This is a genomic window from Alteromonas sp. 4NH20-0104, from assembly GCF_057547795.1.
In genome coordinates this window covers 173,014-229,926 of record NZ_BAAJLP010000002.1, presented here as the reverse complement: position 1 = coordinate 229,926, position 56,913 = coordinate 173,014, and the positions used below count along the sequence as shown (strand labels likewise).

The 56,913-nt window shown below is 49.5% G+C and carries 60 protein-coding genes (2 of these 60 cut by a window edge); 19 read left to right on the top strand and 41 right to left on the bottom strand.

Annotated elements, in window-relative coordinates; translation table 11 throughout:
* The 3 genes from AC27IB_RS02670 to AC27IB_RS02660 all read right to left on the bottom strand — a co-directional run.
* A protein-coding gene (locus AC27IB_RS02670; RefSeq protein WP_296047273.1) for a ChrR family anti-sigma-E factor crosses the window boundary here: on the bottom strand, positions 1 to 32 show its start. The gene continues 664 nt to the left of window position 1, outside the view; only the first 32 of its 696 coding nucleotides appear in the window; the start codon lies at positions 30 to 32; its stop codon lies beyond the left edge, outside the window.
* A complete protein-coding gene (locus tag AC27IB_RS02665) occupies positions 25 to 636 on the bottom strand; it encodes a sigma-70 family RNA polymerase sigma factor (protein WP_296047270.1) in 612 nt (203 codons plus the stop codon). Before AC27IB_RS02665 ends, AC27IB_RS02670 begins: the two co-directional genes overlap by 8 nt.
* A 69-nt stretch (positions 637 to 705) precedes the next feature.
* A complete protein-coding gene (locus AC27IB_RS02660; RefSeq protein ID WP_487118704.1) occupies positions 706 to 1,281 on the bottom strand; it encodes an LON peptidase substrate-binding domain-containing protein in 576 nt (191 codons plus the stop codon).
* Between the two features lie 184 nt (positions 1,282 to 1,465).
* Here AC27IB_RS02660 and AC27IB_RS02655 point away from each other — a divergent pair, with 184 nt between their 5' ends.
* From AC27IB_RS02655 to AC27IB_RS02635, 5 genes are read left to right on the top strand one after another with little or no spacing between them, the layout of a single operon-like run.
* Positions 1,466 to 1,900 carry a nuclear transport factor 2 family protein gene (locus tag AC27IB_RS02655; RefSeq protein ID WP_487118702.1) on the top strand — a complete coding sequence of 145 codons (435 nt, stop codon included), beginning with the start codon at positions 1,466 to 1,468 and terminating at the stop codon, positions 1,898 to 1,900.
* Complete coding sequence (locus AC27IB_RS02650) at positions 1,897 to 2,607, top strand: SDR family NAD(P)-dependent oxidoreductase (RefSeq protein WP_487118700.1); 711 nt, start codon at positions 1,897 to 1,899, stop codon at positions 2,605 to 2,607. The genes AC27IB_RS02655 and AC27IB_RS02650 overlap by 4 nt, the downstream gene beginning before the upstream one ends.
* Positions 2,608 to 2,626: 19 nt before the next feature.
* Positions 2,627 to 3,889, top strand: a complete 1,263-nt coding sequence (locus AC27IB_RS02645) for an NAD(P)/FAD-dependent oxidoreductase (RefSeq protein ID WP_487118698.1) — start codon at positions 2,627 to 2,629, stop codon at positions 3,887 to 3,889.
* Positions 3,889 to 4,626, top strand: coding sequence for a DUF1365 domain-containing protein (locus tag AC27IB_RS02640; protein WP_487118697.1), 738 nt, complete (start codon positions 3,889 to 3,891; stop codon positions 4,624 to 4,626). Before AC27IB_RS02645 ends, AC27IB_RS02640 begins: the two co-directional genes overlap by 1 nt.
* Positions 4,627 to 4,629: 3 nt before the next feature.
* Positions 4,630 to 5,883 carry a class I SAM-dependent methyltransferase gene (locus AC27IB_RS02635; protein WP_487118696.1) on the top strand — a complete coding sequence of 418 codons (1,254 nt, stop codon included), beginning with the start codon at positions 4,630 to 4,632 and terminating at the stop codon, positions 5,881 to 5,883.
* 27 nt (positions 5,884 to 5,910) lie between these two features.
* Here AC27IB_RS02635 and AC27IB_RS02630 read toward each other — a convergent pair whose 3' ends face one another.
* Together AC27IB_RS02630 and pomA are read right to left on the bottom strand one after the other, a co-directional pair.
* Positions 5,911 to 6,849, bottom strand: a complete 939-nt coding sequence (locus AC27IB_RS02630) for a flagellar motor protein MotB (RefSeq protein WP_296047255.1) — start codon at positions 6,847 to 6,849, stop codon at positions 5,911 to 5,913.
* 5 nt (positions 6,850 to 6,854) lie between these two features.
* On the bottom strand, positions 6,855 to 7,616 hold the full coding sequence (gene pomA, locus AC27IB_RS02625) for a flagellar motor protein PomA (RefSeq protein ID WP_487118695.1): 762 nt from the start codon (positions 7,614 to 7,616) through the stop codon (positions 6,855 to 6,857).
* Positions 7,617 to 7,997: 381 nt separating this feature from the next.
* On the opposite strand from pomA, the gene xseB reads away from it, so the two are divergent.
* From xseB to AC27IB_RS02605, 4 genes are all read left to right on the top strand, one after another.
* Positions 7,998 to 8,246, top strand: coding sequence for an exodeoxyribonuclease VII small subunit (xseB, locus tag AC27IB_RS02620; protein WP_487118694.1), 249 nt, complete (start codon positions 7,998 to 8,000; stop codon positions 8,244 to 8,246).
* Position 8,247: 1 nt separating this feature from the next.
* Entirely contained in the window at positions 8,248 to 9,138 is an 891-nt protein-coding gene (locus AC27IB_RS02615; protein ID WP_487118693.1) for a farnesyl diphosphate synthase, read from the top strand.
* Positions 9,139 to 9,177: 39 nt separating this feature from the next.
* Positions 9,178 to 11,040: a 1-deoxy-D-xylulose-5-phosphate synthase gene (gene dxs / locus AC27IB_RS02610; RefSeq protein ID WP_296047245.1), complete on the top strand. Its 1,863-nt coding sequence runs from the start codon at positions 9,178 to 9,180 to the stop codon at positions 11,038 to 11,040.
* Between the two features lie 115 nt (positions 11,041 to 11,155).
* Complete coding sequence (locus AC27IB_RS02605; RefSeq protein WP_487118734.1) at positions 11,156 to 12,355, top strand: DUF3095 family protein; 1,200 nt, start codon at positions 11,156 to 11,158, stop codon at positions 12,353 to 12,355.
* 20 nt (positions 12,356 to 12,375) lie between these two features.
* On the opposite strand, the gene AC27IB_RS02600 is transcribed toward AC27IB_RS02605, so the two are convergent.
* From AC27IB_RS02600 to lpxD, 11 genes are all read right to left on the bottom strand, one after another.
* Positions 12,376 to 13,140: a hypothetical protein gene (locus AC27IB_RS02600; RefSeq protein WP_487118692.1), complete on the bottom strand. Its 765-nt coding sequence runs from the start codon at positions 13,138 to 13,140 to the stop codon at positions 12,376 to 12,378.
* A 100-nt stretch (positions 13,141 to 13,240) separates the two neighbouring features.
* Positions 13,241 to 13,726, bottom strand: coding sequence for a phosphatidylglycerophosphatase A family protein (locus AC27IB_RS02595; RefSeq protein ID WP_296047235.1), 486 nt, complete (start codon positions 13,724 to 13,726; stop codon positions 13,241 to 13,243).
* Entirely contained in the window at positions 13,726 to 14,691 is a 966-nt protein-coding gene (gene thiL, locus AC27IB_RS02590; protein ID WP_296047233.1) for a thiamine-phosphate kinase, read from the bottom strand. Before thiL ends, AC27IB_RS02595 begins: the two co-directional genes overlap by 1 nt.
* Positions 14,692 to 14,756: 65 nt before the next feature.
* Entirely contained in the window at positions 14,757 to 15,179 is a 423-nt protein-coding gene (nusB, locus tag AC27IB_RS02585) for a transcription antitermination factor NusB (RefSeq protein WP_296047231.1), read from the bottom strand.
* Between the two features lie 10 nt (positions 15,180 to 15,189).
* The gene (ribH, locus tag AC27IB_RS02580) at positions 15,190 to 15,666 is read right to left on the bottom strand and encodes a 6,7-dimethyl-8-ribityllumazine synthase (protein WP_123324571.1); all 477 of its coding nucleotides are present in this window, start codon (positions 15,664 to 15,666) and stop codon (positions 15,190 to 15,192) included.
* A gap of 71 nt (positions 15,667 to 15,737) precedes the next feature.
* Entirely contained in the window at positions 15,738 to 16,838 is a 1,101-nt protein-coding gene (gene ribBA / locus AC27IB_RS02575; RefSeq protein WP_296047224.1) for a bifunctional 3,4-dihydroxy-2-butanone-4-phosphate synthase/GTP cyclohydrolase II, read from the bottom strand.
* A 20-nt stretch (positions 16,839 to 16,858) separates the two neighbouring features.
* Positions 16,859 to 17,518, bottom strand: coding sequence for a riboflavin synthase (locus AC27IB_RS02570; RefSeq protein WP_296047222.1), 660 nt, complete (start codon positions 17,516 to 17,518; stop codon positions 16,859 to 16,861).
* Between the two features lie 21 nt (positions 17,519 to 17,539).
* Positions 17,540 to 18,670 carry a bifunctional diaminohydroxyphosphoribosylaminopyrimidine deaminase/5-amino-6-(5-phosphoribosylamino)uracil reductase RibD gene (gene ribD / locus AC27IB_RS02565; protein ID WP_296047219.1) on the bottom strand — a complete coding sequence of 377 codons (1,131 nt, stop codon included), beginning with the start codon at positions 18,668 to 18,670 and terminating at the stop codon, positions 17,540 to 17,542.
* 5 nt (positions 18,671 to 18,675) lie between these two features.
* Positions 18,676 to 19,125: a transcriptional regulator NrdR gene (gene nrdR / locus AC27IB_RS02560; protein WP_105935638.1), complete on the bottom strand. Its 450-nt coding sequence runs from the start codon at positions 19,123 to 19,125 to the stop codon at positions 18,676 to 18,678.
* Between the two features lie 58 nt (positions 19,126 to 19,183).
* Positions 19,184 to 20,440, bottom strand: a complete 1,257-nt coding sequence (glyA, locus tag AC27IB_RS02555; RefSeq protein ID WP_296047213.1) for a serine hydroxymethyltransferase — start codon at positions 20,438 to 20,440, stop codon at positions 19,184 to 19,186.
* A 222-nt stretch (positions 20,441 to 20,662) separates the two neighbouring features.
* Positions 20,663 to 21,688, bottom strand: a complete 1,026-nt coding sequence (gene lpxD / locus AC27IB_RS02550) for a UDP-3-O-(3-hydroxymyristoyl)glucosamine N-acyltransferase (protein ID WP_487118689.1) — start codon at positions 21,686 to 21,688, stop codon at positions 20,663 to 20,665.
* Between the two features lie 229 nt (positions 21,689 to 21,917).
* Between lpxD and ettA the strand changes: the two genes are divergently transcribed.
* Both ettA and AC27IB_RS02540 read left to right on the top strand, forming a co-directional pair.
* On the top strand, positions 21,918 to 23,585 hold the full coding sequence (ettA, locus tag AC27IB_RS02545; protein WP_487118687.1) for an energy-dependent translational throttle protein EttA: 1,668 nt from the start codon (positions 21,918 to 21,920) through the stop codon (positions 23,583 to 23,585).
* Between the two features lie 80 nt (positions 23,586 to 23,665).
* Positions 23,666 to 24,076, top strand: coding sequence for a PilZ domain-containing protein (locus AC27IB_RS02540; protein ID WP_487118685.1), 411 nt, complete (start codon positions 23,666 to 23,668; stop codon positions 24,074 to 24,076).
* Between the two features lie 22 nt (positions 24,077 to 24,098).
* On the opposite strand, the gene radA is transcribed toward AC27IB_RS02540, so the two are convergent.
* Positions 24,099 to 25,469 carry a DNA repair protein RadA gene (gene radA, locus AC27IB_RS02535; protein WP_487118683.1) on the bottom strand — a complete coding sequence of 457 codons (1,371 nt, stop codon included), beginning with the start codon at positions 25,467 to 25,469 and terminating at the stop codon, positions 24,099 to 24,101.
* 178 nt (positions 25,470 to 25,647) lie between these two features.
* Between radA and AC27IB_RS02530 the strand changes: the two genes are divergently transcribed.
* Entirely contained in the window at positions 25,648 to 28,170 is a 2,523-nt protein-coding gene (locus AC27IB_RS02530) for a PilZ domain-containing protein (protein ID WP_487118681.1), read from the top strand.
* A 5-nt stretch (positions 28,171 to 28,175) separates the two neighbouring features.
* Here AC27IB_RS02530 and serB read toward each other — a convergent pair whose 3' ends face one another.
* A complete protein-coding gene (gene serB, locus AC27IB_RS02525; protein ID WP_296045423.1) occupies positions 28,176 to 29,189 on the bottom strand; it encodes a phosphoserine phosphatase SerB in 1,014 nt (337 codons plus the stop codon).
* 117 nt (positions 29,190 to 29,306) lie between these two features.
* On the opposite strand from serB, the gene AC27IB_RS02520 reads away from it, so the two are divergent.
* The gene (locus AC27IB_RS02520) at positions 29,307 to 29,717 is read left to right on the top strand and encodes a hypothetical protein (RefSeq protein ID WP_296045420.1); all 411 of its coding nucleotides are present in this window, start codon (positions 29,307 to 29,309) and stop codon (positions 29,715 to 29,717) included.
* On the opposite strand, the gene AC27IB_RS02515 is transcribed toward AC27IB_RS02520, so the two are convergent.
* From AC27IB_RS02515 to rpoE, 10 genes are all read right to left on the bottom strand, one after another.
* Positions 29,678 to 30,454 (bottom strand): TatD family hydrolase, encoded by a 777-nt coding sequence (locus AC27IB_RS02515; protein WP_487118679.1) that lies wholly within the window; start codon positions 30,452 to 30,454, stop codon positions 29,678 to 29,680. The genes AC27IB_RS02520 and AC27IB_RS02515 overlap by 40 nt on opposite strands.
* A 14-nt stretch (positions 30,455 to 30,468) precedes the next feature.
* Positions 30,469 to 31,107, bottom strand: a complete 639-nt coding sequence (gene pdxH / locus AC27IB_RS02510; RefSeq protein WP_296045415.1) for a pyridoxamine 5'-phosphate oxidase — start codon at positions 31,105 to 31,107, stop codon at positions 30,469 to 30,471.
* A 17-nt stretch (positions 31,108 to 31,124) separates the two neighbouring features.
* Positions 31,125 to 32,051, bottom strand: a complete 927-nt coding sequence (gene era, locus AC27IB_RS02505; protein WP_296045413.1) for a GTPase Era — start codon at positions 32,049 to 32,051, stop codon at positions 31,125 to 31,127.
* On the bottom strand, positions 32,044 to 32,727 hold the full coding sequence (gene rnc / locus AC27IB_RS02500) for a ribonuclease III (RefSeq protein ID WP_296045409.1): 684 nt from the start codon (positions 32,725 to 32,727) through the stop codon (positions 32,044 to 32,046). The genes era and rnc overlap by 8 nt, the downstream gene beginning before the upstream one ends.
* The gene (gene lepB, locus AC27IB_RS02495) at positions 32,727 to 33,629 is read right to left on the bottom strand and encodes a signal peptidase I (protein ID WP_296045406.1); all 903 of its coding nucleotides are present in this window, start codon (positions 33,627 to 33,629) and stop codon (positions 32,727 to 32,729) included. Before lepB ends, rnc begins: the two co-directional genes overlap by 1 nt.
* On the bottom strand, positions 33,629 to 35,425 hold the full coding sequence (gene lepA, locus AC27IB_RS02490) for a translation elongation factor 4 (RefSeq protein WP_296045404.1): 1,797 nt from the start codon (positions 35,423 to 35,425) through the stop codon (positions 33,629 to 33,631). Before lepA ends, lepB begins: the two co-directional genes overlap by 1 nt.
* Before the next feature lie 178 nt (positions 35,426 to 35,603).
* Positions 35,604 to 36,053 (bottom strand): SoxR reducing system RseC family protein, encoded by a 450-nt coding sequence (locus AC27IB_RS02485; RefSeq protein WP_487118675.1) that lies wholly within the window; start codon positions 36,051 to 36,053, stop codon positions 35,604 to 35,606.
* Between the two features lie 4 nt (positions 36,054 to 36,057).
* Positions 36,058 to 37,116 (bottom strand): MucB/RseB C-terminal domain-containing protein, encoded by a 1,059-nt coding sequence (locus AC27IB_RS02480; RefSeq protein ID WP_296045399.1) that lies wholly within the window; start codon positions 37,114 to 37,116, stop codon positions 36,058 to 36,060.
* 5 nt (positions 37,117 to 37,121) lie between these two features.
* Entirely contained in the window at positions 37,122 to 37,724 is a 603-nt protein-coding gene (locus AC27IB_RS02475) for a sigma-E factor negative regulatory protein (protein WP_487118673.1), read from the bottom strand.
* A gap of 97 nt (positions 37,725 to 37,821) precedes the next feature.
* Positions 37,822 to 38,400, bottom strand: a complete 579-nt coding sequence (gene rpoE, locus AC27IB_RS02470; RefSeq protein ID WP_105935620.1) for an RNA polymerase sigma factor RpoE — start codon at positions 38,398 to 38,400, stop codon at positions 37,822 to 37,824.
* Positions 38,401 to 38,636: 236 nt separating this feature from the next.
* Between rpoE and nadB the strand changes: the two genes are divergently transcribed.
* Entirely contained in the window at positions 38,637 to 40,319 is a 1,683-nt protein-coding gene (gene nadB / locus AC27IB_RS02465) for an L-aspartate oxidase (RefSeq protein ID WP_296045390.1), read from the top strand.
* A 19-nt stretch (positions 40,320 to 40,338) separates the two neighbouring features.
* On the opposite strand, the gene AC27IB_RS02460 is transcribed toward nadB, so the two are convergent.
* Genes AC27IB_RS02460 through AC27IB_RS02450 form a run of 3 tightly spaced genes read right to left on the bottom strand, consistent with a single transcriptional unit; the run spans position 40,339 to position 41,833 of the window.
* A complete protein-coding gene (locus AC27IB_RS02460; RefSeq protein WP_487118670.1) occupies positions 40,339 to 41,181 on the bottom strand; it encodes a MaoC family dehydratase in 843 nt (280 codons plus the stop codon).
* Positions 41,182 to 41,685, bottom strand: coding sequence for a protein YgfX (locus AC27IB_RS02455; protein ID WP_487118668.1), 504 nt, complete (start codon positions 41,683 to 41,685; stop codon positions 41,182 to 41,184).
* Complete coding sequence (locus AC27IB_RS02450) at positions 41,582 to 41,833, bottom strand: FAD assembly factor SdhE (protein WP_487118732.1); 252 nt, start codon at positions 41,831 to 41,833, stop codon at positions 41,582 to 41,584. Before AC27IB_RS02450 ends, AC27IB_RS02455 begins: the two co-directional genes overlap by 104 nt.
* 273 nt (positions 41,834 to 42,106) lie before the next feature.
* On the opposite strand from AC27IB_RS02450, the gene ygfZ reads away from it, so the two are divergent.
* On the top strand, positions 42,107 to 43,084 hold the full coding sequence (gene ygfZ, locus AC27IB_RS02445; protein ID WP_487118666.1) for a CAF17-like 4Fe-4S cluster assembly/insertion protein YgfZ: 978 nt from the start codon (positions 42,107 to 42,109) through the stop codon (positions 43,082 to 43,084).
* 56 nt (positions 43,085 to 43,140) lie between these two features.
* A complete protein-coding gene (locus tag AC27IB_RS02440; protein WP_487118664.1) occupies positions 43,141 to 43,620 on the top strand; it encodes an FKBP-type peptidyl-prolyl cis-trans isomerase in 480 nt (159 codons plus the stop codon).
* An 85-nt stretch (positions 43,621 to 43,705) separates the two neighbouring features.
* On the opposite strand, the gene AC27IB_RS02435 is transcribed toward AC27IB_RS02440, so the two are convergent.
* Entirely contained in the window at positions 43,706 to 44,044 is a 339-nt protein-coding gene (locus AC27IB_RS02435; protein WP_296045377.1) for a P-II family nitrogen regulator, read from the bottom strand.
* Between the two features lie 6 nt (positions 44,045 to 44,050).
* Positions 44,051 to 44,884 (bottom strand): ammonia-dependent NAD(+) synthetase, encoded by an 834-nt coding sequence (gene nadE / locus AC27IB_RS02430; protein WP_487118662.1) that lies wholly within the window; start codon positions 44,882 to 44,884, stop codon positions 44,051 to 44,053.
* A 192-nt stretch (positions 44,885 to 45,076) separates the two neighbouring features.
* On the opposite strand from nadE, the gene AC27IB_RS02425 reads away from it, so the two are divergent.
* Positions 45,077 to 45,634 (top strand): GspH/FimT family pseudopilin, encoded by a 558-nt coding sequence (locus AC27IB_RS02425; protein ID WP_296045371.1) that lies wholly within the window; start codon positions 45,077 to 45,079, stop codon positions 45,632 to 45,634.
* 4 nt (positions 45,635 to 45,638) lie between these two features.
* Here AC27IB_RS02425 and AC27IB_RS02420 read toward each other — a convergent pair whose 3' ends face one another.
* Genes AC27IB_RS02420 through AC27IB_RS02400 form a run of 5 tightly spaced genes read right to left on the bottom strand, consistent with a single transcriptional unit; the run spans position 45,639 to position 52,225 of the window.
* Positions 45,639 to 46,100, bottom strand: a complete 462-nt coding sequence (locus AC27IB_RS02420) for a type IV pilin protein (RefSeq protein WP_296045368.1) — start codon at positions 46,098 to 46,100, stop codon at positions 45,639 to 45,641.
* Positions 46,101 to 46,105: 5 nt separating this feature from the next.
* Positions 46,106 to 50,176, bottom strand: a complete 4,071-nt coding sequence (locus AC27IB_RS02415) for a PilC/PilY family type IV pilus protein (RefSeq protein ID WP_487118659.1) — start codon at positions 50,174 to 50,176, stop codon at positions 46,106 to 46,108.
* Positions 50,176 to 50,751 carry a pilus assembly PilX family protein gene (locus AC27IB_RS02410; protein ID WP_296045362.1) on the bottom strand — a complete coding sequence of 192 codons (576 nt, stop codon included), beginning with the start codon at positions 50,749 to 50,751 and terminating at the stop codon, positions 50,176 to 50,178. Before AC27IB_RS02410 ends, AC27IB_RS02415 begins: the two co-directional genes overlap by 1 nt.
* A complete protein-coding gene (locus tag AC27IB_RS02405; RefSeq protein ID WP_487118657.1) occupies positions 50,748 to 51,596 on the bottom strand; it encodes a PilW family protein in 849 nt (282 codons plus the stop codon). Before AC27IB_RS02405 ends, AC27IB_RS02410 begins: the two co-directional genes overlap by 4 nt.
* Positions 51,593 to 52,225: a PilV family protein gene (locus tag AC27IB_RS02400; protein ID WP_296045357.1), complete on the bottom strand. Its 633-nt coding sequence runs from the start codon at positions 52,223 to 52,225 to the stop codon at positions 51,593 to 51,595. Before AC27IB_RS02400 ends, AC27IB_RS02405 begins: the two co-directional genes overlap by 4 nt.
* 212 nt (positions 52,226 to 52,437) lie before the next feature.
* On the opposite strand from AC27IB_RS02400, the gene AC27IB_RS02395 reads away from it, so the two are divergent.
* On the top strand, positions 52,438 to 52,959 hold the full coding sequence (locus AC27IB_RS02395; protein WP_296045355.1) for a GspH/FimT family pseudopilin: 522 nt from the start codon (positions 52,438 to 52,440) through the stop codon (positions 52,957 to 52,959).
* A gap of 1 nt (position 52,960) precedes the next feature.
* Here AC27IB_RS02395 and AC27IB_RS02390 read toward each other — a convergent pair whose 3' ends face one another.
* The 3 genes from AC27IB_RS02390 to AC27IB_RS02380 are packed head-to-tail and all read right to left on the bottom strand — an operon-like array spanning position 52,961 to position 56,392.
* Positions 52,961 to 54,643, bottom strand: a complete 1,683-nt coding sequence (locus AC27IB_RS02390; RefSeq protein WP_487118654.1) for a type IV pilus modification PilV family protein — start codon at positions 54,641 to 54,643, stop codon at positions 52,961 to 52,963.
* 8 nt (positions 54,644 to 54,651) lie between these two features.
* Positions 54,652 to 55,776: a pilus assembly PilX N-terminal domain-containing protein gene (locus AC27IB_RS02385; protein ID WP_487118652.1), complete on the bottom strand. Its 1,125-nt coding sequence runs from the start codon at positions 55,774 to 55,776 to the stop codon at positions 54,652 to 54,654.
* Positions 55,766 to 56,392: a prepilin-type N-terminal cleavage/methylation domain-containing protein gene (locus tag AC27IB_RS02380; protein ID WP_487118650.1), complete on the bottom strand. Its 627-nt coding sequence runs from the start codon at positions 56,390 to 56,392 to the stop codon at positions 55,766 to 55,768. Before AC27IB_RS02380 ends, AC27IB_RS02385 begins: the two co-directional genes overlap by 11 nt.
* Before the next feature lie 258 nt (positions 56,393 to 56,650).
* Between AC27IB_RS02380 and AC27IB_RS02375 the strand changes: the two genes are divergently transcribed.
* A protein-coding gene (locus AC27IB_RS02375; protein WP_487118648.1) for a type IV pilin protein crosses the window boundary here: on the top strand, positions 56,651 to 56,913 show its 5' portion. It continues 103 nt past the right edge of the window; the window shows 263 of its 366 coding nt (coding positions 1–263); the start codon lies at positions 56,651 to 56,653; the stop codon falls past the right edge of the window.

Sequence of the window (56,913 nt, the reverse complement as noted above, 5' to 3'; positions counted from 1 at the left end):
ATGAGATCAGGGGTTGGGTGGAACTTAATCATAATCGCTTAACATACCTTTGAGACGCTGCAAAGCAAGCCGGGTTCTGGATTTTACAGTACCTAGAGGAATATCCAGTTCATCAGCAATTTCCTGCTGTGACTTCCCGTCGATGTAAATGGCCTCTAATACTACTTTCTGTTTCTCTGGCAAATCTTCAAACAAATGACCGATTTGCTCCAATGTAACCTGATCGTCTAACGACTTCTCATTCGCGTCGGGTGTTTGTTCGCAAAGCACTGGCCATAAATCATCAGCACAAATGTCTTCCTTGCGATTCTGAACTTTACGGAGCATATCAAAGCGAATGTTTCTGGCGATGGTAAAAATCCAGGTAGAAGGAGAACCTTTTTCCGAATTGAAGAGGTGCGCTTTCTGCCACACATTGGACATTGTGTCCTGTACAAGCTCCATGGCCAATGCTTCATTGCCCAATTGCTTGAGTGCGTAAGATCTCAGCCGCGGGGCAAAAAAGCCGAACACTCTGGCGAATGAGGCTTTGCACCTGTCCTGCGCTACCTTTACCAGATAGTCAGACATTTCAACTGCACACTCTTTCGGTTCTACAGCGCTGTTTTCGTGTTCCAATGGTATTCCAACAAGCATAGTTTTCGGTCCGATTTATTCCGTATGTGCTAATCCATACGCAACAAATTATGATCTGGATCAAAAATATTACCGCACCAAGTCATTTATATAGTTTAGCACCTTATCGCAGTTTTGTTCGCTCAAAAACGCTTGTTTGTTTGCTGCATCTACCGGTAATAACTCCAGCCAGCGATATATCACCCACAGTGGTTCTGAAAACTTAAGTTCGGGATAAAGCCGTGCGATTTCAGGATATTTGTCATAAATCAGCTGCAACTTGTCGCGTAACGGCTCGATAACGCCGTCATCTATTTCGGCAGTCCAGTCAGTGATACGTTCACACTGCCCTGTCCTCAGGCCGTCCGCCTCAGTAGCTATTGTGTTTATCTTCACACAATACTGGCCTTCCACCTTGATCCCAAGCAACCCATCTTCGAGCAAGTCGAAATCGACAATCTTGCAGAGTGTCCCAATCGGAAAAATATGTTCGTTTTTACTTAAATCGCCGCGCGAGTTAAGCATGCACAAGACAAAGCACCCATCACCTGCGCAGGCTTCCTTTACCATCCGAACATAGCGGGGCTCAAAAATTCTCAGGGCCATGTGGCCACCCGGTAATAAATGAGCAGATAACGGAAACAAGGGCATACTGACTACTTGCATAATGGGATATCTTTCACAAAGTTAATAGGGAATCACTGTCCAATACGCCCTCATTTCTGTTTTGGATCTTAAAAGCCAGAAGAGATTGCAACAGGGCTGAAAATAAATACACCATTGATGATCTAAGCCTTCCTGCAATCGGTATTATCAAGCATAAACTTTACCGATTACGGATTTTTTTGCAGTGACATTTAATGAACGTTTCAGGCAGTTATACGAAGATCTAGCCAGCATCGACATTAACGATCTTGCGCTGGTCTATCATCAGGACATTGAGTTTGTCGATCCGGTAACCCGTCATCAGGGCCTCTCAGCAGTCAAAAAATACTTTGCAAACCTGCTGGATTCGGTGGACACCTGCCAGTTCACAATACACGCTTTACAAGAGTCAGCCAGCACCGAAGGGTGCTCTTACAGCCATACGGTTGAGTGGACGATGACGCTGCAGTTAAAAAATAAACCAAATATTATTTCAGTCGACGGCGTGTCATTACTTAAGGTCCGCGACGAAAAAATTCATTATCACCGTGACTATTATGACCTTGGAGAAATGGTATATGAACATGTGCCATTGCTAAGGCACCTCATTGGTTTTATCAAAAAGAAGTTAGACTCATGAAAACGATACTCATTACCGGCGCAACGTCCGGCATCGGCGAAGCCCTGGCTAATCATGCTGCATCACGCGGCTATCAGGTAATTGCCTGCGGGCGCAACCAGGAAAAGCTCGATAAACTGTCTGGTTATCAGAATATTCAGACCTTGAAGTTTGATGTCACCGATGAGCAAGCCACTAAGTCGGCGCTGGCAGAAGTACGTTTCGACATTGCAGTGCTCAATGCTGGCACCTGTGAATACGTGGATTTACCGGAATTTGAGCCTGACATGTTCAGACGGGTACTCGAAGTTAACTTTTTTGGCATCATCAATTGTGTAAGCGCTCTGCTGCCTAACTGCCAGGCCGGTAATCAACTGGTCATCATCGATTCCATGGCCAGATTGTTTCCCTTTACCCGCAGTCAGGCCTATGGCGCAAGTAAAGCCGCCGTGCACTACTTTACTCAAAGCATGAAAATAGACCTGAAATCGCGCGATATTCTTGTCCAATCTGCCTCACCGGGATTTGTTGAAACGCCGCTGACCGATAAAAATGACTTTGAAATGCCAATGAAAATTACGGCTCAGGAAGCCGCTGAATCACTCCTCAAGGGGATCATTAAACGGCAGAGCAACATCTACTTCCCGACCGTTTTCGGGGTAATACTACGAACCTTATTCCGCTTACCTGGCAGACTCCAGGTATGGCTTTCATCAAAATTACAATAATCAGGCTGGCGGTCTTCGCATGAAAAAAAACATTGCTATTATTGGCTCCGGAATTTCAGGGTTAACCTGCGCCCATTTGCTGCATAAACAGCACAACATTACTCTGTATGAGGCCAATGACTATATAGGGGGGCACACTGCGACGAAAGATGTCACCGTGCAAGGTAAGTCATGGGCCATTGATACCGGATTTATTGTTTTTAATGACTGGACGTACCCGAATTTCATCAAGCTACTGACCAGTCTGGGGGTGGAATACCAGCCAACGGAGATGAGTTTTTCCGTCCGCCACGAAGGCACAAATATTGAGTACAACGGACATAACCTGAACACGTTATTCGCTCAACGGCGTAACCTGCTAAGACCGAAATTCTGGAAAATCGTTAAAGATATTGTTCGCTTTAATACCCTTTGCAAAGAGACTATCGAGCAAGAAAAAGATATCAGTTCACAAACGCTGTCATCGTTTATCGAACAACACGGCTTCAGTGACGACTTCAGCGAACACTATATATATCCCATGTGCGCCGCTATCTGGTCGGCCAGCCTGGAGCAAACTAAAGCGTTCCCGCTGACATTCTTCTTACAGTTCTTCAATAATCACGGGTTATTAAACATTAACGACCGGCCCCAGTGGTATACCATCAAAGGCGGCTCCCGGGAGTACATTGCGCCGCTGATTGAGCCATTTGCCGAGCGGATTCGATTAAGCGCACCGGTGAGCCGGGTTGAACACGATAACGGAGGGGTTTCGGTAACCACAGCAGCAGGGCAAACCGACCGCTTCGATGAAGTTATTTTTGCCTGTCATAGTGATCAGGCTTTAGCCATGCTGGCCGCACCGACCGAAGCTCAGCATCGTATCCTTAGCGCGATTGGTTACGCCGAAAACGATGTGGTGCTTCACTATGACACTCACCAACTCCCTCAACGTAAAGCGGCATGGGCGAGCTGGAATTACCGCTTAACCGGCGATCCTCAGGAACAGCAACGTCCCGCCGCCGTAACCTATGACATGAATATACTGCAATGTCTGAACGCCCCGGAGACTTTTTGTGTAAGCCTAAACACCTCAGGTATTGATGCAAACAAAGTGCTGGGGACTTACCGCTATGCCCATCCTCAGTTCAGTCCCAAAATGGTCAGTGCTCAGCAGCAGCGGGACACCATTTGTGGTATTGATGGCATCCACTTTTGTGGTGCGTACTGGTACAACGGTTTCCACGAAGACGGTGTGCGCTCAGCCCTGGATGTGTGTCAGCGATTTGGAGCCAGCCTGTAATGGAAAGCGCGATCTGCACCGGGGTGGTTAGCCACGAACGTTTTACCCCCACTCAGCATGCCTTTGAATATGGTATCGCGATGATGTGGCTTAACCTCGATGAGGTCAATCAACTGGCGCATTCGGTAAAAGGCTTTTCTAACTGCCGCACAGCCGCTTTTGAATACCGCCGCAGTGATTATCTGGGCGACTCGTCATTGCCACTGAAACAAGCGGTCATTGCTCGCATTAATGCGTTGTCAGACACCAGTAATCATCTAAGCGGTGATGTATTTCTTCTCGGCCAGGCACGCCACTTCGGACTGTATTTCAGTCCGGTTAATTTTTATTTTTTACGCAATAAGGTCAGTGGTGAATTCACCCATATGCTGGCCGAAGTCAGTAATACGCCATGGAACCAACGACACCATTACCTGGTTGATCTGGCCAGGCAGGAAAACACGCCGAAAGCATTTCACGTCTCGCCTTTCAATCCGGTGGACATGGTCTATAAATGGCATATACAGCAACCGTCTGAGGCATTCTCAGTGGGCCTAAGTTGTTATAAGAAAAACAAACACTTCACCGCGATTATGCATTTAAAACAAAATTCATTAAACTCAAATACGGTTAGAAGCGTAATTAAATCGATACCGAATATGACACTAAGAACTGTCATCGGAATTTACTGGCAAGCGGTTAAATTATGGATAAAGCGCACGCCGGTATATTCACATCCGATAAATAGTCAGGAATAACTCATGGCAAATAGTGAAACTGCGCTGATTGCGCCTCTTACGTTTTCTTTTATTGAGCGATACAGTCGCCAGGTCTTTATCAGTCTGATGCAATCCCTGCCAGAGGGGCATCTGGTGATTAAAGAAAATGGGAAGCTTGTGGCTCAATGCGGTAATCCCGCCAGCGACCTGCATGCTGAAGTTGATATGCATTGTCCGTCCGTTTACAAAAAGCTGCTACTTGGCGGGAGTGTAGCCTCAGGCGAAACCTACACAGAAGGCTTATGGACCAGTCCTGAGCTTACCAACGTCATTCGGATTTTTGCCCGTAATCTGCCAACCCTGGACCGCTGGGAGTCGCGATTCAAATGGTTAAGTTTTCCTTTTGATAGGTTGCAGCACCTGATGCGACGCAACACTCACGATCAGGCGAAGAAAAATATCGCCGCTCATTATGATCTGGGGAACACTCTGTACACGCATTTCCTGGATGACAGCATGATGTACTCATCAGCCATTTATCCGGATGTCAACGCCTCACTGGCCGATGCACAGTTTCATAAATTGCACACCATTTGTAAAAAGCTGCGCCTGAATGCCAACGATCACCTCATTGAAATTGGGACTGGCTGGGGTGGTCTCGCTGTGCATGCCGCCAAACATTTTGGCTGTCAGGTAACAACAACAACCATTTCTGAGGAACAATTTGCCTACGCTAACGACTGGGTAAAGCGCGAAGGTCTTGAAGATAAAATTACGCTGTTAAAGAAAGACTACCGGTTACTCGAAGGAACCTATACTAAACTGGTGTCGATAGAAATGATTGAAGCAGTAGGTAAACCTTACCTTAATCAGTTCTTTAACAAGTGCGCGAGCCTGTTAGCACCTGAAGGTTTAATGCTGCTGCAGTCGATCACTATTGATGACCGCCGCTACGACAGCTACCATAAGGGCGTAGATTTTATCCAGAAGCACATTTTCCCGGGCGGTTTTTTACCCTCACAACTGGTGCTGAATCAGCACATCAAGCAAGCCAGCGATCTGTCGATTCGTGATATGCAGGACATCGGACTCGACTATGCCCGCACGCTAAAAGACTGGTTTAATGCGTTTGTTGCGGCCAAGGAAAAACTGGCAGTGCATGGTTACGATGAGCGCTTCGCGAGAATGTGGGAATATTATCTGAAATATTGTGAGGGAGGGTTCCTGGAACGTTCTATCAGTACGGTGCAACTAGTGTTGAGCAAACCTCGCTACGTAGATGAGCTTACCCGCTAACCGGGTAAGCTGACACTTCGCGCTGACTTACTGACCCTGATCCAAGACCGAAATAGGTTTCGAGCGAATGGGTTCACCCTGATTAATATTGATTTCAACCCGCCGGTTAGTGGCCAGCTCTTCAGGCGTTTGGGGATCTTCAATTAACGGCTCGTTAGACGCCTTGCCCACTACCGACATTCTGCCTTCATCGAACCCTTGCGCCGAACGCAACGCCTCGGCTACTGCAACCGCCCGTTGCGCTGATAAATCCCAGTTAGAACTGTAGAGTTCATTCGAAATTTGCTGTTTATCACTGTGGCCAGACACTTCAATCTGTCCGGGCATATCGGCAAGGATCTCGCCAATCTTACGAATAACAGGTCGAAATTGCGGTTGTAAAAATGCAGAGCCGGCAGAGAAAGACCCATTTTCACGAATTCGAATGGTGATCTGCTGACCCAGGGATTCCATTTCGATGGAGCCGTCGAGGATTTGTTTTTGCAATTGCTGAGCGACTTTTTTCATCATCTCAGCTACCTGTTCCTGATTGGCCGCCTGCTGGGTAGACGCGGATTGATCCGTTGAGGTTTGTTGCGACTGTCCTCCTCGCTGGGTCCCCCGCTGTTTCTGCCGTCCGCCTGCCGAGTCCTCATCACCGGCCTGAAATTCCAGCATTTGCTGAGTCATATCGATGGTTTGCTGCTGGATAGTGTCAATGGGGGTTGGATCGGGGCGGCCAGGGCGAAACTCCATGGCTATTACGCTCGTCCCTTTCGGAATGTCTTTGACTTCAATTTTGTTTTGCACCCCAAAGGCAAACTTCATGGAACCGGCTATTTGTTTGAATTTCAGGACGTCCATCTCGGAGAACGCCAACAGCAGCACGAAAAAGCACATTAGCAGCGACATCAGGTCCGCAAAGGTCCCCATCCACGCGGGCAGCCCCTCGGGGGGGCATTTTGGGCATTCTTCTTCCTGCGCCATAACCGTTACTCTTCTTCTGCCGCGCCACGTTTACTGGCGGCTAGATAGTTTTTCAGGATCCCTTCGATAACCCGGGGGTTCTGACCATCGGCAATGCCAACAATGCCATCCAGGATCAATGACTGGTTGAGCTTTTCTTCATTCAGTCGATTACTTAATTTCGCTGCGATAGGCAAACAAATAACGTTTGCAAGAAAAGCACCGTACAGGGTAGTTAACAAGGCTACGGCCATGGCCGGACCAATAGCTTTCGGATCGTCCATGTTAGATAACATGGCCACCAGACCAATAAGCGTACCAATCATCCCCATTGCCGGTGCTACGTCACCCAGGCCTTTAAAGATAGAAACACCAAATTCGTGACGCTCAGTGGTCATGGAAATGTCTTTTGCCAGGGTTTCCCGCACCACGTCTATATCGTGCCCGTCCACCAGCATGTCGACTCCTTTCTGCATAAAAGGATTGGCAATTTCGGCCTCTTCCAGGGCAAGGAATCCCCCTTTGCGCGCCGCGTCTGCCATTTCAACCACTTTCTCAATGAGATCTTCAGGTGAATCGATTTTAAAAATGAACGCCTTACCGGCCACCTTGCCCGCACCAAAAAACTGACCCAGCGTAAACTGCGACATAACAACAAAAAGACTGCCGCAAAAAACAATCAGTACCGAAGGAACATCGGCAAACATGCTGAGATCCCCACCAAGGATCATGGCCATGACGATAAAGCCAATGCCGCCTAACATTCCTACCAGGGTTGCTAAATCCACTTGTTTCCCTCACTTCATCACTTATTCAGGGCGATACTGAACTTATGGTGTTAAATATAGCTGCGAATTTACCACATTACAGTGCAGAATCAGACAAAGTCATACACACCGGCGATAGTGGTTTCGGTATTTCGCCGAATAACGATGCTTAACATGCCCGTCATGCATCTGCTTAATACGCCTAGTTAGTCATTCTATCGGCAGTTATTTTTTTTTCTACACTGATGTTGTTATAGATTTCATAACCCGTTATTGCAAAATAGCCGCTTTACCACACTAAGCAGACCAAAACCAACCCGCCAGCCCTTAAACTATTTGACCCTTGCCCGGCCCTCGGTTAATGTGCCTTCACTACGCAAAATGAGACCAGAAGAGGGATCCGTGAGCGATAAAGCCACTCCAGCCAGTCCGTCATTTGAACAAACTATCAGCGAACTGGAAACCATCGTTAATGAAATGGAACAGGGCGACCTGCCCCTGCATGAAGCACTGCAAAAATTTGAACGCGGTATTGAGTTGTCGCGCCTGAGCCAAAAGGCACTGGTAGAGGCCGAACAAAAGGTCAAAATACTCACTGAACAGAATGGCGAAGCCGCACTCCAGGACTTCGCGGCAGATAACGAGGACTAACATGCAACTTGCTTCATTGCACCAGCACATCAAGCAACGCATTGATGACGGCTTGCATGACCTCATAACCGCCCTGCCGGATGCCGCTCCCAGCCTGAAACAAGCCATGCTGTATGCTTTAACAAATGGTGGCAAGCGCATGCGGCCTTTGCTGGTGCACCTGGTGGGCAATATGCTGGATATCCCGGATAACGACCAGCGCGCCATCAGTATCGCCATCGAATGCGTTCATGCCTATTCGTTAGTTCATGATGATCTGCCAGCCATGGACGATGACGACTTGCGCCGGGGCAACCCAACCTGTCATATTGCATTTGATGAGGCTACCGCCATTCTTGCTGGCGATGCCCTGCAAACCCAGGCGTTCAGTATTGTTGCCGAACATCCAATGAGTCCCTTTGCCGACACCCGCCGGGCCCGGTTAGTTGCGGTGCTGGCGCGGGCAGCCGGCTACTCAGGAATGTGTGGCGGACAAGCCATTGATCTGGCCGCAACCGGCAAGCAAATATCACTGGCCGAATTGCAATACCTTCACCAACTGAAAACCGGTGCTTTACTGACCGCCTGTGTGGAAATGGTGTGCCTGGTAACTGAACATCTCGATAGTGCACATCAGCAATTGCTTTGCCGGTTTGCCAATCGGATAGGCCTGGCTTTTCAGGTCCAGGACGACATTCTGGACGTCACCGCCAGTACCGAAACCCTGGGTAAACCCAAAGGATCCGATGAAGCACAGGGTAAAAATACCTTCCCGTCTTTGCTTGGCCTTGAAGGGGCCCGCCAGGAGTTAACAAAATTACATCAAGAGGCGCTTCAAGCCTTGGACGGTTTGCCCTACAATACCGATTACTTAGTTGCATTTACCGATTTAATGGTGAGTCGCAGTCATTGAACTGCCCCTCGCCCGCATAACGTATCAGAATAATAAATAATGACTCTAGATTTAGCGCACTATCCTACTCTTGCTCTGGCCCGATGTCCTGAAGCGTTACGCAAGCTTCCACAAGACAAGCTGCGTACCCTGGCCGACGAATTACGCCAGTATCTGCTGACCTGCGTTAGTCAGAGCAGTGGACATTTTGCATCCGGTCTTGGCACCGTCGAACTCACTGTGGCGCTGCATTACATCTATAACACGCCATTCGACCGACTTATCTGGGATGTGGGTCATCAGGCCTACCCGCACAAAATACTGACCGGCCGGGCCGAACAGATGTCGACTATTCGCCAGAAAGAGGGGCTCCATCCTTTCCCATGGCCACCGGAAAGTGAGTTCGATACCTTTGCAGTCGGACACTCTTCCACCTCAATCAGTGCAGCGCTGGGGATGGCCATTGCGGCCGATAAAGAACAGCTTGGCCGCAAGGTTGTAGCGGTTATCGGCGACGGCGCGATGACCGCCGGGATGGCTTTTGAGGCAATGAATCACGCCGGCGATATCAGCAAAGATTTAGTCGTGGTGCTGAATGATAACGAGATGTCGATTTCTGAGAACGTTGGCGCGCTTAACAGCCATCTGGCTCGCTTATTAACCGGTAATCTGTTCAACAGCATTCGTGATGGCGGCAAGAAATTACTTAGCAATGTACCGCCTATCAAAGAGTTCGCCAGTCGTGCCGAAGAGCATATTAAAGGTATGGTTGTACCCGGGACGATCTTTGAGGAACTGGGCTTTAACTATATAGGCCCCATTGACGGCCATGACATTAACGGTGTGGTCGATACATTACGCAATATGCGTAAATTCAAAGGGCCGCAACTGCTGCACGTGGTCACCCGTAAAGGTAAAGGCTATCCCGAGGCAGAAAAAGACCCCATAAAATTCCATGCTGTGCCGAAGTTTAACCCGGCCGACCAGACCCTGCCTAAAGCCAAGGCGTCCAACCCGACGTTCTCGGCCACCTTCGGTAACTGGTTGTGTGATATGGCCAAGCTGGATCCTAAACTGATGGCCATCACCCCGGCAATGCGTGAAGGTTCAGGAATGGTGGCCTTTTCCCAACAATTTCCGGAACAGTATTTCGATGTCGCCATTGCCGAACAACACGCCGTAACCTTAGGCGCCGGGATGGCTAAAGATGGTCTGAACCCGGTAGTGGCCATTTACTCCACGTTCTTGCAACGTGCTTATGACCAGCTTATCCACGACGTAGCGCTGCAGAATCTGCCGGTATTATTTGCCATCGACCGGGCGGGCATTGTAGGTGCCGATGGTCCGACTCACCAGGGCGCCTTTGATATAGCTTTCCTGCGTTGTATTCCCAACATGATTGTAATGACGCCGTCAGACGAAAATGAGTGTCGCCAGATGCTGTATACCGGCCATATAGCCAATGCGCCAGCGGCGGTGAGATACCCGCGCGGTGCTGGCAAAGGCATTACCCCGGATGAGGCCATGACGGCCCTGGAATTAGGCAAGAGCCGAACGCTGCGCACCGGTAAGAAAGTCGCCTTGTTAAACTTTGGGACGCTACTGCCCTTTGCTGAGGCCGCGGCCGAGGCACTGGATGCCACGCTGGTGGATATGCGGTTTGTGAAACCGCTGGATACCGACGTGCTCAACACTCTGAAAGCCGAACATGAATGCTTCGTAACACTGGAAGACGGCTGCATTATGGGGGGAGCAGGTAGCGCCGTAAGCGAATACGTGATGCAAAACCGGTTAAAAACCGATGTGCTGACCCTTGGTCTGCCTGACAGCTTTATTCTGCAGGGCACCCAGGAAGAAATGTACGCCGAGCTTGGGCTCGACAGTGCTGGTATTATTGCCAAAGTGAACCACTACCTGGCCTGATTATCGCGGCCAAATTCACCTAACCGGCACCGTGCCAGCGGTGCCGGTTAGGTGAATTGTTTTACCATTTGTCCCTGCCCGCTTTATTAGACAAACCTGATTCGTTTTCTATACTCTGAACATACCGCCGGATGGCATTACTCAGGATGTAGTTATCACAACTCAGACAACCGCTTTTTATCAGCAATTACCGGCTTACGATGATCTTGCCCATTTAGCCGTTCCCGGGCATTACGCGACACTGCCCGCTGAGTGGCTGGTAGTGATTTCCGACGTAAAAGGCTCCACTGACGCTTTGCTGCGTGGCAAGTATAAGGATATCAATGCCATCGCAGTCGCGATGATTGTTGCCGTGCGTAATTGTTTTGCCGGTACGGCGTTGCCATTTGTATTTGGCGGTGATGGCGCAACTATCTGCGTGCCCCCGGGCAATGAGGAGCTACTCAGGCAATGTCTTACCTCCTGCCAACAAAAGGCGCTCAGCCTTCATCTGGAGCTACGTATAGCGCTAATTCCCGCCGCTACCGTGTATGCCGCGGGTCAAACTATCGGGGTGAGTAAACTGACGGTTTCGCCGTACTACCAGCAGGCTTGTTTCAGTGGCGGCGGGATCCGTTATGCAGAAAAAATCCTTAAAGATCCCGTTCTCAATCAGGCCTTTCTGATTGAAGGGGCTCAGCCGAGTGCAGACTACTCAGGCTTTGAATGTCGCTGGAGTAACGTGACAAGCCGCCACGGCGAAACCCTTTCGCTCATTATTGAAGCCAGTTCACCGCAACAATACGAGCTGGTTTTACAACAGCTACAACAGATTACTGGCGGGCGTGAACACTACCACCCGATAGCCTCAGAACAACTTTCATTTGCCTGGTCTCCCGCCCGGCTCGCCACCGAGACCCGTATTAGAACAGCGACCAACTCGCTAATCAGCCGATGTAAGGTTTATCTGCATCTGGTATTCATGAACCTGGTTGGCGGCTGGTTGATGTCACGCAAAGTAAAAACCGATACCACCGACTGGGGTGCGTACAAACAGGATTTCGTAACAAACTGCGATTTTATAAAGTTCGAGGACGGCCTGAAAATGTGTATTAGCTGCACACCCGCGCAGCGTGAGGCGATTATGCAGTTCCTCAGCAGCCAGGAACAGATAGGACAAATCGCTTTTGGTGTTCACGTGGCAGGAGCAGCCTTGATCACCTGTATGATAACCGCTTACCAGTCAGAGCATATTCACTTTATTGACGGCGCTGATGGTGGCTACAGTCTGGCTGCGCTGGACTTAAAAAAGAAACGCGGCATGCAAGGCAAATAAACACTCACCGGGCACGACTATTAAGTTGAATAAGCCGCTTTCAGGTAAGTCAGTTCCTTCTCTAAATGCTCGACGACCATCTGCCCCACAACAACCTGAAAATAGACCGCTTCTTCCCAACCAAAATACTTTCTAAGGATCACCTCATCTTTACACACCTCATTAAGAGGCGCTTTGAAACGGTGTTTTCTAATTAACTCCTGACTGCCAACGGCACCGTTGTTAATTGACTCGATATTATCTTCAGGAGAGCCCAGCAGAGGGCCTGACGCCAGTTGATTTAAAAAACTGGTATCTTTCATCTCGGCCGTCTTACTGGCAAGTTCCAGTTCATAAAAGCGGGTATAGTTGGCAAGCTCTGACAGTCTGGTTCGAAGCTCTGTATGCTGAAAAGCGAGAAAACTGTTATTACTGAGCATTAACTCAATGTCACGAACAGAAAGTAATATCTGGGAATAATTCATGACAACCGGAAACGTGGCTTCGATATTTTCTATCGAACCACCATCAGCACCACAAGTGCGTAAGGTTTCGATGACTCGCTGAACGGCAGGCAGACGCTTACGGTAATAGTTCTGTACCGCTCGAATGGATTTTATATTATTGCTAACTTCCTGATGTACCCGCTGATAGGCGTCGTGATAAAGCGTTCGTTGCTTTTGTGTTTCGTTCCAGTTTGCTACCTGAACACCGATAAACACACCCACCACTACAATTACAAAATCGAGTAACACCGCAAACCAGTTCTGTTGCCTTACGTGCAAAAGAACGCGCCTGAGTAACATAACTAATCCTTTTATTTGAACAGTATTTGTTCAATTTTCAGGTTTATTCTCGTCAGTGCTATCACGATTTGAGGTTGGAATTATTTTTTACGCAGGTGGGCTAAAGCCCAAAGAGAAATAAGATTGCGTGCAGGCTGACACAGGCCATAATACCGGCCACTACGTCATCCAGCATAATACCCAGCCCACCAGCGAGATACTTATCAATGGGTTTGATTGGCCAGGGTTTTAAAATATCGAAGAAGCGGAACAACACAAAGCCCATCAACACCGTAATAGGCGATAGCGGGATCCATAAGAAGGTGAGTAAGATACCGGCCACTTCATCCCAGACAATAGAGCCGTGGTCGTGCACCTGCATGTCATCTGCGGTTTTACCACACAGATAAATCCCTACAACACTGGCCAGCACCGCAGCAATCAGCAGTGCGTAGGGTGAAAGCCAGCTAAACGGGATGAGCAATGGCAATGCCGCCAGCGAGCCAAAAGTACCAGGCATCAGGGGGATTAAACCACTGCCAAAACCCAGTGCCAGAAAGTGCACCGGATTTTTCATTGAGACCCGCTTACGCAGCGTTTTATCCATTAAAACTCGTGCTCGTAGCCAGTGCTTTCATCCAGCACGTATTTTTCATCATACAGTCGCAGGTCCATTTGACCGGCGTAACCGTTCACCTGACCAATACAGGTCGCTTTAACGTTGGCATTGGTGAGTGACGTTTCAAGGTTGCCGCGCTGCTCTTCATTAACGGTGAAAACCAGTTCGTAATCATCACCGGCGGATAAAGCATAGCGATAAGCCTGTTGAGCCCCCACCGTATCGAACAGAGCTGATGACACAGGCAGGCGGTCTACGTGAACCGTCGCACCGCAGCCCGACAACTTAAGTATATGACCGAGATCAGACACCAGTCCGTCAGACACATCAATACAGGCATTCGCTGTACGGCGTAACGACGTCCCTGCCATCACTCTGGGAGTGGGGTAATAATGGCGGTTAATCAGATAGTCCCGGTGCTCGTCGCTGGCCTCAACCTTACCTTTCAGAATATCCAGGCCGGCGCCGGCATCACCAAGATTACCGGTCACATAAATCCAGTCACCTGGTTTAGCGGTGCTACGGCGTAATTCAGTATTCGGCGGCACAAATCCCTGAGCCGTAATCGTTAATGCCAGCGGACCGGTTACCGTGTCGCCACCAATCAACTGCACCGAATAGTACTCAGTCAGTTCGTAGAGACCGTTAACAAATTCGTCTATCCAGGTTTCATCGTAGGATGGCAGTGACAGTGACAGACTTATCCAGGCAGGCTCTGCGCCCGACGCAGCCAAGTCACTTAAATTTACCGCCACCGCTTTATAGGCAACAGAACGTGCCGGTGCATCGGAGAGAAAATGAACACCACTTATCAGGGTATCGGTGGTGACAGCAAGGTGTTGATTATCAGGTACTTTGGTGACCGCACAATCGTCACCGATTCCCAGGATCACGTCTTTTCTTACGTGACCCCGTTGGGCAAAGTACTGTTTTATCAGATCAAACTCTTTCACAGTAATCCGGAAAGTTAAGAAATTTAAAAGAAGAGCATCCTGCTCTGGTTTCAATGACTGCGGGCTTAGCCGCGCTCATCGGAGCGCAGGGTTTTCACCGCTTTATCCAGCGCGCCATTGACAAATTTATGACTGTCTTCAGCGCCAAAGGATTTAGCCAGCTCAATCGCTTCATTGATAATGACTTTGTATGGGACATCGATCTGTTCGGTTAGTTCAAAGGTGGCTAACCGTAGGATTGCTTTTTCGATAGGATCCAGCTCTTCGGGCAAACGCCCCAGATAAGGCTTAATGGTAGCATCCAGTTGCGATGCACTACGCACCACACCACGCAGCAACAACTGAAAATAGTTCATATCTACTTTTTTCATGTCATTGCTGGTTGCCAGAGCCAGTTCGATTTGCTCAATCTGGTTCTGACTCATCTGCCAGGAATAAATGCCTTGAAGCGCTATTTCACGGGCCCGACGGCGAGGAGAAACTTTCACACTGTTACCCTTATGCCAGGTCGTCTAAGGCAGACATTACGTTAACCATTTCAAGCGCACCTAAGGCGGCTTCTGAGCCTTTGTTACCGGCTTTGGTGCCAGAACGCTCAATGGCTTGTTCGATAGAATCGGTGGTGATCACACCAAAAGAAACCGGTAAACCGTATTCCAGTGAAACCTGCGCCAGGCCTTTGTTGCATTCACCGGCAACAAAGTCAAAGTGCGGAGTACCGCCACGGATCACAGCACCTAAGGCAATGATAGCGTCGAACTTTTTAGATTCAGCTAATTTCTTCGCAGCGACCGGCAGCTCGTAAGCGCCAGGTACACGAACCAGAGTGACATCTTCATCACTGACTTCACCGTGACGCTCCAGTGTGTCCAGTGCGCCTTCTAACAAACTTTCTACTACAAAGCTGTTAAAACGTGAAACAACAATGGCAAATTTCTTACCCGTTGCGCGAATATTACCTTCGATAACCTGCATAGCCCAATCCCGTATGAATCCCGTGTCAAAAACGGCGCGAAGTATACCACAACAGCGCCAAAACCCAATCGTTAGTCGTGAATATACTCAACAACTTCCAGACCAAATCCGGAAAGCGCGTGATATTTAATGGGTTTACTTAATAAACGCATTTTCTGGACGCCCATCGCTGCCAGGATCTGGCTTCCCACGCCTACAGTGCGTGAGGACCCCTGCCAGTTTTTACCTACCGGCTGCTCACCTCTGTCTTCGGCGGCGAAGCGCTGTAACTGCGACTCAAGGTCTTCTTCTTTACCCAGGAGCACCAGCACCCCACCTTCTGTGGCAATTTGTTCCATGGCATCAGGCAGGGTCATTGAACGGGAAATACCGCGGGTTGAGCCCAGTAGATCGCTCAGCGTGTTATGCAGATGAACCCGCACGAGGGTGGGCGATTCGGCCTCAACATCCCCCTTTTTAAGCGCAAAGTGCAGCTGGTTATCAATAACATCCTTAAATGTATGCAACTCAAAATCGCCATACTGAGTGGGTAACTGACAGCTCGACACCTTTTTAATGGTCGTTTCATTAAGGTTGCGGTATTCAATCAGGTCGGCAATGGTGCCAATTTTGATACCGTGGGCTTCAGCAAACGCTTCAAGCTGGGGGCGACGGGCCATGCTGCCGTCATCATTTAATACTTCAACAATCACAGCCGCTGGTTCACAGCCTGCAAGGCGCGCCAGATCGACGCCCGCCTCGGTATGCCCGGCACGGTTAAGTACCCCGCCTTCCTTAGCAATTAACGGAAAAATGTGGCCGGGCTGAACGATATCCTTAGCCTGAGCATCCCGTGCTACAGCTGCCAGAATAGTCGTAGCGCGGTCGGCGGCCGAAATACCGGTAGTAACGCCTTCAGCCGCTTCAATCGACACGGTAAAATTAGTCGAAAACTGTGCTTTGTTAAGGTCGACCATGAGTGGCAGATTTAAACGCTGACAACGTTCTGCGGTCATAGGCAAACAAACCAGTCCTCTGGCATGCTTAACCATAAAGTTAATTGCCTCGGGCGTTACGTGTTCAGCAGCCATGATGATATCGCCTTCATTTTCGCGATCTTCGTCATCCATCAGAATGACCATCTTGCCTAACTTGATATCTTCGATTATTTCAGCGGTGCTATTAAGTGCCATAAATATTGTGTCTTGTAGGGTTATTTTTTTAGATAGCCGTGTTCGGCGAGAAATTCCAGACTGATATCACTTTTTTTACTGGCGGCTTTGTCGCCCAACATCAGTCGTTCCAGATAGCGGGCAATGACGTCCACTTCCAAATTCACTCTGGTACCGGTTTTATAGGTGCCCAATACTGTTTCCTGCAGGGTATGCGGAATGATCCAAAGCATAAATTCACTGCCATTAACCTTATTGACGGTCAGGCTCACACCGTCGACGGTGATACTGCCTTTATGGGCAATATATTTAGCCAGGTCATCCGGTGCATTGATCCATATTTCCACGTAATCGCTGTGCTGGATTATACGGGATACCTCGCCAACGCCATCGACGTGACCAGAAACTATATGCCCGCCGAAACGGGAATTGACCTGCATCGCTTTCTCAAGATTTACCTGAGCACCGGGCTGATACTGAGCAAAGCCGGTCAAGCGGATGGTCTCAGCAGACACATCAGCACTGTAATGGTGCGGGCTGTAGTCTACGACGGTCAGACACACACCGTTGGTGGCAATGCTGTCTCCAAGGGCGACATCTGACATATCCAGTTTACCCACTCCCACTTTAAGGCGGATAGATTCGCCCTGATCGACCATGGATTCGATGGTACCAAGCGCTTCAATAATTCCAGTGAACATAATATCTTCTCGTGTTCTGTATTATGACTTGTCGCAGGCTAATTGATAGGTCAGCCGGATGTCTTCTGCTATATGTCTGATATCGGTCAATTTCAAGTGCGGCACCTCGTTTACCTGTTCGTAGTCAGGTAAGTTCAGCATAGAAATGCCTCTATCGCCGAGGATTTTAGGCGCCTGGTAGACAATCAGCTCATCGACCAGGTTATGTTCTGTAAAGGCACCGGCTAAACCCGCTCCGGATTCTACTAATACTTCGTTAATGCCCCGCTTAGCCAGTTCAGCCAGCAATAACGGTAAATCGATTTTGCCCTGCTCTGACAAGGGCAACTGACATTGCTCGACATCCTGGCTAAAGCCAGCGCGAAAACGCTGATTGACCAGCAAGACCAGGTGACCATCATTAAACATCAACCAGTTAGGCGTGAGCCGCTCCTGTGAGTCAATCACCACTCGCAGAGGCTGGCGCACTGCAGACACCGGGTAGCTGCTGAATTCGGCCTGTTCCGGGCGCACCAGCATGCTTGGATTGTCGGCAATCACCGTACCACTGCCGGTAATAATGGCGCAGCTCTGCGCTCTTAGTCGCTGCACGTCACGCCGGGCCGCTGGCCCGGTAATCCATTGGCTGGCACCGTTAGCCAGGGCAATTTTGCCATCCAGACTCACGCCCAGTTTCACTCTCACCCAGGGCAAACCGTGCTGCATTCGCTTAATAAACCCGGGGTTTAGTGCCCTTGCCTGCGCCGTTAATACGTCCTGCGTAACGGCGATTCCCGCCGCCTTGATGCGCTCAATACCGCTGCCACTGACCTGCGGATTCGGATCAGTCATGGCCACCACCACTCTGGCAACGCCGGCTTTGATGAGTGCATCGGCACACGGCGGCGTACGACCAGTATGGCTGCAAGGCTCAAGCGTCACATAGGCAGTTGCGTCACGGGCATTGTCACCCGCGGCAACCAGGGCATGCACTTCGGCGTGAGGGGTTCCGGCCTGGATATGATACCCCTGCCCGATACACTGATCATGCTTAACAATTACACAGCCGACACGAGGGTTTGGAGAGGTGGTATAACGCCCTTTGGCCGCCAATTGAATGGCTTTAGCCATCCAGAATTCATCGGTGGCCGGGCTGGAATTGAGGCATTGCATGGGATTTAATCCCCCAGTCTGGCTATCTCTTCACCAAACTCTTTAATATCTTCAAAGGAACGATACACTGAGGCAAAACGGACATAAGCCACTTTATCCAGCTCTTTTAAGGCATCCATAATGAGATTGCCTAACAATTCGCTTTCAACTTCGCGCTCGCCGGTTGCCCGCAGTGTCGATTTGAGTTGCAGCACACACTGCTCGATTTTTTCAGTGCTTACCGGGCGTTTTTCCAATGCCCGTTGTAAACCTGCCCGCAGTTTGTCTTCGTTGAAAGGCTCGCGGGTGCCGTCGCGTTTGATAACCCGCGGCATCACCAGCTCAGCGCTCTCAAAGGTGGTAAAGCGTTCATGACATTCAGCGCACTCCCGGCGCCGGCGCACCTGATGTCCTTCAGCGACTAACCTGGAATCAATAACCTTGGTTTCTTCGGCAGAACAAAAGGGACAATGCATAAACGCTCCTGCTTAGTAACCGGCTCAGCCAGTAACTACTGAGCCGCTATTCCTTGGATTAGGCGTATACCGGGAAGCGTGAGCACAGCTCAACCACTTCTTTCTGAACGCGTTCAACCACGCTCTCATCGCCCATGTTATCCAGCACGTCACAAATCCAGCTTGCTACCTGCTTCGCTTCGTTATCACCAAAACCACGACGGGTGATAGCGGGCGTACCAATGCGTAAACCACTGGTGACAAACGGTGAACGAGGATCGTTAGGTACTGAGTTCTTGTTAACGGTAATGTTAGCACGGCCAAGGGCTGCATCGGCATCTTTACCGGTAATATCTTTATCGATCAGATCTAACAGGAACAGATGGTTGTCGGTACCGTTAGAAACGATTTTATAACCGCGCTCCTGCATCACGCTTACCATAGCTTTGGCATTGGTAACGACCTGCTGCTGATAAGCTTTAAAGTCTGGCTGCAGCGCTTCTTTGAAAGCAACGGCTTTGGCAGCAATAACGTGGCACAGCGGACCGCCCTGGTTACCCGGGAATACTGAGCTGTTAAGCTTCTTATAAATGGTCTCATCACCGCAGGCAGACAGGATCAGGCCGCCGCGAGGACCAGCCAGAGTTTTATGCGTGGTAGTGGTTACGACGTGCGCGTGTGGCAGTGGGTTAGGATAAACCCCTGCAGCAACCAAACCCGCTACGTGCGCCATATCGACCAGCAGGAACGCGCCTACTTTATCGGCAATGGCACGGAAACGCTGCCAGTCAACAATGCCAGAATAAGCGGAGAAGCCACCAATGATCATTTTTGGCTTGTGTTCTTCAGCCAGCGCTTCAACCTGAGCGTAATCAATCTCGCCGGTCTCTTCGTTCAGGCCGTACTGCACCGCATTATAGGTTTTACCAGAGAAGTTAACGCTGGCGCCGTGAGTTAAGTGACCACCTTCAGACAAGCTCATGCCCAGCACGGTATCACCAGCGTTAAGTAACGCCATAAATACGGCCGAGTTAGCCTGTGAACCAGAGTGTGGTTGCACGTTAGCATACTCAGCGCCAAACAATTGCTTGGCACGCTCAATCGCCAGATCCTCAACGATATCTACGTGCTCGCAGCCACCGTAGTAACGCTTACCAGGATAACCTTCAGCGTATTTATTGGTTAATTGCGACCCCTGGGCCTCCATAACTCGAGGGCTGCAATAGTTTTCAGAGGCAATTAGCTCAATATGGTGTTCCTGGCGTTGATTCTCTTTATCAATCGCTGCGGCTAATTCCGGATCAAAATCGGCAATGTTCATTTGGCGCGGTAACATGAAGGCTCCTTACTGCGTTTTTGGGGTCGCGTAAAATCAGAGACGCATATTCTAGTCATTTTACGTGCTATGTATACTGCTTTGTGGCTGATTTATGACAAATCCGAACAGTAATGCAACAAACAGGCTGTCAACGGTGGATTACACTCAGGCGATGACAGCCGCGAGGATGTACCGACCTGGCATGCCAGGAAAGCATGGCAGGCATTGGCAATACTCTGATTAGTCTTTCTTTTCCAGTTGTTTTACGCGCTCGAAAAGCTGCTCCAGCTGGCGGTTACGCACGGCATTTTTTCGCCAGTCGCGATTGGTCATGGCCGGTTGTCCGGAGGAGTAAACCCCGGGCTCTTTAATATCACTAATCACCATGGTGTAGCCGGTAATCTGTACTTTGTCACAAATGGTCAGGTGACCACCGATACCGCACCCACCAGCAATAATCACATATTTACCAATGGTGGCACTGCCGGCGATGCCAGTGGCACCGCATATACAGCTGTGATCGCCAATAATGCAGTTATGACCAATTTGCACCTGATTATCGATAATCACGTTTTTACCAATAATGGTATCGTCCAGGGCGCCGCGGTCGATAGTACTGGATGCGCCAATCTGGCTGTCGTCACCAATCACCACTGAGCCTGTTTGCGGAATCGGTAACCAGGTACCGGTATCATTGGCATAACCAAAGCCATCCGCACCAATCACGGTCTGACTGTGAATGCGTACCCGCTGACCAATGCGTGCTCCGTGGTACACGGTAACATTCGGATGAATCACCGACCCGTTACCAATTCGAGAGCCCCGGCTAATGATGGTGTGCGCGCCAATGACCACATTATCACCCAGCACTACGTCATCTTCGATAACGCAGTACGGGCCCAGGGCCACGTTATCCCCCAGCTTCGCCGAATCGGCCACAACAGCAGTTTTATGCTGGCCTACCGCAACGCCGGGCGTGGTATCAAATATTTGCGCAATGCGGGCAAACGCAGCGTGGGGATTGTTATGCAATAAACCGGGAAGCGGGCAATTTTCAGCTTCATTGGGATGCAGAATAACGGCACCAGCCTGAGTAGACTGCAGTTGAGAACGATATTTGCCGTTAGTTAAAAATGAAATTTGGGAAGATGTTGCACTCGTCAGGGTGCTAACGCCGGACAGCATGACTGATCCGTCGCCATGGACATCGCCACCAACCTGCTCAGCAAGTTGAGCCAAAGAAAGCGTTTGAGGTTGTGCTGGCATGAAAAATCCTTCATTAAATCTGGCCATACCCGGCGGTGTCTGGACGTTAGTAAAGCCTGCCGGGCATTAAACCTGTTTCCGATTAAGGTAGTTTACAAAAAAAAACGCCGGTTGGCTCATCCGTGATTTAAAAAATACCACTTTGTACTACCCTATAAGCCGCAGACGCCTACCAAGTGGCGGCGTCTTTGATTACAATAGCGACTTTCTAAAAAAGCCAGGACCAAGCATGTCACAATACGTATATACCATGCACCGGGTGGGCAAGATTGTGCCACCCAATCGTCAGATTCTTAAAGACATTTCACTGAGTTTTTTCCCCGGCGCTAAAATTGGCGTGTTGGGCTTAAACGGCGCGGGTAAGTCCACGCTGTTACGCATTATGGCCGGTGTTGACACCGAGATTGAAGGTGAGGCTCGTGCCCAGCCCGGCATCAACATTGGTTATCTGCCCCAGGAACCCCAACTGGACGAAACCAAAGATGTGCGCGGCAATATAGAAGAAGCCGTGGCAGATGTTGCCCACGCGCTGAAACGCCTCGACGAGGTGTATGCTGCTTATGCCGATCCGGATGCCGACTTTGATGCCCTCGCCAAAGAACAAGGTGAACTGGAAGCGATTATTCAGACCAAAGACGGCCATAACCTTGAAAACGCGTTGGAACGCGCCGCCGATGCACTGCGTCTGCCGCCCTGGGATGCCGATGTGAGCAAACTGTCTGGTGGTGAGCGCCGCCGTGTAGCCTTGTGTCGTCTGTTGCTGGAAAAGCCCGACATGCTGCTGCTCGACGAACCGACTAACCACCTGGATGCCGAATCAGTAGCCTGGTTAGAACGCTTCCTTCACGATTATGAGGGCACCGTAGTGGCCATTACCCACGACCGGTATTTCCTCGATAACGTGGCAGGCTGGATCCTGGAGCTCGACCGTGGTCACGGCATTCCGTGGGAAGGTAACTACTCCAGCTGGCTGGAGCAAAAAGAAGCCCGCCTTGAACAGGAAGAGCGCACCGAAAATGCCCGCCAGAAGTCCATTAAGCAAGAACTTGAGTGGGTACGTACCAACCCCAAAGGCCGCCAGGCGAAAAGCAAGGCCCGTATGTCTCGATTTGAAGAACTGTCCAGCGGTGACTACCAAAAACGGAACGAAACCAACGAACTGTTTATCCCACCGGGTGAACGCTTAGGGGATAAGGTCATTGAAGTCGAGCACCTGAAAAAATCCTACGGTGATCGCGTCCTCATTGATGACATGACCTTTACTGTGCCGAAAGGCGCTATCGTGGGTATTATTGGCCCCAACGGTGCCGGTAAGTCGACCCTGTTCAGAATGCTTACCGACAAAGAGCAACCCGACTCCGGCTCTGTCACTATTGGTGATACGGTGAAAATAGCCAGTGTTGAACAGTTCCGCGACCACATGGACGGTAACAACACGGTGTGGCAGGAGTTGTCTGACGGTCAGGACATTGTTCGCATCGGTAATTTTGAGCTTAACAGCCGTGCTTACTGCAGTCGCTTTAATTTTAAAGGCACCGACCAGCAAAAATACATCAAGGATTTATCCGGTGGTGAGCGTAACCGTGTGCATCTGGCCAAGCTGCTGAAAGCTGGCGGCAACGTGTTACTGCTCGATGAACCGACCAACGACCTGGACGTGGAAACCCTGCGTGCGCTGGAAAATGCGCTGCTTGAATTCCCTGGCTGTGCCATGGTTATTTCGCACGATCGTTGGTTCCTTGACCGTGTTGCTACCCACATTCTTGATTACCGTGACGAAGGCAAAATCAACTTCTATGAAGGTAACTACAACGACTATGAAAGCTGGTTAAAAGCCAACTTTGGTCACGACGTAGTTGAGCCGCATCGTTTAAAATACAAACGTATCAGTAAGTAAATCGGCCAAACTTAAGGCTATGCACTACACTTATCAGTAGGGTGCGTAGCCAGTTTGTCATCACAGGGTTCAGGTCTTTCATGCAGCAAGAAAAACGCCATTTTCAACGGGTTGGCATTTATTTGTCGGGGCAGCTTATAACCGGTACGGGTGACACCCTACCGGTGGAAGTGGTGGATGTTTCTTTGCAGGGGCTAAGAGTAACGTGGCTGTCATCCGCGGCAAAAGCCCCGCCAACAGGCAGCGTCGAACTCAGTTTCAAAGCCAATGAAGACAGTCCGCCGATTATTCTCAGTGGCGAAATTATCCGTCACAGTCCCTCACTGCAAGAGGAAAACTTAACCGAAGCCGGGATAAGAATTACCTACCTGTCGGTTGATGATTTGGCATTATTACGCCGATTATTGTTACTCAACAGCGGACAGGACGATCTGGATGCCACAGAGCTTGAAAGCCTGGTTGACAAGATCACCGCTGCCCTGTCGTCCTGACAGCCATTGATGGTAAGGTAAGTTAAGCGTCGAGCGCTTCCAGCGCATCACTGAGTTTAGCCACCGGAATGACGGTTAACCCAGCAATCTGATTTTTCGGGGCATTTGCTTTAGGTACAATCGCTCGCTTAAAGCCGTGTTTTACCGCTTCACTTAAACGCTCACTGCCATTAGGCACCGGACGAATTTCGCCAGCCAGACCGACCTCACCAAACACAATCAGCTCCCGCGGCAGCGCACTGTTACGAAAGCTGGAAATCATCGCCACCAGCAACGCCAGATCGGCGGCCGTTTCACTCACTTTGACACCGCCTACCACGTTAACAAAGACATCCTGATCGTTCATCTGCACATTGCCGTGGCGATGCATCACCGCCAGCAACATGGCTAAGCGGTTTTGTTCCAGCCCCACAGTGACTCGTCGCGGGTTATTCAGCTGCGAGTAATCAACCAGCGCCTGGATCTCAACCAGCAAGGGCCGGGTCCCCTCCCAGATAACCATTACTACCGAGCCCGGCGCCTGGCTGTCGCTGCGACTTAAAAAAATAGCGGAGGGATTTCCGACTTCCTTTACGCCTTTATCCGTCATGCCAAAAACGCCCAGCTCATTGACTGCGCCAAAGCGGTTTTTATGGCTGCGCAGGGTTCTGAACCGACCGTCACTTTCACCTTCCAGCATCATTGAACAGTCAATACAGTGTTCCAGCACTTTTGGCCCGGCCAGGCTGCCATCTTTGGTCACATGGCCAACGATGAACATTGCAATGTGATGCTGTTTGGCAAAGCGGGTCAGATAAGCCGCGCTTTCCCGCACCTGAGAAACACTGCCCGGGGCCGACTGAACATCAGATACATGCATCACCTGAATGGAGTCGATAACCATGATCTGCGGCTTTTGCTTTAAAGCGAGTTCGCAAATCATTTCAACATTGGTTTCGGCCAGCATCATGAGTTTATCATCGGGTAACCCGAGTCGCCTGGCGCGCATGGCTACCTGTTGCAGTGATTCTTCGCCGGTAACATATAACGCTGATTTAGTACTGGCCTGCAAACACATGACCTGCAGCAACAGGGTACTTTTCCCGGCGCCCGGTGAGCCACCAATTAAAATTGCCGAACCGGGTACGATCCCCCCACCCAGCACCCGGTCGAGCTCTTTGAGACCAGAGCTAAAACGAGGTAAGTCCTCAACGTTAATTTCGTTGAGGGTCTGAATCTGACTGTGGGTCTGACCGGCATAACCGGCAAAGCTCCCTTTGGCCGGAGATTTAGCCGGACTTACCACAAACTCCGAAATGGTATTCCAGGCTTTACATTCGCTGCACTGGCCCTGCCAGCGCGGGAATTCCGCGCCACAATCAGAGCATACAAAAGCTGTTTTTCGTTTCGCCATAAATCAATTGGTTTCTGCAAATATAAGTATTATGATTTCGTTAACAAGGATGTGCTTCTGTTTACAGAACTCATCACTTAGGGAACAGCAGAATTACCTCCACGTTAATGTAGTCAGTTATTTTGCCGATAAGTCGTTAATATACTAAAAAGCCGTCAGGGACACAGCAAAACCTCGCATGAATCAGGATTTATCGCAGTACGCGCAAATAATAGAACAACTTAAACCGATGGTGAAAGAACCTGAGTTCAATCAGGTGCTTCAGCAGGTTGCGTCGCATGTTCCCAAAGAAAAGCGCTTTCTGATAAAAATGGAAGTAAAGCGTCTGGCGCGCCCCTGTATGCGGGCAATCGATTTGCGCGGTCAGGTAGATGGTGAGTGCCGACTGTATGAATACGACGGAATCAAACATTACCTGGACGATGTAGCCATTGAGGTGTTCGAACAACAGGTACGAATGTTCGGCTTATACTCTTTTGGTGTCTACGAGGCGGTACTGGCCACAGAAAACAATTTTCGCGTGATCCGCGAAAAGGCCGAGGCCCGCAACGAACAGGACGTCGAAATACCGGATAAAACCAGTAATAGTGTTTCTCAGTTTGATGTGCCTAATATCAACCTGTTGAGCTATGCAAAGCGTAACGAAGAGCGCATGAACTTTGCCGTGTCGCTGGAAGTGTTTACCGAGACCAATAATAGCCTGCGGGCAACCAGCGTGGATATTTCCATCAAAGGCATGAAAATCAAGCTTTCCAAAGAGCAGCTCTTTAAGCCCGGAGAAAAGATTGGCGTTTATTTCCGCGGCCTGGAAACCGAATACTCGCTGGACAAGAAAATGGCTATCAAATATCAGGTAGTCAGCATTTCCCGTAAAAAGGAATTTCAGTTTCTGCAAATGAAACGGTTGCAGGATGCCCCGAATGGCCATTTCGATCAATTTATCGATAAGTTTATCCACGGCAATAAACGGCGTTACAAAGTCAATATGGATAACACCATAGACGCCATAATCAATAAGTCCTGTGAACAATATTTTTCGCCCAGCTGCCCTTCTCTACCGGTGTTTATCGAAGTAAAGGAAGGCCGAGCACGGGCACGCTTTGCCATGGCCAACGATTTAAACCGTCATATCCTCAGTTACTGGAACGACGAAGAAGATGAATTACGCCTGGGGTATTTACTGACCGGTGACCGCTTAAAACAATTAATTCAAAGTAAACACGAATCGCCCGCGCTGTATGTCTACAGCTTTAATCATATCCAGAACGGCAAGGTCTATTTTTACTCGGCGTCCAGCGACGAACTGGCCCGGCACCCGGCGCTTAGTGACTTATTCATTGGCTTTGGCTCCAGAAAAGTCAGTTGGCGTGTTTTCAAAGTCGGCATAGTGAAAGTATCCGCCAAAGATGCCTATGCCCCGCTGTCGTTACCCGACGATGTGGGCACCAAAGTGAAGCGCCAGAATGCCAGGCCCGCCCCTCGCCTGATGGCGAGATTGCAAAACCTGGCCTATGCGGTGCAGGTCACCGATATTACCTCTGACCGTGAACAACTGCAGTTTAGTCAGGTTAAAATTGACCGCGCTCAGTTAAAGGCGTTAAAGCTCTTTGGCCATGCGCGCAATCGCCCGCCAGGCGAAATTAAAGCCTTCCGTTATAAGTTCCAGGAACAGCGCATGGAAACCCGCTACCTGCTGCGTACTGCGGTTCAGGTGGTGGCCAGAGGACAAACGATTAACGGTATCAGTGAAGATATCTCCATTAATGGTCTGCGCATAGAAATCGATGGTGCGTATCATGGCGATCTGAATATGCGGGTCATGGTCAGTCTGCCCAAATTACAGGAGCTGACCAGCAAATTTGACGTCAGTAATTTGCACTACCGGGTAGTTCACATCAGTGGCGATAAAAACGTGCTTCATGTGCGATCCGTTGCGGGTGATGATGGCCTGCCGGCACGCCGCTTCTTTACCGAGTTGATCAAAAGTAATAAATCGTCACTGAAAACTTATCCCGATGAAGAAGAAATCCCAGGCATTGGCCATGCTTTACGCTGTATCAATGCCAAAACACCGTCAACACTGGCGTTTGTATTATCAAAAATCAGCGGACGCTATTTACCCCAGGTTGGCGTGCTGGGCAAAGACGCCAATCCGCGCTTAAAAACCCTGTTCAGTCATTTTGCCGAACAGCGCAAAATGAACCTTGAAGTGTTCTTTCGCGATCGCACCCTCGACTCGCCCTTTATCCAACACGCTATCAAACAGGTTAAAACAGAGCATCAACCGGTTACCCGCGAAATTTTTATCGCCTTCCGACCAGCTGAGAAAGAACCTGCCGATGCCATCGACGCTCGCTATGAGCACCGCTTCAGTTCAGAAGAATCACGCCAGCAGTTTATCGAAAATGCCCTGACAACTGGTCAGTTCATTGCCATGACGGTTACTGTAACGGTGACCGGTAAACCCGATCTGGAAATGCTGCAATCGGAAATAAACTATATCGGCGTTTACGCAATTCACCGCGCGAAGGAGCTGGAAGAACGTTTGTGGAGTATCGGTGCTTGCGTACATGCGGTGGATATAACCGACCAGGTGTTACTGCGGTTTGGTTTTGATGAACACAGAATTGCCGATAATCAAAAAACACCCAGTCAGCACGCCATTGAGCCTGGCGGCATCAAGGCGTTACTGAAAAGCTAAACCGGCTAACCTAAATAAGCCAGCAAGGTATCCAGGCCTGAATATCGAATGGCGACATCGGCCTGAGCATTCACCACAGGTTTCGCTTCAAACGCCACCCCTAGCGCCGCTACCCCCATCATTTTCAGGTCGTTAGCTCCGTCGCCCATGGCCACCGTTTGCGTAAGCGGGATATCCCAGCGCTGAGCCAGTTCCTGCACGGTTTCCGCTTTAATCTGTGCATCCACAATACCGCCTACCACGTGGCCGGTAAGTTTACCATCCTGCGCCTCAAGCACATTAGCCCGGGAAGCATCCAGCCCGAGACGATTTTCCAGATAGCCGGCAAAATAGGTAAAGCCGCCCGATGCAATGGCAATTTTCCAGCCATGCCGCTTTAACACAGCCAATAAATTTTGCAGCCCGGGCATTAACGGAATACTGTCGCGAATTTGTTTCAGCTGACTAACTTCCACGCCACTCAGACAGCCCACCCGTGAACGCAGGCTTTCAGCAAAATCGAGCTCGCCGCGCATGGCTTTTTCTGTCACGGCGGCCACCTGCTCACCCAGGCCCGCGAGCTTGGCGATTTCATCAATACACTCAATTTGGATCACCGTTGAATCCATGTCCATCACCAGCAGCCCTGGCTCAGATAATCGAGGGGTAACGCCTCGCAAAGCGACTTCACAATGACAAGCCTGCGCTGCCGCGTCAGTCAAATCATGAATCGCCCGCGGATCAGCATCCACTGATTCCACGTCAAAACAGACGGTACTTTGCGCGAGCAAACCACTGTGAGGGTGTAATGTAAAACTTCCCAGTTTAATGGCCGGTGACAGGCGTTGGGCAATCACAGCAAGCTGTTCCAGCGTGAGTGCCGGCGCACAAACAATAAGTTGCTGAGGTGATTGTTGGTGTGCCTGAGCGGCCAGGCTGGTGTAGGATTGATCCCAACGAAGATTCTGATATTCTGCCAACGCAGCGGTAAGAAAAGCTGCACTGGTTAATTGTTCTGTACTAAGCGTTGTTAATTCCAAGGGCCGGGTTCTCATTACTTGAGTTAGCGAATAACCCGATCCTAACGGATAGTCAGCGTTTGGGAAATGCATAGTTAGACTAAGTTGCACATTTTTAATCTTAAAAAAGGCATTGCATTGCGCCGTATTACCTTCTCTACTGCCCACCGGCTTATTATTATGACCATGCTGATAACCGGTCTGTGCATTGCCGCGATGGTTGCCGTAACCTCACAATCCGGCCACTTATCCTCTGCAGAGGATCCCCTGGGGCATCATTATGTGCGGCTCATTCGCCCCGCAGTGGCAAGCCTTAATCAGGCGGAAATGGATCGTATACTGGCCAGCATGGCCGAGGATGAGCACATCCTGCGGGCGACTGTTTTCTCAGTAACCGGCGATCGGTTAGCCCAGCAAGGCATTAAAACGCTATTACCGCAACTGATGAGAGAAGAGCCGCTTCGCACCAGCGCAATGATACCTGTTGAACAGGATAATCAGGTGATTGGTTATTTACAGTGGGTGCGGGAACCAAATAAATCAAAGTAGTTAGCCGAAGTGCGCTCAGCCACTTCAGCCAGGGTAACGCCTTTTAGTTCGGCCAGGGTGTTGGCAACCTCACCAATAAATTGAGGTTCGTTGCGAACGCCCTGTCGGCCTGCCATCGGCATATCCGGCGCATCGGTCTCCAGCAACAGGTGGTCTAGCGGTATGCCCGCCACGGTTTGCCGGGTCTTTTGCGCTCTTGAATAGGTAATGGTGCCACCAATCCCCAGCTTAAATCCGGCTTCAATATACTGCTGTGCTACCTGCTCACTGCCAGAAAAAGCATGCACCACACCGCCGTGCTGAAAGCGGCATCGCTTTAACGACTCAAGTAACAAATGGTGGGAACGGCGATGATGCAGGATCACCGGCAATTGCCACTCGTTGGCCAGTTGCAGTTGCGCCTCAAAGAATGTCTGCTGCTCATCTACGGGCGTTTCAACAGCACCGTCTATGCCAATTTCACCAATCGCTAGCGGGGCAATGGTGGTAGCTTGTAGCCATTCTCGCAGCGCATTGATTGCCTGCTTGGGGTTATCGGGAAAGAAATAAGGGTGCCAGCCAAAAGCGAAATCGAGCTGCTCATGTTCAGCGGCCATTTTGTGCTGGCGTTGCCAGCCTGCCTGAGTCGTTCCCGGCAGCAATATTCGCTGAACGCCATTTTCAAGCGCTCTGTGCAGCACGTCCTGCCAGTCTGGTTCAAACTCAGGGAGATCCAGATGGCAGTGTGAGTCAATCATCAGTAACCGTCAGGCTAAGGCATGAGGCGCTGAGTGACCCAGCGGTTATCGGCCTGTTTGGTGTATTCGTAGCGGTCGTGTAAGCGATCTTCTCCGCCCTGCCAGAATTCAATTTGATGGGGAACAACCCTGAAACCGCCCCAGAAATCCGGTAGCGGGATCTCTTTCTTAGCAAATTTCTCTTTCATCTGATGAAATTGAGTCATCAGCAGCTCGCGGCTGGAGATCGGCTGACTTTGTTGTGATGCCCAGGCGGCCAGCTGTGAATCTTTTGGCCGGGATAAAAAGTATCTGGCGTTTTGCGCCGTGGTAAGCTTCTCTGCCGTGCCACAAATACGCACCTGTCGCTCCATGAAAAACCACGGAAAATGCAACGAAATACGCGGATTCTCACTGAGCTCTTTGGCTTTACGGCTGCCCAGGTTGGTGTAAAACACAAAGCCTTCGTGGTCGTAATCTTTAAGCAACACGATCCGCTGAGATGGCTGACCGTCAGCATCTACCGTGGCTACCGTCATGGCGGTAGGATCCGGGATACCCGCATCAATTGCCGCGCCCAGCCATTGCTTAAATAACTCTACCGGATGATCAGTTAAGTCGTTGTCGGTTAAATGCCCCTGACTGTACTGACGACGCATATCAGCAATACTCATACCTGTCACCTGCTTACTTAATCTTCACCATAACCGAGCGAACGCAGTGCTCGTTCATCGTCGGCCCAGCCCGACTTCACTTTCACCCACAGTTCGAGAAAAACCTTATTGTCGAACAGTCGCTCCATATCCAGTCGCGCCTGCTCACCTATGGTTTTTAAGTGTTTACCGCCTTTTCCGATCACCATGCGTTTTTGCGTTTCACGTTCCACCAGGATCAGGCCATTTATCCGGTATACGCCGTTTTCACCCAGCTTGAACTGTTCAATTTCAACCGTGGTTGAATAGGGCAACTCATCACCGGTGTAACGCATAAGTTTTTCGCGAATAATTTCGGCTGCCATAAACCGGCTTGAGCGGTCGGTAATATAGTCTTCCGGAAAATAAAACTCGCTGGCGGGCTGACGTTGACGAACCAAATCGCGCAGAACTTCAACCTGTTTACCTTGTTTCGCGCTCAGTGGGATAATTTCCTCGAACTGATGTTTTTGCGCCAACACCTGCAAATGGACGATTAAGGCCTCCGGTTCGGCCACCTTATCCTGCTTGTTAACCACCAGGATACAAGGCAAACCGGACTGTTGTACTCTGGACAGCACCAATTCATCGTCGCTGGTCCAGCGCGTCCCTTCCACTACGAACAGTATGAGGCTCACTTCCCCCAGCGAACTGGTGGCTGCGCGGTTCATTAAGCGGTTGATTGCACGTTTTTCTTCGCTGTGTAAACCCGGAGTATCTACATAAACCGTCTGACAATCATTTTCGGTATCAATACCTAAAATACGGTGCCGGGTGGTTTGTGGCTTACGTGAGGTAATACTCACTTTTTGGCCGAGCAGACGATTTAACAGGGTGGACTTGCCTACATTGGGGCGGCCAACAATGGCAACTAATCCGCAGCGGGTGTTGGCTTCTGGCAGCTCAGGAATCGGCTGGTCAGTCATTTTCTAGTTTCTCCAGCGCGTTCCGTGCGGCTTGTTGTTCGGCTTTACGCCGACTGGTGCCCGTCCCTTTCATGGGGTTACCCAATGAGTCAATCTGACAGTGCACCACAAAAGTTTGGTCATGATCCTTGCCGCTGATGTCTACCACTTCATATACCGGTAATGGCAGTTTGCGGGATTGCAAAAACTCCTGCAGGCGGGTTTTCGCGTCTTTTGGATGCTCGTTCGGATCGAGTTTTTCGATGCGGCTCTGCCACAGTCGCAGAATAACGTCTGCGGTAGTGTCCAGGCCGGCTTCCAGGTAAATAGCCCCCAAAATGGCTTCCATCGCATCGGCAATAATCGAACTGCGCCGGTGACCACCGCTTTTAAGCTCTCCGGGTCCCAGTTTTAATAGTTCGCCAACGTCTGCCTCACGGCCAAGCTCTGCCAGCGTGTCACCCTTTACCAGGGTGGAACGCATGCGCGTCAGCTTACCTTCGGGTACAGTCGGAAAGCGTTTAAACAGGGCCTGAGCGACTACCATGCCAAGCACTGCGTCGCCCAAAAACTCAAGGCGTTCATTATGTTGTTTCGCCGCACTTCGATGAGTCAGCGCCTGCTGTAGTAACTCAACATTGCTGAACTGGTACCCCAGTCGTTGTGATAATCTGGCATAGCGATCGATACCGATCATTAGTGAATGCCACCTACCCGGCTAAATCGAACGCCTGAAGGCACCCAGGAAGGCAACCAGCTGTCAGGTGCGCGATCAAATTCAAAGCTGATCCAGATAGCCACGGCTTTACCCACCAGATTTTCATCCGGCACGAAGCCCCAGTAGCGGCTGTCACGGCTGTTATCACGATTATCACCCAGTACAAAGTATTGGTTCTCTGGCACAATCCACTCGTTCATCTTTGTACCTGGCTGGGTGTAAAATTTGGACGGATGGGCTTCTGAAATCGGATGCTGTAGAATGTCGTGTTCTACTTCACCAAGCGTTTCAGTGATACGTTTCAGGGGGGCCAGGTTTTGGACAAAGTCACCACTGCTAACGAATTGTTGTGGCATGGCTTTAAATTCTGCACAGTTCTGGCCTTTATCGCAGGCTGGCTTAATGAAAACCTGCTTGTCGCGGTAAATAACCGTGTCGCCCGGCATCCCAACAACGCGCTTAATATAGTCTATACTTGGTTCCTCGGGATATTTGAAAACGACTACGTCACCACGTTCCGGAGCGCCGGTTTCGATAAACTTATGGCGGAATACAGGGTCTTTTAAGCCATAGGCATATTTTTCAACCAGGATAAAATCCCCTACCAGTAACGTTGGCATCATGGAGCCTGACGGGATCTGAAACGGCTCATACAAAAAAGAGCGCAGTACCAGCACGAATGCGATAACCGGGAAAATTTGCTGTGCCGTATCAACGATATAAGGCAGTTTTTCCTCGGGCGGTAAGGCCGATTCACCGTTGCCGGATAAGGTGACTCCCCGGGCTTTCCTTTTGGGCGCAAAAGCAATTGCATCCACCAGCCAGATTAATCCTGAACCCAGGGTTAAAATCACTAACAAGATTGAAAAATAATTCGCCATTACTTAGATACCTTAAGTATTGCAAGGAAGGCGTCCTGTGGCAGTTCCACATTACCCACTTGCTTCATCCGTTTTTTACCTTCCTTTTGCTTCTGCAGCAGTTTCTTCTTACGGCTCACGTCACCACCATAACACTTGGCAATAACGTTCTTCCGCAATTGTTTCACAGTGCTGCGGGCAATAATGTGGTTACCGATGGCGGCCTGGATAGCGATATCAAACATCTGACGCGGAATTAATTCACGTAGTTTTTCCACCAGATCGCGGCCTCGGTACTGTGCATTTTCACGGTGGGTAATTACTGCCAGGGCATCTACCCGTTCACCGTTAATCATGATATCCAGTCGTACCATGTCTGAGGATACAAACTTCTTAAAGTTGTAATCCAGCGATGCGAAACCGCGACTGGTAGACTTTAACCGGTCAAAAAAGTCCAGAACCACTTCTGCCATGGGCAATTCGTAGGTTACCGCAACCTGTTTACCATGGTAACTCATATTGGTCTGATTACCGCGCTTCTCAACGCACAGGGTGATCACACTACCCAGGTACTCCTGAGGTACCAGAATATTAGCCTCAACCATAGGTTCGCGAATTTCTTCGATGTCGTTGACTGCCGGGAGCTTTGAAGGGTTATCCACCTGCATTACGGTACCATCGGTTTTAAGTACTTCGTAGTTTACCGTAGGTGCCGTGGTAATAAGATCCAGATCGTATTCTCGCTCCAGGCGTTCCTGAATAATTTCCATGTGCAGCATGCCCAAAAAGCCTACCCGGAAACCAAACCCAAGGGCAGCAGAGCTTTCCGGCTCATAGAACAATGAGGCATCATTCAGACTCAGTTTGGCCAGTGCATCACGAAAATCTTCATAGTCATCAGAGCTTACCGGGAACAGACCGGCATAAACCTGTGGTTTGACTTTTTTAAAGCCCGGTAACATTTTATCAGCAGGGGCCTTGGCCGTGGTGATGGTATCGCCCACAGGGGCACCGTGAATTTCTTTAATACCGGCAATAATAAAGCCTACTTCACCAGCTCTTAACACCTTTCGTTCCAGCGGTTTAGGGGTAAAGACACCAATTTTATCGGCCTGATGCACCTGTCCGTTTGACATGATCTGGATCTTGTCTTTAACGTGCAGTTCACCTTCAACGATACGCACCAAAGAGACCACGCCCTGATAGTTATCAAACCAGGAATCAACAATCAGCGCTTTAAGCGGCACATCAAGAGCCCCTTCCGGCGGTGGGATCTGCTTAACAATAACTTCCAGCACATCTTCAATACCAATGCCGGTTTTGGCCGAGCAACGCACGGCTTCAATAGCATCAATACCAATAATATCTTCAATTTCTTCTGCTACGCGCTCAGGCTCGGCTTGCGGCAAGTCGATTTTATTCAGTATCGGCACCACTTCCATGTCCATATCGATGGCGGTATAGCAGTTGGCGACGGTTTGCGCTTCAACGCCCTGCCCGGCATCAACCACCAGCAGCGCCCCTTCACAGGCCGCCAACGAACGGGAAACTTCATAACTGAAATCTACGTGGCCGGGCGTATCAATGAAGTTCAACTGGTAAGTTTCACCATCACGGGCTTTATAATCAAGGGTCACACTTTGCGCTTTGATGGTAATTCCCCGCTCTCTTTCCAGATCCATGGAGTCAAGAACCTGTGCTGCCATTTCACGTTCGGTCAGTCCACCACAATGTTGGATCAGACGGTCTGATAAGGTCGACTTACCATGGTCAATGTGCGCAATAATAGAGAAGTTGCGAATGTGCTTATGCTGCATAATGCTTGGAAATTACCTGCAAATTTTTACGATTATACGTCTGGCGGGTGATAAACGATTACTGTGACGTGTTCAGCCAGACACCTTTAAGGGTGCGGATTTTACCTACTTATTGCGCTAAAAGCGAATATCACAGCAACAATTCATCGTCACGGCGTGCAAACAGCACACCGCAGCGCTATGCAGGGTGTGATTTATCGGTAACCCGATTAACGATGACCGGCTCAAACCGGGCGTTTTTAGCCCGTGCCAGATAACCAGACACTAACCGCACACTGCCTGCTGATAGCAGCACTGACAGGGCAAACACCGTCAGTTCATGCCAGTCTGTCAGTTGGTTCAGTCCTATTACGCCGCCAATCAGTGTAACCAGCGGCATGATGTAAACCAGCCAGGAAGCCAGCAGGACTTTTTGCTCCGGAATGCCAATGATCACCCGGTCTCCCGCTTTGAGCGGCAAAGGGCTGCGCATTGTCAGCGTTTGCGTACGGGGGGTAAAAGCTTTGGCTACCGCACTGGTACCACAATCATCGCTCACCTGACACTGACTGCAACCGGTCTTCACGGAGGCACTGACTGTGACCAGATCTTCATCCACGCCAATGACAGTAGCCGTCTCGGTAATCATTGATTTACTCTCCCGCCGCGCCAATGGAGTGGGCTATCTCATAAGCGGTTTGAGGCGGAATTTTACCAATAATGGTGATTTGCACCTGACCATTGGATAACGATAAAAATGTGTTGGTTGAATGGCGTAACACAACATCTGAGTCGAGCGAGTCCTGAGCAGGCTGCACGTACACCGATACATCTACCATCCCATCACTGAACAGTTTGTACTCTACCACCTGACCGGTCATAGCCAGTCGCCGGGTTTCACGTTTGATTTCTTCCATACCTACGGGCAAAAACTTGACTTCCCACTGGTGTTGGCGGGGTTTGGGTGTCATGGCTACTGCACCGGGCAAAGCCTGCCGATTGATCCTGGAAAAATACGACGAAGGTTGTTCACTAACATTCACTGCAGTGACCTGAATTTGCTCCAGCAACGACCCCTGTAAATCCACCATATCCAGCTTGAGTAACATGCCGGTTTCTTCATCCAGCCAGACCTGGTAATTATAACGTTTGTTATCGCGACTGACGATACGTAATTGCTGAGCGGCGCGGCCGGAAACCCGGGTGCGGCCAATTGTAATAAACTGATAGGCATCAGCCAGTGCTGACGGGTTGTACAATAAATCGCTGGGTAGCGGACCACTGATAGCGCTGGCATAAATACTGTAAGGCTGAACGTCAGGTTCAAAGACACTGACGACGTTGCCCAGGCGAATCATTTCCTGGCCGGGTCCGTTTTGCAGGTTGAGCTGCTCGGCCTCCAGTCCATCTTCGAGCACGGCATGGCGCCATAGATAGGGAGTCATTTCCTGGCCAGCTCTGGTCAGTACAAAAGAGACTTCAAAATTGGATTTACGGTTAATTTCAGCCAGTCGCTCCAGCCATTCTAATCCGTTCAGATTCTGGCGCTGAAGCTTTGCACCTGCCGCTTCTGATTGATCCGCTTCCGGCTCAGGAGCCGGGCTGTCTTCCTGGGCGACAAGAGTGGCAGGGACACAGGAAATTAGGGTAGTTAGAAACAACAAACGCACTGCCCTGGCAGTGCGTTGCTTTACGTCAAATAATGCTTGCATAGTGATTAAGGCTGATTAGGTTCAGATTCCGTGGCCTGTTGAGATTGCTCTTCCGCCTGCTTCAGCTTCAGTTGCTGTTCGTGATCGGCAAGCAGCGCATTAATCTGACGACGCTTTTGTAATAACGCATCAGTGTCATCTGCACGATTGTTCGGCACAATGTTACTTTGCTCGAGGCTAACCGGCGCCATACCTGTTTGTGGCATCCCCGGAATAACCGGCGTCTGGAACGTCGTAAACGGTTCGTCCGCGGCTGGTTGCTGGTTGACCTGCTGTACGCCCAGAATCACTGCGGCAGCCACGGATGCTGCAACGGCAAGCTGTCCTGACTGGCGAAGTAATGGCACCACCCTGTTAACGACCGGAAGTGATTTCCATTTAGACTTCGGCGCTAACACTGTAGGTTCCTGCTCAAGCGCGGCGGCAACCTGGGCAGTAATGTCGAACTCCGGCATGACTGACGCTTCTTTCCGTAAGCCACTACGGATTACATGGTAGCTACGCCATTTTGCCAGTGATTCACTATCGTTTTTAATGCTGTCAACAAACCCGTTGTCATCGAGTTCGCCGTCCATAAAAGCCGATAATTTTTCGTGTTGCTGCGTCATAAAGTACTTTTCCTGGTTACGCCTGTATTACTTTTCATCGTTATAAGGCAACCTTGTCAAAATCTACTGTACCTGATCCCGGGCCCAAAGCTCAATATCAGGTTTCAAGTAATGGTTGAATGACCTTATCAATAGCTTCCCGTGCTCTGAATATCCTGGAACGCACCGTTCCTACAGGACAAGCCATTACATTTGCAATTTCTTCGTAACTCAGCCCCTCGATCTCCCGCAACGTAATTGCCATCCGTAAATCGTCAGGTAATTTCTCCATTGCGCGAAACAAAGTCGCCTCCAATTCATCCGACAGTACGCTGCGTTCAGGAGATGAATGCTCCTTTAACGCATCACTGCCATCATAATAGTCCGCTTCTTCAGCATCGACATCACTCGCGGGCGGTTTACGCCCGATAGCCACCAAATAATTTTTGGCGCTGTTCACCGCTATGCGATATAACCAGGTGTAAAATGCGCTGTCGCCCCTGAAATTGGGTAACGCCCGATACGCTTTAATAAACGCATCCTGCGTGACATCCGCCACATCACCGGTATTTTTCACATAACGCGAAACCAGGTGCATCACTTTATGCTGATAGCGCGTTACCAGCAGATTAAACGCGTTCTTATCGCCTTGCTGGACACGTTCAACCAACTGTTGATCAGTTATCTGCTCGCTCATTCGAGCCATTTCTCCTACCGACTAATTTCCAAATAGCTCATGCAAGCACTTGAGTAGACTTCACGTATTTTAAAAAGTTCGCAAAGAATATGATCTTTTTTTCTTTTATTAAGCTAAACACCCAGAATACCGGTAAAATAATTGCCAAAATAACGAATAGAGGCGTTTATTCTTTTACGTTTGCGCCGAGTTTGATTAGACTTTCCGAAAATCACGCATTGTGACCCTTACATTACATGAATTCAAATGCTTCTTCATCTGTAACACCAGAACAACCTGCCGACGCCAACGTTGAGCACAGTTGTGATGTCTTAATTATTGGCTCTGGCGCGGCGGGCATGAGCCTTGCGTTATCACTGGCCAATTATTGTCGCATTATTCTGCTGAGCAAGAGTGATTGTAACGAGGGCTCAACCCGTTACGCACAGGGCGGCATCGCGGCAGTCTTTGACGAACGCGACTCCATTGAATCTCATGTGGAGGATACCCTGGAAGCCGGCGCCTATCTGTGTGATGAAGACGTGGTGCGATTTACCGCTCAAAATGCCAAAAGTGCCATGGAATGGTTAATTAATCATGGCGTGCCCTTCGACCAGGAGCAATCTGATACTGGTGAAAACCGTTATCACCTGACCCGCGAAGGCGGCCACAGCTTCCGCCGTATTCTGCATGCGGCTGATGCAACCGGTGAGGCCCTGCAGATTACCCTGAATGAGGCGGTTTCCCAACATCCCAACATTCACATATTCGAGCGTTATAACGCCATTGATATGATTAAGAGCGAGGAAAACCCTAACCGCTGCAAAGGCGTGTATGTGTGGAACCGCAAACGGGAACAGGTGGAAGTGATCCGCAGCCGGTTTATTACCCTGGCAACGGGGGGCGCAAGCAAAGTTTATCAGTACACGTCAAACCCCGACATCGCCAGCGGCGATGGTATTGCCATGGCGTGGCGGGCCGGTTGCCGGGTCGCTAATATGGAATTTAACCAGTTCCACCCTACCTGTTTGTTTCACCCCCAGGCGCGTAACTTTCTAATTACCGAAGCGCTGCGCGGTGAAGGTGCTTGTCTGGTGCACGCCGACGGCACGCCGTTTATGGAAAAATTTGATGAGCGCAAAGACCTCGCCCCGCGGGATATAGTGGCGCGTGCCATCGACTACGAAATGAAAAGACTGGGCGCCGACTGTATGTATCTGGATATTAGTCATAAACCCGCCGACTTCATTGTGAAGCATTTCCCCAACATTTACCGTAAATGCCGCTCACTGGGCATTGATATCACCCGCGAAGCCATTCCGGTGGTACCGGCGGCTCACTACAGTTGCGGCGGCGTAATGACGGATTTGAATGCGCGCACCGATCTCGACAACGTTTACGCTGTAGGTGAAGTCGCTTATACCGGGCTTCACGGTGCAAACCGAATGGCCTCTAACTCGTTACTCGAGTGTATTGTGTTTGCCCGCTCGGCGGCCGAGCATATTCTGTCGCGACTGGATGAATCACCGGCTGAGGAGTCTATCCTGCCGTGGGATGAAAGTAAGGTCAGCGACTCTGATGAAGAAGTCATCATTCAGCACAACTGGCACGAGCTGCGCCTGTTCATGTGGGATTACGTAGGCATTGTACGCACCACAAAACGGCTGGAAAGAGCCATTCGCCGGATTAAACTGCTGGAGCAGGAAATCAGCGATTACTATTCCAACTTCCGGGTCAGTAATAATCTCTTGGAACTGCGTAATCTGGTGACAGTTGCAGAACTGATTGTACGCTGTGCCATGCAACGCAAGGAAAGCCGCGGCCTGCATTATAACCAGGACTTCCCCGAACGGAACGACACAGCAACGCCATCGATCCTAACGCCTATGCCTTCCAATACATCACCGCAACCCGGTGATCTCACCAGTTTCGAGCATTAAGTTTGCCGCGCTGGTGCAGTCAGTCAATGTGACCGGTGAAGTAGGTTTCGCCCTGCTCCCGGTCGCTTGATACCAGTGAGAAGCGCAGCTGATCATCGTTATGCTCTGTCAGCAATGAGGCTTTCGCAGGCACAAACATTGGCTGTTTAAACGCAATTCGCACAGTCCCATCGGTCAGCGGGGATTGCTTATCCATTGTCGAAATCGCCTGAGCTGCACTGTACATACCATGCACAATCGCTCGTTTAAAGCCAAATAAGCGGGCCGTCAGGGTACTCAGGTGAATCGGATTAACGTCACCGGACAAGCGTGCGTAGCGTCGCACCAGCCTGGCGCTAAAGGTCAGGTTACCGATGGCTGTCGCATTTTCTCCGGGGGCCACAATCTGACTTTCACAGGCGGGCAAAGGGCCAGGTTTTACTGTGGTTTGCATCAGATAAGTGCCTGTTGCACTGTACACCCGTTTACCACGCTGATTGCCGGTGACGGTCACTTCAACCGCTAATCCACGGCGATGCTGGTAAACCACACCAAACCGGGCCACCAGCTCACAGGGGATATCGGTACGGCATTCGGCGTACTCCTCCACCCGGTTTTGTAAATGCACCAGCCCGAGCAGTTTGAACGGACTTTTAGCATGGGCCAGTAAGCGCAGTTGCAATGAAAGCCCTCGTACCTGCCAGTAAAAAGGGTGCATCAGGGTTGGGTTTTCCCAGCCCACCAACTTACAATATTTTCGATAGTGGCGGGCACTGGGTAAAAAGGTTTGCCACAGTACCGGGGCTCGCTGCAGACTTTCGAGTGTCGACGGCGTAATGGCAGCGGCTTTCTTAAAGCCTGCCTGCAAGTAAAGTCCTAACATTCAGAGTTGTCCTTGCCTAAACACAATCCTGGCGAGTCTGCGATAGTCCTTGTCCCTGACCTGCCAGGGGAAGAGCCAGCCCGACTGGCTTCGCTGCGACTGCCGGCAATACCGAACTAAATACAATGCAAACGGAAGCAGCTTTGAGCGCGGGCTGATTTGCCAGCTATCGCCCATGCCGTTAACTGACAGGGTATAGCCTTCACCAGATTCACCAACAATCCAGGTTTCAGGATGATGTAATCCCGACAACGGCCAGAATACGATCAGGCACAAACTCACCAAACCGGTGATGCCAGCCGACCATAGTGAGCTTGCCAACACCGCAATGATGCCCAGTGCCGCAACAGCCAGCAAACAACGGTAAACTGGCTGACTCACAGACGGGTTTAATGTAACGCTATACTTTAACCCGGCTGACAATCGTATCGACCATCCTGGCCAGTTCAGGGTCGTTACACGCCTGATGGCCCATAAACCAGGCAAACAAATCCGGGTCGTCACAGGTCAGTAACCGTTCGAAGGTTTCCTTGTCCTGTTCAGACAGATCATTAAACGCTTCTTCAACAAATGGCTGTAACAGTACATCCAGCTCCAGCATGCCGCGACGGCAGGCCCATTTCAATCGTGCATAACGTTTTGCAGTAAACATAACCGGTTGATTGTGTGAAATAGTCATGGCGGCAAATATATCATGGTTGGATGCAGGTTGATACTGGCCATAAGGAGTCAAACTGCGGGTAAATGCAGCGCTCCCGGCCATCCTGAGCCTACGCGTCTGTCCGTTTTTGGCCTGCGACGGCGAACGCAGTGATATCTAACGGCTGCGGGCAGACACAGTGAATAAAATTCCCCTTGATCTTCCTCCCATTGCCCCTCATATACACCTGCAGGTAATTTTAAAACATCAGGCGCTTATATCATTATGCAACCGTATTCCCCGCTTCCCGCTCAACTGGATGCCTTTCCCGAGAATTTCGTCGTATCTTTGTCGTCGATGGCCTGTGTGAGCGTTACCGGCGAAGATGCCAAAACGTTTTTGCACAGTCAGTTAACCATTGATATTAACAAGATGGCTGATGCAACCGCGCGACGCAGTGCCCACTGTGATTTTAAAGGCAAGAGCTGGAGTGTGAGCCTGGTGGCAAACACCACATCAGCAATCTATCTGCTGGCGGGCAGCAGCGGATTAGCGGCTTCGGTGGAACAGCTCAAAAAATACGGCGTCTTTTCAAAGATCGCTATTACGCCTGAAACGGATGGCTTTGATTTTTATTTTGTTCAGGGTGATAACGCCGCAGCCTTGTTGAAAGTCACTTTCAGTGCACTACCCGACACTCCTATGGCACTGACCGAGTCAGACGCTGGGTTTTGTATTGCTCTGGATTACCCCAACGGGGCTTATTGCGTTGCCTTAAAGAAAGCCAGTTCCCAGGCATTTGTTGAGGCCGTAAGCCAGGGCGAAATAGCACTGTTTGAAGAAACCGCAGCCACAGCCCTCGACATTGCCAACGGCATTCCTGCATTAACCGGTGAAGAACAGGTTAATCAGTACGTGCCGCAAATGATGAATCTTCAGGCCCTTGATGCCATCGACTTTAACAAGGGTTGCTACATGGGTCAGGAAGTGGTTGCCCGGACCCGTTATCTGGGCAAAAACAAGCGAGCAGCGATGATATTCAAGCTCCCTCAGGCTTGTGATGATATAGCCAGTGCCAAACTGGAGAAGCAGGCTGGCGAACACTGGCGCTCTGGTGGTACGATCCTGCGTACTGCGGTACTCGGCGAAGAAACCTGGCTGCTGGCCATCGTCAATAATGATACCACCTCTGAAGATGCCTTCAGACTGTCAACTAATCCGGCATTGGAGTTGATTCATTGTGACTTGCCGTATACGCTCTAAATAAGGCGCACGGCGTATATTTTTTATTTTTTACAACCTCCGAAAAGGCAGAGATTATGCAGATTTCGCAAAACAGTGTAGTAACCCTGCACTACACCGTAAGCACCGAAGATGGTACCGAGCTTGATTCATCCACCGGTGGAGAGCCATTATCCGCACTGCTTGGCAGTCGTTTTTTAATCAGTGGTCTTGAAGAGGCCCTGCAGGGTAAAGCCGCCGGTGAAAATTTTGATGTCACCGTTGCTCCGGAAAAAGCCTATGGTGAACGTCTCGATCATCTGGTGCAAGCTGTGCCAGCTTCAATGTTTGAAGGCATGGAAGTAGAGCCTGGCATGCAATTTCGCGCTACCACCGATGCCGGTGAGCAGTCAGTTATTGTGATTGAGAAAACAGATGATGAAGTGATCATCGACGGTAACCACCCGTTGGCGGGTATTGCTTTATCATTCGAAGTTGAAGTGCTTGATGTACGTGAACCTACCGAAGACGAACTTGCCCATGGCCACGTTCACGGGAAGGGCGGCTGCAACCACTAAGGTTGCGCCACAGAGTGCCCTGCAAAGGAAAAACAAAAAGGAGTGCCTGGCACTCCTTTTTTTGTTGAGATTGGCGTTAGCGCGTTTAAATCGCTTCGTCGCCCTGCTCTGAAGTACGAATGCGAATCGCCTCTTCCACAGAATAAATAAAGATTTTACCGTCACCAATCTTACCGGTTTTTGCCGCTTTCAGAATAGTTTCAACGGCTAAATCTACCCGCTCATCATCAAGCACGATTTCAATTTTTACTTTTGGTAAAAAGTCGACCTGGTACTCAGCGCCCCGGTAAAGTTCAGTATGCCCCTTCTGACGTCCAAAGCCTTTCACTTCGGTCACTGTCATGCCAGCAATACCCACATCGGCAAGCGCTTCTCTAACGTCATCGAGTTTAAACGGCTTAACGATTGCTTCAATTTTTTTCATCGTCGTTTACTCATCGTAAATAGTAGGAATGGGTACACGTTTATGTTGTGTACGTTTATAAATATACAGTAACTTTTCAGAGACTTCCGCTGCAACCGGTTTATTTTCGAGAAAATCATCAATCTGGTCATAGGTTAGCCCTAATGCCTGTTCATCGGCTTTCTGTGGCGACAACGTTTCCAGATCGGCAGTAGGGGCCTTATGAATAATTTTAGCCGGCGCACCTAAATGCTCGGCAACCTGGCGAACCTGGCGTTTACTTAAGCCAAACAGCGGTGCCAAATCACAGGCCCCGTCACCATACTTAGTGTAAAAACCAGTGATGTTTTCAGCCGAGTGATCGGTGCCCAGCACCAACCCGTCAACCATGCCGGCAATTTCGTATTGTATGACCATGCGGCTACGGGCTTTAACGTTACCTTTTACGAAATCCTGCTTGCTTTCATCTGCTGGCAACAAGCCGGCGGCACTTAATGCCGAGCACGTTTCCTGGTGAATAGCGTCAGCACCGGGCTGCACGTTCACTGCAATAGACTGAGTAGGCTGAATAAAATCAATCGACGCCTGGGCGTCTTCTTCGTCAGCCTGCACACTGTATGGCAAACGTACCGCCACAAACTGATACTTCTCATGATGTTCCTGATTAAGCTCATCGATAGCAAGTTGAGCCAGCCGTCCCAGCGTGCAGGAGTCGATCCCGCCACTGATGCCTAGCACCAGGGCATTCATGCCCGACTGTTTGAGCTGTTGCTTAATAAACCCTACCCGTCGGGTAACTTCGTACACCACGTCAATCACGGGCAGTACTTTCATTTCCTCAATAACCGCTTGTTTATCCATTAGATAATCCAGAGTTTTTATAACTTGTATACAGTCTACGTTAAAAGACGCCATGTTGTCAGCAGGCATTATATCAACTGCTGATGTTGATCAGCACTGTGATGTCGAATCAGCCGTACAGCGATACTTAGGTGTTTATTTTCATAAACAATAGATCTGGTTGTACGATAAACTACAATCAGAATCAATTCTATGAAGATGCTCTCTATGCGACATTCAGGCTATACACTGGTCGAACTTATGGTGACCGTTGCTGTGCTAAGTATTATTGCTGGCGTGGTAGTGCCTGGCGCCCGCGGATTCATAAACCATTCCATTCTGACCAAAGAAATCAATGAACTAAGCGCATTGGCCCGCCTTGCCCGTTTTAAAGCCATGGAAGAGCAAACCGAGGTGGTTATGTGCCCTTCTTCGGATTATACGAATTGTCTCAGTAACTGGACTTACCCAAGCATGGCTTTTTATGATGTGGACGGCAACGGTAAACGTGGCACAAATGAAACCTTACTGAGTTCCACTGAAAAGCTGCATAGCAGTGTTAAAATTAAAGCGCCCTCTCAAGCCCTTGTTTTTGATGCAAGGGGCGGCTCTAATGTCACCACTACGTTGATAATTTGCGACGACACAAGTAAAGCAGATAAAGCTGTTGGCCTGATTATTAATGGTTACGGTAAAATCGCCATTGCTCAGGACTCAGATGACGACGGTATTAATGAAAACCATGCTGGTTCTGCTTTAACCTGTAGTTAATAAATTAGCAAGACCAGCAGTATTCGCTGCTGCCAATACTTCCGTCACTGTTCTGATCCCAGGCTTTACGCCCATCACTGAATATATATAACGTACCGTCACCCGCCTGTGGAGTGCCGCTTACCGGAACCGCGCGTAGCTCATAACTGTTGCCATCAGTACTCACAGCATGAATAGTAAGCGTGTACTTTTTCTTGGATGCGGGCTCAGTTGATGGTGAGTATGCCGTAAAAACCGCAGGCGACCCGGTATTACCGGTACCGGTGGCCGCACCGTTATAACTGAAAGTTGTTGCATAATGGCGTTCCATTGCCGAGGCGAAGCCCATCAGATCAGCCTGAGCCGTACTGCGGTTAGCACTAACCATCATTGACTGGTACGACGGGTATCCCACTGCGGCGATAATACCGACGATGACCACCGCGATCATAACTTCGATTAAAGTAAACCCTGCTGGTTTGGTCATAACTATTATTGCTCCACTTCGGTTGACCAGCTACCACGCATTACCCGCTGATAGCGGCCAAATATATTCTGACTCAGGCATTCAAAGTCTGAAGCACAGGCCTCCGGATTGCCATCTTCATCCACTGGTACTACCGCCGATACACATTCAGTACCTAAGCAAATTGTGGGGTTAGTAGCATCTTCTATGAGGATCTTAGTATCAGGGGCAATACCGGTTTGCGTCAACGTTGCAAAGCGATCATTTTCATCCAGCTCATCATCACCATTCAGATCGCCCACCGCATTACCATCAACCAGGCTTACCAGATATGCCCGGCTATTCCCCGCCGGTGGTGCACAGGCGCTGGTGCTGCTCGACGCAGGCACGTAGCTGGTAAAGAAAACCTTGTAGTTAACAATAACCGGCGAGGAGAGAATTTTTTCCCCGGAGGTCTGCATTTTTAAGAACCATCCCTGCTTACTCTCGTATTCCGTGATAGCAAGTTCTCTGGTTGAATCATTACTATGGGTAAGGCTGTGACTGGTGGCATCGAACAAATCGTTTTCCGTGATCGTAGCCGGAAAAGTGAAGTCGCCATTCGTATCAGGCGTGAATACGCCGGTGTCCTTAATCATGTAAAATCTATCGTTGACCACATCATCAAGCGGATTGGCGCGCCAGCCACTGCCAACCACTACCGCGTAAAAATTACTGCTACCAAGTGCTACCTCAGCAACATCAACGCCATAATAGAAATGGCGGTTATCAGAATTACCCGCACCCGCTAAATCTGCGATCCGCTGACCTTTAATGAAGTCGCTGCCGGATTTGCCATTATAAACATCAAATCGGAATATCTGGCCACCCATATCCGTGGCGTATAAATGATCAGCATAGCCATCACTGTCGCGGTCAATAGCTGCGATATGGCCCGGTATGGAGTATTGCATCTCACTCAGGTTCAGGTCTGCGCCACTATCAGATGATTGCCATAATAGAGCTCCGGTATCAGCATTAAATATCATTACGGCATTGCCCACCGCATCAGCTGTTTTAACCTGGTTAGTGTCCTGAGTTTCGTCATAGCCGCCACCGACTATCATTACATTATAAGATGTTCCGCCCATATTCATTTTGGTGATAATTGGTCGTGACCAGGTTTGGCCCAGTTTATCCAGCCCGGTGCTGCCACCCTCAATTTTAAAGACTAAAGAAGGGGATGTTTTGCTAGTTATATCAAATACGTAATAATCCCGGCCACCACGACGCATACCCACATAAAGATACTTTTTATTGTTGAATTCACGTAACACCATGTGGCCATCCAGTCCATAAATATGACGATAGCTGGAGTTATCCTGATAGAAATCCTTGATATTGGACAGCAGGGATTTAGGCGTCACCGAGTAATATTCAGTGCCGGTTTCTGCATCAAAGGCATGCAAGAAGCCATGGTTGGTGGCAATAAATATCACTGAATCATTATTTCCATAATTAACAATCACGGGTTGCGAGTGGATAGGGTCACCCATTTGCAAACGGGATTCGGTGATATTTCCATCGCCATCATAGTCTTTGATATCTACACCTCGCGTCCATTTGAGCAGTATCTCACGCAGCCCCTGCGGGTCGGCTTCACCATCGGTGTCCATGGTAGCAGTAGTAATTGCACTGTTATTTTCATGCACCTGATTAGCACCCGATACGATACTACCCGGGCCATCAAAGAAGTACACATTTCGGGTTAATGGCAACAGTGAGGCTGCGCCCCCCTCGCGAACATCTGCGCCGTCCTGAAACAGCGACCAGTAACTGTGTGAGCTATCGGCAAAGAAACCGGTATTGGTATCAATGGCAGCCAGGCCATTTTGGTCGTATACCGTATCGCCGGAAATCCGATATTTTTTCAGATTTCCCGGCCATAAGGTACCCTCAGCCGGTTTAAACAGCGCATAGTAAAGCTCATCCTGGTGTGTCAGGCGGTTTAGCTGGTTCACCGCTACCCCGGGAGATACGAAGGTCGCATTCACATCTTTAACGGCCCTTAATATGGTCTCGAAGGCATTTAGCAGATCGGTGGAGTTATTAGCTGTGTAAAAACCGCCGCCACTTTGCAATGCCAATCGATACAGGAAGTTATTCGCATTGTTGTTTGCCGCGAAGCCAATGGTATGCGTGGTGACTTTCGGGCCAATGACGGAAGTTGCCGATTTGCTGATATTCGAAACCAAATCCAATCCACAATATTCACCAGAGGACGAGCTTTGGCAATTACTGTTAAGTAATGCCTGAATCTTCGCGGCACTGTGGTTGTTATTGGCTTCACCATCTGAGAGCAGCACAATATGGTTATTGGTCTGACACTGTAAATCTGTTACCGGGCTGATGTACTGCGCACCACTGGGTATATATTCGTTAATGCAATCGTAATCGCTGAGGTTTTCCGGATCGCAGCCATACGGAAGCACCGAATCAGCCCCCGTGTAAGCATCGCGGTGACTAACGCGGGTACTGCTGCGCACGCTGGACGAAACCGACGAGTTACCCCGGGTTAAACCATAGTCCACCTGCCGGCCGCCATAATACAAAGCCGCCTCATAAAGTGTATCAACGATGGGCGTTAAACCATTTGCCGACAGGTCATCGACCTGACTGATTAATAAATCTCTGACTGAAAGACTGTTTCCAGCAGTGGCGTTACCGTTAAATTCGATATAAAGTCTGGGCGCCCGCGAAGGTTTACCGCTATATGAATAGGCACCACGTAATTCGTCAAAATCACTCAGTACGAACCCCAGAGCGTTGCCTGCTTGCCAGCCACTGCGACCAACAATGCCATTGATTATGCTACTCAGGTCACCGGTCTGATACGTCCTGTTGCGCCTGAAGTCAGGAATACTCCAGGTGACACCGCCAGTTTTGCCAATATTCCGCAGATCATTGCGGCTGTGATATCTGAAATTACTAACGTTGTCCTGATCTATTCCTCTGATAAGCATGGTGGCACCATTTCTGGTGTCCGTATCATAAGCGGTAAATTCCAGGTACGCATTGGTCACAGTCGCGCCCTGAGGAATATTGACATCAGTAAAACGTAAACCGATATAGCTATTCGAGCTATCCCGAAATGTCAGCTCACGACCGGTAGATTCCCAGCCATTAGTGGCTTCTTCCACATTGTCATAAGAATCAGCAATCTGATACTGAGCCTCCCCTGCTACACAACCGGTAGCCGAAGTTTGATCATAAGCAATAACCAGTTGCGGAGCGGTACCAGTACCATCATCGTAGGCCATTACACGACGGTTGCTTGAGGTACTTGTACCCTCACCGTTGATCAACACGGTCAGTGCGTTGTTGCCACACCAGCTACTCTGATCAATGATTTCCTGAATGACCGGCGCAATATCCGGTGAGCTAACGTCGTCTCCATCTGAAGGAAAATCATTATCCGTACTCCAGTCAATCACTGCAGCAGTTTGCGTTTTGCTACTTATGGAACCGCTGGCACTGGTGAGCGCTGAACTGTTACCGGTTAATTCACCGGCAATAGTAATATTGGTACTGGCAATATTGTACTGGGCAGAAGTAAATTTAAGGTACGCTGAAGTAATGGTGGCGCCGCGAGGAATATTCAGGTCTTCAAAGCGAAAAGCTGAGGTAACCGGCGATGTGGAAAAGCTAAGGATGATTTCATCTGTATTGGTATATACCGATGATGATATTTCATAGCCATCATTGGCAGACGCATTGGTTGAGCTACTTAACTGGGCGTCAATGGATTGGTCAATATTCGTGGTAGGGTACAGTATCGGCCCGCCGTGGTCGGAAAACCTCATCAAACCAGCGTTGATATTGGTGGCCGAAGCCAGGGCATCTTTCAGGGCATTTTGTACCCGTAACATTCGCGACTCGGAACCACCATCCTTGCTTCCCATACTGCCGGAGGTATCCATGATAAACAGTACATTTGGGTTATAAGTTTGCGCGGCATTGGATGTCCCAAGAAAGATATCCAGGTCATCGCCGGTAGCATGTTGTGCTGCGGCACATAAAAAAAGGCTGGCTAACCAGGCTGGTGATACTCGTTTCATTATTGTGCCTCCGATGAAGGACCAAATACTGCAACTGTCAGTGAATTCGCGGTGATAGTTCGTTTACCATCAATCTGTCCACATCCGCGCACGACAAAAACGTGGCAGCGTAATCCACCGCTGCCAATAACATTACTGGAGCCCCGACAAGGCTTTTCCTGCACAAACGCGGTGCGTGACCAACTGGTTACATCAGGTTGAGTATGAAAATTGCCGGTAGCGGTATTTTGCTGACCTTTTTTTAAGCCGCCGCTAGTCAGCTGTCGATTAATCCAATCCGTATCATTGACACACTCCAGGGTATCGGTTTGCGGGTCAAACGTAAGCCCCTGGCGAGCCGCAGTGAGGGGGTCATCCAGATTTACATCAGATAAAACAATCTGATCCTCAGATTCAAACACTACGCCGGCAATTGCTGCTTCCGCGGCATCAAAGGTAAGCCCCTGAGCCTGCACAGAGTTGGCCATCTTAGTTTGAGACAAGCTGGTGCTAACCGCTGCAACCCCAAGCAGGGTTACGCAAAGCAGCATGATCAGCGCGAATACCAGCACCATGCCCTGTTGTTGCTGTTTCATAACACGGCACTCCCTACATAATTAAGACTATTTCGTAGCGCGACTGAAACCGTATACACCTGATAATAATGCTGCTGGTCCAAAGTCACCGGGGCTTCAGAAAGTAACCTGACCTTTTCGTTTGCGATATTTTGCAGATTAATAGGTGCGCTTTTAAGTAATAAAGCCAGGCGGATCGCTACGACTTGCTGATTTGCCAGGCGAGCATTGCCGAGTTCGCTGGCATCCACATAGGTCACTACCCGACCATCATTGTCTGTAACATCTGCTGATAACCCGTATTCAACTTGCATGTTATCTACGCCATCGAGCAATACAACTTCTGCACTGGGTGTGGGGTTGCCACTGAATCCTCGCAAATAACGCCCGTTATAGCCGATACATTTTAACTGGCCGTTCTCAACAAAATAATGGTTTACAATATGCAGATGCTCTGTGGCATTGGTACCAAAGGGGTTGCCCGTACAATCCTGTTCAGCTAACAAGTTGACCACCAGTCCATCACTTGCACTTCCTGCCGCCTCAGTACTACCCAGCGTCGCCATAGCCGGATAATCATTGGCGATAGCTACGGGCTGACGCAAAACAAAACTGGACTCCAGCACCAGATCCGTTGAATCTTCGATATCGGTTGTATTCATGTCGTAACGACCAACCTCACGCAGCTCATCCTGGAGCCTTAAGGTGATGTATCGCCCATACTCCTGAACTTCTGCAATTGCCTGGTTCAGTGAATTTGTTGCTCTGGTACTAACAAATACCTGTATCACGCCCGATAAAATAACCAGTCCCAATACCAGACTTATCATTAATTCAATCAGGGAAAAGCCAGACTGCTGTTTCACAGGGTAACCTCTTTGATAACACAGGCTCGGTTTGAGTCTGAGTTAAAAGTACACCGACTGTCATTAGCCACCGTTGCCTGCTGGTCACTCTTAACCGGCCAGCTCACGGCAATATTTATCAATGAACCACTCGTACAAGCTTTAGCGTCACCATTGTTACGGTCAGTACAGCTCACGCTGATACGCATATTCGGATTACTACCAACCGCCTGGCAACTGGCTTCCCAGCCGCTGTATTCGGCTATTTCTGCACTGGTGCAATTCCCGGTTCTGCAATTTGGCACCGTTGCTGGTAACGTCAGGCAATAGCACTCATAAAGATTACTATCGTTACAGGTAAGGGTTTCAAAGTTGAAGAAGTCTGTATTGAAGAAGGCATCATCGATTTCCCAGCCATCGTCGGACTCAGCCGGTTGCGCAGCACTAACCATCTGTTCAGAGACATAGCGGGCAACCAGTTCCGCCTGACTTCTGCTGGCAGCCTGCACATTGTTAAAGGTACCGGTAAATTGCAAGGATGCCACGCCCAGCAAACCAATCGTCAGTACAAACAAGCTGACCAGGATCTCGATCATACCGACTCCGGCGACTTTATGCTGACTGTGTAATCTGGGTGGTTGCATGTGCATTACTGACTCCTACCATATGACTCTATACTAACCAACTGCCGGAAAACTTTCCGTTATTTTGGTTACGTGAGTTGGATAATAGGTATTAGCTGCAATAACAAACACTGCCTACTCCCCTACACACTCATTTTTACCTGCTTCAGGTCAGGTCACCAGCCAAAGCGAGCAAGATACACTGTAATCTCGCGCCAATTAATTGAAAGGAATCACAAATGAGCACCCGAGCCCACGGATTTTCACTAATTCAATTACTCATAATCGTAGCAATCACGGCAATCATTGCCAGCCAGAGTGTGCAAAGTTTCAGTACAATGTTAAAAGCTGTAGAGTTAAAAGGGGCAGTTCAGTTGGTATATTTTCAGATACAGGCTGCACGGCATCAGGCAGTCGCCAGGCAACAGGATATTCAGATAGATATTGTCGATGGCCAGTACTGGTGCATAGGTATTACCGACCAGACGACCTGTGACTGCCAAAGCCCTCGAAGTTGCACGATTGATGGCGTCGAAAAAGTGACCTCATATGACGAATTTCGTTTTGTTCAACTGGCGGCTTCTACTTTTGCCAATAACAGCCAGTCACGCTTTTCACCTCCACGTGGCCTTGCGCAGGGATATGCAGGCTCAGTTACGCTGACTAATGCCGAGCAGGATTTCAAAGTCATCGTGAGCAATACCGGCAGGGTTAGGATTTGTGCGCTGACTCAGGCTATTCCGCCCTACCCTGAATGCTGATTCATGGTGCACTTGCGCTACTATCGACCCGGACCTGGATATGGTCTGAAAAAAACCGAGAGTACTCATCAGGAGATAAAGGCAGAGTACTGGTAATCCCGGCGTTACCAGCGTAGGTACCCACGTTGATATTCGTAACACCATCAAGGATACCCGTTACCCGACCACGGCTGTAAGTACTGTAGTAGTGATTCACCGGATCGATAACGGTTTCCACCGTTTCGCTAGTGACTGTTGCAATAACCGGGTTATCTGCGTGCCAGCTGGCCAACAGGGTAAGATTGATGTCATAAAAAGGGACTATCTGCGGCCATAGCGGATCATTTGCCGCCAGTTTCGCTTGCACCGTGGTAAGGTGGGAGCTTGTCATCCTATCCAAATAAATCCCTCTGGCAATCAGTTGATAGTCGCCAGGTGGTACCTGCAATGCGCGACTAGCCAAGCTGGATGAAACAGGTAAACTGCTGATTCTGCTGGCTATAAGCTCAGTAGTGTAATTTAGATAATCGTCCAGTGCCGTTTGAGTGTCCAAAAAGGAGGCTTCAAATGCAATGACATCAACAAGTTGCCAATCGGGGGAAAGCTCATAGAAGCCGTTAATGCGTTTAAATCGACAATTCTCGATATAGGGGTCGCCTACCTGGGTGGCTTTAGTGAAATTTCCGCCTCCAACTGAGTCATAGTGACTGTGAGGTAACCCCCCTTCCAGGCGATAGTAAGCTTCACTGGCAACCATATTCATATTGTCATGATGGTCCCGACAACACACATCGCACCGTGTAGGTTGCTGATTATCGGCCACCACACCGGTGTCTTTTACCTCAGGATAACCTGGCAAATCTACCAACTCATCTCCTTTAAGTACCGTCATTGCCGGGGTATAACCATTCCCGCTACCAGCCAGTTTGCATTTACAGTTAATGGTCAAAAAATCCTCCTGTTTGAGCAGTTTACTTACCTGACCGCCGGAGGCGTAGCGAAATGAAGACAATTCGACAGCCTGGTTACTCCCTTGATTAATCTTGTCAGGTAACGGTTTGCTGGCTTCCACCCGCTGATTATTGCCAAGATTGTAAGATATGACGTCGGGCACGGAACCTGGCGTAAAAGGTACCTGAGGCTGCGCTTTAACGTTATTAGACTCATTGACGGCGTGAAAACTGTGCGCTAACGATACTGGTGCTATATTCCCATCTACTGCAATCGCCATGGTGTTGCCTTTGCTATCAACCCATTCTACTGTCACCGTCACTTGTTTTTGCGCCGGAAACGGGGGTAATGGCAAGCCTCTTCCAAGCAGGGTTGATCTGTCCATCCAGGTATCGGCAACACCATCACCGTTCGAGTCGCTAAAATATTTATTCTCAACTTTCCAGTTACGGTAAAACGAATGGAATTCGCCATCGGTGCCGAGCGTTACATCTACCTGGCCGGGTGTAATCGTACCACCGGCATTATCAGCCATATCATCATAGGCAATAATTCCCGAAGCACTTTCAATAGCTTCGAATTGTCGCAGATCATCAAACTTATTCTGAGCTAACCGCAAGGCTGCATGCCGATTACTGACCTGCGCATCACTACGCATGTATGCAGACTGCAATGACACCACCCCACTAACGCCGAGCATAATAATTAGTGAGGCAATTAACACTTCAACCAGTGAGAAGCCGCGAACCTGCATAAAACCTCCTAATAATCCCGCCAGCTACCGGGCACTCTGGCCAGGCGTTGAAACGAACTATGCTGTTGTAGCCGCGTTAAGACGTCCCGGTGATAAGTTGAGTGGTAATAACCGTTAGCGTGACCTAAAATGTGATTCGCTACCACTCCACCAATTACTCTGGCACCACCGGTCATATAAATATCGTAATTAATAGTGGTAGTGGGTTTTCTGAACGAAAATACCAGCCCGGTAATCATGGACCCACTGTTCATCGTTAAGTCACCGTCGGCGACAATGAGTATTACCGGGTTGGTATTATTGCCCACCAGAGTATTAGTTGTGATGTAACAAGGACCTTCGACCCAGATCACCCCCGATGATGCCGCCCCCAACGACGTACAGGTCGATACCACTTCATCTGCTTCAGTACGCAATAATGCCCATTCAATTGCCGGAACATTAAAAATATATTCAAGTAAATCGTCCGGAAAACCGGCATCGTCATCCAGAATATCCGGCCCCTGAATACCGGTTTGAGAATATGGGGTGTTGCTGCAGTTGCCTTCAGCAAAGGACTGCTGGCTACAGGTTTTAGTGCTTCCATTGAGCAAATCGACATCCAAATCGCTCCAGACAGACAAGGGTACTCCTGCCCCACCACCATCAGGATTAGCAACTACCTCAAAGGCACCTCCCGCAGCTATCCCGCCTGCGACGACAAGTGGAGCATCCGGTAGATTCGCGACAAGTGGGTAAACCAATGCCTGCTCTGTAACGGTTACTTTGGACAACTGGTCAGGTGACTGTCCGACTGATTCTAATGTCACTAAGCGCTGAGTAGCGGATTCGCGGAGTATTTCGTCCCAACTCCCCGTAGTGGTAAAACTGCCCTGCCCCGGCAAGCTACCGGTAAACTGAGCACCATCCCAGTAAGGCTCTATAGACAGAATCCCCAGGGCTTTCATAAGTCCGGCCTCGGCACTGTTAAATGCCAAAAGACGATTCTGTTCATTTAAAGTAATTTGGTTCTCAAAGGACTTAACCTGACCGGTATATAAGGTCACCAGTGCCGCCATAGTGAGTAATAAAACCACCGAAGTCAGGACTATTGCCCCTCTTTGTGTGGATACTGTAGTCGTTTTAGCTTTCATGGTTTCTCACCACCACAACGGTTTGATACACCTTTGACAATTTATCGTTAGCTGATAACTCTCCACTAAGAAAAACGGTAACTGATGTGCTGGTAATCCCCTGTTGAACCGTTTGCTTAACGGCAAACCTAAGTGAAGTAACGTTGACTACACTGCTGTCGGTTAAGTCTTCCCAACCATTACTGGTGCAATCGAGAGAGTTACGTCGAATTTCTACCGTGCCATCAAGGAGTCGGTAACCGAAGTTCTCATTGGGTGAGGCCAGGTCGAGTGTGCCATTGTCATTACTGTCGTAGCTAAACAATACGCAGCTTTGTGCAGTTTCACCGGGATACTCGCTGATTGAGATAGATTGATTAAATGGCGAGGGGTTAGCATCCGGCTGAGAAACCATAGCCTTGGTATTTCCAGAATAACCAGTTCGTCGTAAGTCTGCGATGATAAGCGCATAAACGTTGCCTAATTCTTCATTAAGCCTGGCACTGTTAAGTAAATTGCCGTTAACTCCCACTCCATAACCCACCAGCGACGACACAGCGGCCAAAGAACCAACAGCCAACGTCATGGCAATCATAATTTCAATTAACGTGTAACCGCCCTGATATCTAACATTCATTTCGCAATAAATCTCTCTGTTGTACTCACCACACACCGAACTCCTCACAGAAGCAGCAGTCTGTGTCTCGTCTGATGACACATTCTGCATACTGCTTTAGCTTGTTTCTGCTGGTCTTAAGAATGGTTGTTAGATAGTCGCCAACCAAACAGTGGCTTTAGAATAAGAGCCGTACGTGCGTTCAGTTGACTGATAGGACGTAAATTTGGAGTATCAGGTTATGATGAATCAACTGGCTTTACAGGGAACAACTATCTGATGAAAACAACAGGATTTACGCTGACAGAGCTGATGATTGCCGTGGTGATAATGGGCATTCTGGCGGCAGTAGCACTGCCTGCTTATCAGAGTCAGGTAAGAGAGTCGAGAAGGGGCGATGCACAAACGGCGTTTATGCAAATGCATATGAGTCAGGAGAATTTCAGATTGCAAAACATCACTTACGGTGCTGCCAGTGATATTGCTATCCCGGCTTCAGATTTTTACACCTTCACTGTCAGTAACGTCAGCGCCACTACCTT

What these genes read in the sequence shown, in the direction of transcription:
- nrdR (WP_105935638.1), bottom strand. Translation starts at nt 19,125, where the DNA reads ATGCATTGTCCCTTTTGTTCTGCCGAAGAAACCAAGGTTATTGATTCC.
- ygfZ (WP_487118666.1), top strand. Translation starts at nt 42,107, where the DNA reads ATGCAACCGTATTCCCCGCTTCCCGCTCAACTGGATGCCTTTCCCGAG.
- pdxH (WP_296045415.1), bottom strand. Translation starts at nt 31,107, where the DNA reads ATGAGTATTGCTGATATGCGTCGTCAGTACAGTCAGGGGCATTTAACC.
- AC27IB_RS02645 (WP_487118698.1), top strand. Translation starts at nt 2,627, where the DNA reads ATGAAAAAAAACATTGCTATTATTGGCTCCGGAATTTCAGGGTTAACC.
- AC27IB_RS02475 (WP_487118673.1), bottom strand. Translation starts at nt 37,724, where the DNA reads ATGACGCAGCAACACGAAAAATTATCGGCTTTTATGGACGGCGAACTC.
- AC27IB_RS02485 (WP_487118675.1), bottom strand. Translation starts at nt 36,053, where the DNA reads ATGATTACCGAGACGGCTACTGTCATTGGCGTGGATGAAGATCTGGTC.
- glyA (WP_296047213.1), bottom strand. Translation starts at nt 20,440, where the DNA reads ATGTTACCGCGCCAAATGAACATTGCCGATTTTGATCCGGAATTAGCC.
- AC27IB_RS02630 (WP_296047255.1), bottom strand. Translation starts at nt 6,849, where the DNA reads ATGGCGCAGGAAGAAGAATGCCCAAAATGCCCCCCCGAGGGGCTGCCC.
- AC27IB_RS02570 (WP_296047222.1), bottom strand. Translation starts at nt 17,518, where the DNA reads ATGTTCACTGGAATTATTGAAGCGCTTGGTACCATCGAATCCATGGTC.
- AC27IB_RS02390 (WP_487118654.1), bottom strand. Translation starts at nt 54,643, where the DNA reads ATGCAGGTTCGCGGCTTCTCACTGGTTGAAGTGTTAATTGCCTCACTA.
- AC27IB_RS02515 (WP_487118679.1), bottom strand. Translation starts at nt 30,454, where the DNA reads ATGATTGACTCACACTGCCATCTGGATCTCCCTGAGTTTGAACCAGAC.
- ribBA (WP_296047224.1), bottom strand. Translation starts at nt 16,838, where the DNA reads ATGGCACTTAATAGCACCGCTGAAATAATCGAAGATATCAAGTTAGGC.
- nadE (WP_487118662.1), bottom strand. Translation starts at nt 44,884, where the DNA reads ATGGATAAACAAGCGGTTATTGAGGAAATGAAAGTACTGCCCGTGATT.
- AC27IB_RS02440 (WP_487118664.1), top strand. Translation starts at nt 43,141, where the DNA reads ATGCAGATTTCGCAAAACAGTGTAGTAACCCTGCACTACACCGTAAGC.
- AC27IB_RS02420 (WP_296045368.1), bottom strand. Translation starts at nt 46,100, where the DNA reads ATGACCAAACCAGCAGGGTTTACTTTAATCGAAGTTATGATCGCGGTG.
- AC27IB_RS02415 (WP_487118659.1), bottom strand. Translation starts at nt 50,176, where the DNA reads ATGAAACGAGTATCACCAGCCTGGTTAGCCAGCCTTTTTTTATGTGCC.
- AC27IB_RS02480 (WP_296045399.1), bottom strand. Translation starts at nt 37,116, where the DNA reads ATGCAAGCATTATTTGACGTAAAGCAACGCACTGCCAGGGCAGTGCGT.
- AC27IB_RS02530 (WP_487118681.1), top strand. Translation starts at nt 25,648, where the DNA reads ATGAATCAGGATTTATCGCAGTACGCGCAAATAATAGAACAACTTAAA.
- era (WP_296045413.1), bottom strand. Translation starts at nt 32,051, where the DNA reads ATGACTGACCAGCCGATTCCTGAGCTGCCAGAAGCCAACACCCGCTGC.
- ribD (WP_296047219.1), bottom strand. Translation starts at nt 18,670, where the DNA reads ATGCAATGCCTCAATTCCAGCCCGGCCACCGATGAATTCTGGATGGCT.
- dxs (WP_296047245.1), top strand. Translation starts at nt 9,178, where the DNA reads ATGACTCTAGATTTAGCGCACTATCCTACTCTTGCTCTGGCCCGATGT.
- rpoE (WP_105935620.1), bottom strand. Translation starts at nt 38,400, where the DNA reads ATGAGCGAGCAGATAACTGATCAACAGTTGGTTGAACGTGTCCAGCAA.
- AC27IB_RS02435 (WP_296045377.1), bottom strand. Translation starts at nt 44,044, where the DNA reads ATGAAAAAAATTGAAGCAATCGTTAAGCCGTTTAAACTCGATGACGTT.
- AC27IB_RS02450 (WP_487118732.1), bottom strand. Translation starts at nt 41,833, where the DNA reads ATGTTTACTGCAAAACGTTATGCACGATTGAAATGGGCCTGCCGTCGC.
- ettA (WP_487118687.1), top strand. Translation starts at nt 21,918, where the DNA reads ATGTCACAATACGTATATACCATGCACCGGGTGGGCAAGATTGTGCCA.
- AC27IB_RS02540 (WP_487118685.1), top strand. Translation starts at nt 23,666, where the DNA reads ATGCAGCAAGAAAAACGCCATTTTCAACGGGTTGGCATTTATTTGTCG.
- AC27IB_RS02615 (WP_487118693.1), top strand. Translation starts at nt 8,248, where the DNA reads ATGCAACTTGCTTCATTGCACCAGCACATCAAGCAACGCATTGATGAC.
- lepA (WP_296045404.1), bottom strand. Translation starts at nt 35,425, where the DNA reads ATGCAGCATAAGCACATTCGCAACTTCTCTATTATTGCGCACATTGAC.
- AC27IB_RS02660 (WP_487118704.1), bottom strand. Translation starts at nt 1,281, where the DNA reads ATGCAAGTAGTCAGTATGCCCTTGTTTCCGTTATCTGCTCATTTATTA.
- AC27IB_RS02410 (WP_296045362.1), bottom strand. Translation starts at nt 50,751, where the DNA reads ATGAAACAGCAACAACAGGGCATGGTGCTGGTATTCGCGCTGATCATG.
- AC27IB_RS02665 (WP_296047270.1), bottom strand. Translation starts at nt 636, where the DNA reads ATGCTTGTTGGAATACCATTGGAACACGAAAACAGCGCTGTAGAACCG.
- AC27IB_RS02460 (WP_487118670.1), bottom strand. Translation starts at nt 41,181, where the DNA reads ATGTTAGGACTTTACTTGCAGGCAGGCTTTAAGAAAGCCGCTGCCATT.
- AC27IB_RS02650 (WP_487118700.1), top strand. Translation starts at nt 1,897, where the DNA reads ATGAAAACGATACTCATTACCGGCGCAACGTCCGGCATCGGCGAAGCC.
- AC27IB_RS02595 (WP_296047235.1), bottom strand. Translation starts at nt 13,726, where the DNA reads ATGGATAAAACGCTGCGTAAGCGGGTCTCAATGAAAAATCCGGTGCAC.
- AC27IB_RS02400 (WP_296045357.1), bottom strand. Translation starts at nt 52,225, where the DNA reads ATGCACATGCAACCACCCAGATTACACAGTCAGCATAAAGTCGCCGGA.
- AC27IB_RS02385 (WP_487118652.1), bottom strand. Translation starts at nt 55,776, where the DNA reads ATGAAAGCTAAAACGACTACAGTATCCACACAAAGAGGGGCAATAGTC.
- lpxD (WP_487118689.1), bottom strand. Translation starts at nt 21,688, where the DNA reads ATGCCAGCACAACCTCAAACGCTTTCTTTGGCTCAACTTGCTGAGCAG.
- AC27IB_RS02380 (WP_487118650.1), bottom strand. Translation starts at nt 56,392, where the DNA reads ATGAATGTTAGATATCAGGGCGGTTACACGTTAATTGAAATTATGATT.
- AC27IB_RS02395 (WP_296045355.1), top strand. Translation starts at nt 52,438, where the DNA reads ATGAGCACCCGAGCCCACGGATTTTCACTAATTCAATTACTCATAATC.
- AC27IB_RS02635 (WP_487118696.1), top strand. Translation starts at nt 4,630, where the DNA reads ATGGCAAATAGTGAAACTGCGCTGATTGCGCCTCTTACGTTTTCTTTT.
- AC27IB_RS02600 (WP_487118692.1), bottom strand. Translation starts at nt 13,140, where the DNA reads ATGTTACTCAGGCGCGTTCTTTTGCACGTAAGGCAACAGAACTGGTTT.
- radA (WP_487118683.1), bottom strand. Translation starts at nt 25,469, where the DNA reads ATGGCGAAACGAAAAACAGCTTTTGTATGCTCTGATTGTGGCGCGGAA.
- lepB (WP_296045406.1), bottom strand. Translation starts at nt 33,629, where the DNA reads ATGGCGAATTATTTTTCAATCTTGTTAGTGATTTTAACCCTGGGTTCA.
- AC27IB_RS02425 (WP_296045371.1), top strand. Translation starts at nt 45,077, where the DNA reads ATGAAGATGCTCTCTATGCGACATTCAGGCTATACACTGGTCGAACTT.
- nadB (WP_296045390.1), top strand. Translation starts at nt 38,637, where the DNA reads ATGAATTCAAATGCTTCTTCATCTGTAACACCAGAACAACCTGCCGAC.
- ribH (WP_123324571.1), bottom strand. Translation starts at nt 15,666, where the DNA reads ATGCAGGTTATCGAAGGTAATATTCGCGCAACGGGTAAGAAATTTGCC.
- AC27IB_RS02640 (WP_487118697.1), top strand. Translation starts at nt 3,889, where the DNA reads ATGGAAAGCGCGATCTGCACCGGGGTGGTTAGCCACGAACGTTTTACC.
- rnc (WP_296045409.1), bottom strand. Translation starts at nt 32,727, where the DNA reads ATGATCGGTATCGATCGCTATGCCAGATTATCACAACGACTGGGGTAC.